Consider the following 56,367-nt stretch of genomic DNA (forward strand, 5'->3'; position numbering starts at 1 on the left):
GCAAGGGCAGCGCGTGCATTTCGTCCATCGGCGCGGCGTAGGGCCGGCGCCGTATCCGCTGGTGATCACTCATGGCTGGCCCGGCTCGTTCTTCGAGTTTCATGCGCTGCTCGACCGCTTATGCGACCCGGCCGCGTCCGGCGGCGATCCTGCCGATGCCTTCGATGTCGTCGTGCCGTCGCTGCCTGGTTTCGCGTTTTCGCAGGCGCCCGCGCAAGCCGGCACGTCCGCGTTTCAGGTGGCCGATGTGTGGGCCTCGCTGATGCAAGGCCTCGGCTATGAGCGCTTCGGCGCGCAGGGCGGCGATCTCGGCGCGGGCGTGTCGATCGCGCTCGCCGCGCGGCATCCGCAAGCCGTCGGGGGCATTCATCTCAACTTCCTGCCGAGCTCCTATGAGCCGGCCCTCGGCGCGGCGCAAAAACCGCTTACGCCGGCCGAAGAAAATTTCCTGCGGGAGAAAAACGAGTGGGCCGCGCAGGAAGGCGGCTATGCGCACATGCACAGCACCAGGCCGCTCACGCTCGCGGCGTCGCTCAACGATTCACCGGTGGGACTGGCCGCATGGATCGGCGAGAAGTTTCGCGCATGGAGCGATTGCGAAGGCGACGTGGAGCGTGTGTTTTCGAAAGACGATCTGCTGACCAACATCTCGCTCTACTGGTACACGCAGTGTATCGGCCCGGCGATCCAGATGTACTGGGAAAACCGCCTGCAGCCGATGCGTTTCGCCGAAGGGCAACGCGTCGCGCCGCCGGTCGGTTTCGCGCACTTTCCGAAGGAGATCAATCACCCGCCGCGCAGCTGGCTCGAAAGAACGTTCAACGTCGTGCAATGGAGCGACATGCCCGCTGGCGGACATTTCGCGGCCATGGAAAAGCCTGATCTGCTCGCAGCGGAAATTCGCCGCTTCTTCCGGCCGCTGCGGCAGCCGCGCAGCTAGTCGAAACCCGGTTGCCGTCGCCACGCCGGCACATATGATTTGACGGTCGCACGGCTTCACCGGAACCGTGCGCGACGGACCTGAGCCGGAGGCGGCGGAATAGCGCTGCCGTCTGTCGCAAAGTTGCGAACGCGTGGGCGCAAGGTCATGTCTGCAAATCGTAAGCACATGACGAAACGCAACGAGTAAGTTATTCGCGGCGCTCACTGACGCATCCGCAATTATTGCGCAATGCAATCGCCCCCAACCAACCTGCCGCAGCACCACGTCATGTCTCTCTGCGTTTTGGCGGAAAGGCGATGCAAGGACGTGAAACGATAGACCAACCCTGATGCCTGCGCCCCGGTTCATCCGACTCCATCGCCGCAGATCAGCGTGCCCGGCTCGAATGTGACGCCACGATGGCACGATTCGCGATTTCAAATGTCGCGCACCTTGCGGCTGTTTCCGCGCCCGAGGCAAGAACATGTGGATCAACCTTCGACAGCGACGCATCGCTCAAAAGGCGGTCCGTCGCTCACGCGTGCTTAGGAGCAACGTGAATCTTTTTCCGTGCACTCTCGTTTATGTCGATGTCGATGCGAAGCCGGGTCCCAACTCGACGAATCGCGATCCGCTCTCGTATGTCAGTCAGGCGGTCTGCCTGAACAACAGCTTGCGGCGCGTGGGCCTGCCGACCTTGACGATCATGACCAACGCGCCGGAGCTGGTCGCGCGCCGGCTCGAAAGCATACCGGCGGAGCATCGCCCGCTCGTGACGCGGCTCACCGCGACCATCGAGTTGCCGAAGAATACGCCGTTCTACGCGGCGCATTTCAAACTCGACCTGATGGACCAGGTGGCGGAGAGCTTGCCCGCCGACACGATGATGTTGCTGCTCGACGCCGACATGGTGGCGCTGCTGCCGCTCGACCGCGATCTGATCGAACGATGCGCACAAGCCGGCCTCGGTGTCTTCGATATTTCGGATCAGGTGTTTCCTGCTTACGGCAGCGAGCGAGTGGTCGCGGATCTGGAGATCGTCGCGGACCGGCGCTTGATGAATCCGCGCTGGTACGGCGGCGAATTTCTGATCGCGACACCCGTTGCATTGCGCCGGCTGGTGCCTCGCGCGCGAGCCAGTTACGCACGCTATCTCAGCGAAAGCGAGCGTTTAAGGCATCACGGCGACGAAGCGTTCATCTCGGCCGCGCTCAATGCGCTCAGCGACGAAGGGCAAGTGCTGATCGAAGTCGGGGCGTATCAGGCTGTGGGGCGCCATTGGGCCGGCAACAACTATCGGGATTTGCGCTGGTTCCGTTGCTGTTCGTTCGTCCACCTGCCGGGCGGCAAGGCGCTGCTCGAAAAGGAAGCGCGTTTCGACGACTTCGCGCCGGACCGTTTCTGGCGCACCATGCGTGCGGCGCATTTGCGTGGCCGCGTGCGTCACGCGCTCAAGCGGATCGTGAGGCTGCTGAACGTGCAGCGGCTCGCGGCGCGCATGCGCTGCGCGGCGTGAAGCGGCCGCCGCGCCAGTCACCTGCGCGTGGCGGAGCGCGGCGCCCGCGCCGCGCGTTCGCCCGTCACATTTTGACATCGATACGTCCGTAGACGCCGTTCGTTTCTTCATTCGGGCCGGCGGCGAAAAACAGCGTGTTGACCGGCTGATTGCTGAGCCCATTGCCGAACGCGATACCCCACAGACCGTGCTGCACGAACGGCGTGTTATCGGGCAAGTTGATGGCGCCGAGAGACCGGCCGCTCACCGGATCGAAGGCGTTGATCGTGCCGTCACCGAAATTGCCGATCAGCACGTCGCCACTGAAGCGTCCAAAATTGGCCGGCGCCTGCGTGATGCCCCACGGCGCATTCAGCACGCCACCTGAGGCGAAACGCTGCAGCAGATTACCCGCCGTATCGTAGACATCCACGAAGCCGAGGCCGGCGCCGTCGACGTTGTCGTGGGCCTCCGCGTCCTGCTTCGCGTAGGTCACGAAGAGCTTTGCGCCGAGCGCCTGAATGCCGAACGGCGCGAAGCCCGCTGGAAGCGACGCGTCCTGGAACTTGCCGGGCGTCGATACCTTCGCGAAGCTCTTGTCGAAGACGTCGATTCTGTTGTTGTGAAAGTCGGCGGCGTAGAGGAAGTTGGCGCCGCCGTTGCTGGCCAGCGCGAGGCCCTTGTACACCGCGCCGGCGCTGCCGCTGTCGAATACGACGAAGGCGGTGGTGGGCGCGACCGTCGGCGCCCACGCGGTAATCGTGCCGCCTTCGCCGGCAAAGATAAATGCGCCCACGCCGGATTTGCCGCCCTGAGTCACGACGAAGTCCGTCGTGCCGTTGAACACGATGCCGGTCGGATTCGCCGGTCCGTTGGTTCCGTTCGGAATGCTGACCACAAGCGATTGTGGCGTGCCGTTGCCGTCATAAAGCGTGGCGAGCGAGGTGGCGTTATCGGCCACCCAGACGAAACCTTTTGGATTGAAGGCAACGCCCCATGCGTTTTTCAGATTCGGGTCCGTATGCGCCGCCGCGACGGCGCCGTCCGAGACGAGCGCCGTCGACGTAAACGATTGGCTGTTGACCGAATCGGAACCGCCGCACGACGCGACAAGACTCACCAACGCCGCGCCGCCCACGACGACGCCCAATGCTTTAAGCACAGATTTCATGGCCGCACCTCTCTGTCATGACCGATGGTCATTGCGCTTATTGAACGCACGGTGTCGCGGCTTTATTCCTTTGGCGGAGAAGTTTTTTTGATCATGCGCAGCGGCCAGTCGGGCGGCGCGTCATATCGTGCCGAACAGCGCGCGCGGACGATCCTTGAGCGTGCCGCTCAACAGCCGTAGCGCGCTCACGAGCTGATCGCGGCTGGTCGCGCAGGCGAGGTTGATCCGCACTCCATGCTCGATCTCCGAGCGGTCCACGGCGAACGCCGACGACGGCATCACCACGACGCCGCGCGCCTTCGCATTCGCCGCGAAGTCGTCGGCGCGCCACGGCGGCGGCAACTTCAGCCATACGAACATGCATGCCGGATCGGTCTGCAGCAACTCCTGCGGCAACAGCTCGCGCGCGAGGTCCTGGCGTGCGCGAATCTCGGCGAGCTGCGCGTCCATGATGTGACGCGCGGTGCCGTCCTCGATCCAGATGGAGGCGATCAGCATCGACATCGGCGCGGGCATCCATGCCGTCGTGCGCACGGCTTCCGCGCATAGCGCGGCGCTGTCCGGCGGACTCAGCAGATAGCCGAGCCGCAGACCGGGCGCGAGGATCTTCGAGGTGGCCGCGAGGTGGAAGGTGAGTTCCGGACACAGGCTCGCAATCGTCGGCAGGCGCTGCGAGACCAGTGGGCCATATACGTCGTCCTCGATGATCGCCACGCCGTGCCGGCGCGCGATATCGACGAGCGCCATGCGACGTTCCAGACTCATGGTCGTAACAGTCGGGTTTTGCAGGTTCGGCACGGTGAAAACCGCCTTCACCGGCATGCGCAGGCAGGCGCGTTCGACTTCGTCGGTCAGCAGCCCGTCGCGATCGCTAGGAATGCCGACGATCTCGAACTGGAACACCGGCGCGAGCGCTTTGAGGCCGTAGTAGGTGAGCTGATCGGCGAGGATCACGCCGTCGGTGCCGATCAGGCTGTTCAGCACCGCATATAGGCCGTGCTGCGCGCCGCTCGTGACCACCACGTGATCGGCCGATGGGGCAAAGCCGGGCGCGGCCATCCAGCGCGCGCCGGCCATGCGCGCCCACGCGGGCCCCTGCGGCGGCTGGTACTCCTGCAACTGCGGATAGCGCGGATCGCGTGGCAAATCGGCCAGCGTGCGAGCGAGGCAGTTCAGGAACTCGCCCGTGGCCGGACGGTTGACGGTCAGATCGATCGCGGCGTTGCTGGTGGCTTGCGCGGGTGCCACGCTCGGCATCGCGCCGCCGGTCACGAGCGAGCCGCGCCGTTTGCTGCCGATCACCAGCCCGCGCGACTGCAATTCCTTGTACGCGCGCGACACCGTGGACACATTGATGCCCAGTTCGGTGGCCAGTTGCCGTTGCGGCGGCAGGCGGCTGCCGGGCGGATAGATGCCGCTGCGAATCTCGCTCTCGATCGAACTGGACACCTCGATATAGGTGGGGCGCTTCGCCTGCTCCGGCGCGCCAGAGGCGGAGCGGGCGGCGTCTTTGTCAGAAGCCATAAGATCAGGTGTCTCCATACAAAACCGGCTTTGTCCGCAATTGTGCGGAGGTTTGCCGATTCTATACCAGACCTGCTCGACTGCAAGCCTTCGGGTGCCAGCTTACCCGGCCACGATGCGCTGGCAAAGAGCGGACCCACGGCGATCCAGGGAAAGTGCCAGGGCCACACAATGTGCGTTTTAATTGCACACAAAAAAATATTGTGTGATTCTATGTGTCATCGTTTGTCTGGTGGCGCGATGCAGGAACCGTCGCCGGACTTCGTCCGGCAATCCGTCAGCAGGAGTTCTCCGATGAGCTTTCCCCAGTCTTCCCCACCCGGCACCAGGCGGAAAACCGGCGCCGGCTCGTTCACCGAAGGCGCGCGCATGGGCGTCGGCGAAGGGCGCAAATGATGCCGGAAATTGCCATTATCGGAGCGGGATTCATCGGCCTCGCGAGCGCCGCGGCGCTGATGCGCGACGGCCATCGGGTCACGCTATTCGACCCGGCAGGCGTGGGGCAGGGGGCGTCGTTCGGCAATGCCGGCACCTTCGCGCACTACGCGTGCATCCCGGTCAACAACCCATCCGTGTTCCGTGATTTGCCGCGCTTTCTGCTGTCGAATCAAAGCCCGTTCAGATTGCGCTGGGGGTATCTGCCGCATCTCGCGCCGTGGCTCGTGCGCTTCATGATGAGCTCGCTGCCGCGGCGTTATGAAGCGAGCGCCGGGGCGCTCGCCGCGCTGCTCGATTGCGCGCGGGAAGGCTACGCGCCGCTGCTCGCCAACGCGGAGCTGGCGCGTTTTGTCCGGCCACGCGAGTGTCTCTACCTGTATTCGGATGCGGCTTCGTTCGATGCCGCGCGTCCCGCGCTCGATCTGCGGCAAAAGCTGGGCGTCGCTTTCGAGGTGCTCGACGGCGCCGCCATACGCGCACTCGAACCGGCGCTGGCGCCGATCTTCGAACGCGGCGTGCTGTTCAGCAATAGCTGGCACTTTTCCAATCCACAAGGCTTTCTGCAGACGCTTTACGAACAACTGGCCGCACAGGGACTGAAGCTCGAACGCTCGTCCGTCGACGCGGTGCAACCCGGTACGGACCACGCGAGCTTGACGGTTAGCGGCGTGACGCGGCGGTTCGATCACGTGGTAGTCGCGACCGGCGCACGCTCGGCGCAGTTCGCCGGCCAGTGCGGCGACCCGGTTCCGCTGGATACGGAACGCGGCTATCACGTGCGCTTTCGCGGCGCGCAACACCTGGTGTCGCGGCCGGTCGGCTGGGCGGAGCGCGGTTTCTACATGACGCCGATGAGCGACGGCTTGCGCGTGGCGGGTACGGTCGAACTCGGCGGTTTTGGCGACACGCGCAACCGCTCGCTGCTCGATCTGCTGACGTTCTCGTCGAAGCGGGCGTTGCCCGCGCTCGATACACCGGACAGCAACTGGCTTGGCTTTCGTCCCACGCTGCCCGACGGCGTGCCGGTGCTCGCGCGCTCACGCGCAAGCGCGCACGTGATTTACGCATTCGGTCATCAGCATCTGGGTTTGACGCTGGCAGGCGTGAGCGGGCGCATCGTCGCCGATCTGATCGCACAGCGTGCGCCGCCGCTCGATCTCGCGCCCTACGCGGCTACGCGCTTTTGATTGCAGCAGAGGCGGGTTGGCAGATTTTTTTCGAGGTTTTACCACCAGCATCGCAGAGCAGTTTCGACGCGTCGCGCATCGGATCGGCCCACCTGCACACACACGCGCGACGTCACATCTCGCAAGGAGCGCATCATGAATCGCCGCTATTGGCTATTGAGTGCCACTGTCTGTGCACTCGCCACGTATATGCCGTTCTCGTGGGCCGCCGACCCCCAGATCGTCAAGATCGGTTTCGTCGGACCGTTGACGGGGCCCGTTGCGCGGGTCGGCAAGGACTTGCAGTACGGCGCGCAGTTGGCGCTCGATGAAGAGAACGCGAAGAACCCAACGATCGGCGGCAAGCCGGTGAAGTTCGTGCTCGACGTGCAGGACGATCAGGCCGACCCGCGCGTGGCGATTCAGGTCGCGCAGAAACTGGTCGACGACGGCGTGGTCGGCGTGATCGGCCATTACAACTCGGGCTGCAGCATTCCGGCCTCGACGGTGTATCACCAGGCGAATGTGGCGATGATCACGCCGGGCTCGACCAATCCGCAATTGACTAAGCAAGGCTTCAAGAACGTGTTTCGGACGATGGGCCACGACGGTATCGGCGGAGTCGTGGCGGGGCATTTCGTGGTGGAGCAGATGAAGGCGAAGCGCATTGCCATCATCGACGACCGCACCGCTTTCGGGCAAGGCCTGGCCGATGCGTTCGAGAAAGGCGTCAAGGAAGCGAACGGCAATATCGTCGATCGGGAATTCACCAACGACAAGGCGATCGATTTTCGCGCCATTCTGACCACGCTCAAGAGCAAGAACGTCGACCTGATTTTCTTCGGCGGCCTGGACGAGCAGGGCGCGATGCTGGTCAAGCAGATGCGATCGCTCGGCATGTCCACACAGCTGTTCGGCGCGGGCGCGCTGAAGAGCAATGCATTCCTGCAGATCGCCGGCACGGCGGGCAACGGAACGCAGGATCTCGAACCCGGCCCGGCGCTCGACAAGCTGCCGGCCGCGCAGGCGTTCGGCAAGCGCTACAAGGCGCGTTTCAATCAGGATGTCGAACTGTACGCGCCGTTTTCCTATGACGCGGCCCTTGCCATGCTGAAAGCGATTCACGCCGCCGACTCGCTCGATCGCGCGAAGATCGTCGACAGCCTTGCCAAGGTGACCGTCACCGGAGTAACCGGCAATATCACGTTCGATCCTTACGGCGATCTGATCAAGCCGCCGTACACGCTGTTCCAGGTTGAGCAGGGCCAATGGAAAAGCGTCAAGACGGTGGGCGGCAGCGGCGCATGATGATGTTTTACGAAAGCGGATCTTACTGGGCTGCTGCTTCGCTGACCTCCGCGAAAAAACCGTGACGCCGGCCAATGCCGATGCTGTTGCCGGCAGTCATGGTTTTGTCGAGGCACAATAGAAACAGGCAACCGTTCGGCGCCATCGCGTCGCGCGGTTGCTTCATTTCTGAAAGCTTTCGACGCGAGGCCGACAGCATGACCGCATCCATCACGCTGGTTCTGTTCGACATGGAAGGTGTTTTGTCCCACTACGACCGCGCCGCGCGAGTCGAACATCTGGCGTCGACTGCGGGCTGCACGGCGGACACCGTGCGTCACGCGATCTGGGGTTCGGGTCTCGAAGCACGCGCGGACGCCGGCGCAATCAGCGATGACGAGTATCTGCGCGAGTTGGGCATGCTGCTGAACTACCCCGTCAGCCGCGACGACTGGCTGGCCGCCCGTCACGCGTCGATCACGCCGAACCAGGAAGCGCTCGCGCTGGCCGCCCAGGTCGCCGAGCGGCATCGCATCGCGGTGCTGACCAACAATTGCCGCCTGTTGACCGACTACATGCCTTATCTGAATCCGTCTGTCGCGCGGCTGTTCGGACCGCACGTTTACTCGTCGGCGGCTTTTGGTGCGGCGAAGCCGGCGGCGCAAACCTACCTGCGTTGTCTTGAACAACTCGGCGTGCCCGCGGCCCAAACGCTTTTCGTCGACGACACGGCCGCCAACGTGAACGGCGCGATCCATGCGGGACTGCAAGGACACAGGTTCGTCAGCGTCGACGCATTGTCGGACGACTTGCAGCGTCGCGGTTTGATCTAGCGGCTGTGGCTGTTTTTCGAATGTGCTAGTCGCAGAAGTCCGGATTCTGCTGCACCAGTTCGTGCACCCACTCGCTGAACACCCGCACGGACATGCTCAAACGACGGTGCGGATAAAGAATCGAGAGCGGCAACGGCGCGCAATGGCAGTCGCGCAAAATCTCACGCAGCGCGCCGGATTCGATTGCCTTCGCCGCCATGAAGCGCGGCGTCTGGATCAGGCCCAAGCCTTCCACCGCGGACGCAACGTAGACCAGGCCTTCGTTGACTGCGAGTTTGCCCTCGATCGGTCTTTTGATCAGCACGCCGTCCGCTTCGAACTCCATCGGGTAGACGCGCCCGGTGCGCGCGGAAAAATAATTCACCGCGTGGTGCCGGTCGAGATCGTCGGGCGTGGCGGGCTCGCCCATCTGCTCGAGATAGGCAGGCGCGGCGCAGATCGTCATGCGCACGCTGCCGAGCGAGCGCGCCACCAGGTTCGAATCGTCGAGCACGCCGATGCGGATCACGCAATCGACGCCTTCCTGCACGAGATCCACGTTGCGGTCGGCCAGTCCCAGCTTCACGGTGATGTCGGGATAGCGCGCGTTGAAATCGCGCATCACGGGAATCAGCACGTGATGCGCGAACGTGGCGGACGTGTCGACGCGTACCGTGCCGCGCGGACTTTGACGTTTGCTGGATAGCGCCGACTCGGCGTCGGAGACCTCGGCGAGAATGCGGGCGCAGTATTCGTAGTAAAGCGCGCCGTCGTCGGTCACCTGCACGCGGCGCGTCGTGCGGTTGAGCAGGCGCACGCCGAGATGACTCTCCAGATTCTGCACGAGCGTCGACACCGAAGCGCGCGGCATCTCCAGTGAATCCGCCGCTTTCGAGAAACTGGACGCGTCCACGACGCGCTTGAACACTGCCATGCCTTGAAGGAGGTCCATACGGTTCTGTCCTCTCGACGCTGAGCGAATCCGTGATTGCGAATCGTTGGAATGATAGCCGTGGCGCGTCGAGGACGGACAGTATCAACGGGCCTACGGGTTCACGGAGTCGGGCCGTAAAAAACCTTGACTCCCGAAGTTCACGGCCTATAGTTCACCATATGGCAAAGTCTCCAGTCAGTCAACTCGATCGCACGTTTTCCGCCCTCGTGGACCCTACGCGGCGGGCCATCCTCGCGCGTCTCGAGCGCGAGCCGGGCTTGTCCGTTACGGAAATCGCGCGTCCGTTGCCGCTCAAACTGCCCGCCGTCATGAAGCATCTCGACGTGCTGAGCGACGCGGGTCTGGTGGCGCGCACGAAGAATGGCCGGACCGTCTCGGTCGAACTGGTTGCCGGCCCAATGGAAGAGGCGATGGCGTGGCTGCGACGCTACGAACGCTTCTGGTCCGCGAGTCTCGACCGGCTCGCCGATTTTGTCGAGAGGAACGACGAATGAACGAAAAGCCCAGCCTGACCATCATTCGGCGCATCAAGGCGCCGCCTGCAAGAGTCTACGCAGCATGGACGCGGCCGGAACTGATGGCGCGCTGGTGGGGACCGGACGCGGGGCCGGTGCTGAGCGCCGAAGCCGATCCGCGCGTGGGCGGCCGCTTTCGCGTGGTGTTTCAGACGCTGGACGGCGAAACACACGACTGCCGCGGCGAATACCAGGAAGTGGAGACCGACCGCAAGCTCGTCTTCACATGGGAGTGGGTCACGCTGCCCGAGCGCCGGTCGCTCGTGACGATCCGGTTTCGTCCGATCGAAGAGGGCACCGAACTCCATTTCCATCATGCGCAGTTCTTCGACGAGGCCGCTCGCGACGGTCATCAAACCGGTTGGACCGGTGCATTCGAGAAGCTGGACGCACTGCTTGCCGGGCTGGAAAACCAGGCCAAATGAAGCATATTCCACCGAAGTCAACGCACACTGAGGTCGACCATGAAGCTTTACTATGCTGAAACGCTGTCTCCCAGAAAAACCTGCGCATTGGCCCAATACTTAGGGTCGCAAATCGACTACGCCTTTGTCGATCTGCGCAAGGGCGAACATACCCGAGCGGACTATCTGGCGATCAATCCGAACGGCAAGGTGCCTTGTCTCGTCGATGGCGACAAGATCATCTGGGAGGCCGACGCGATCCTGTGCCATCTTGCGCAGCGCGCGGAATCTTCGCTCTGGCCGCGGGGCGCGCAGCAGCAGGTCGACGTCGTGCGCTGGTTCAGCTGGAATAGCCAGCATCTGCTAAGGCATGCCGGTGCGCTGTATTTCGAGTATCTGATCAAGCCGTGGGTCGGACTCGGCGAGCCCGATCCTTCGAAAGTCGCCGAAGCGCAAGGGTTTTTCCGCAAGCATGCCGCCGTGCTCAACCAGCACCTGAAGGGACGCAAGTGGTTGCTTGGCGATGACCTGACGGTCGCGGATTTCTCGGTCGGCATCTCGCTGCCGTACGCGAAAGGCGCGGCGATGCCGCTTGAAGAGTTTCCGGAAGTGGTGCGCTGGCACGATCAACTGAACGCGATCGGCGCATGGCGCGACCCGTTTCCCGCGCGCCAGGAGCGCGCCGCGGCGAACGCCTGAGGAGGACTCATGTGCTGCGCGATAGTTGCACTCACCATGACCTTGCTGGCCAGCTGGCGCAGCGAGTCGGGCTCGCTCGCGGGCCGCATCGGGCGGCTGCGCCGGATTGCGATCGCGGTCATCGCGATCGGTGCCGCGGCGGGCTCCGCCATGGCGGCGGACGAGTTTGCCGCGGCGGGTGGCGGACAACAGTCGTCGTTGATCGCGCGGCTGGCGAGCATGCCGATTTGCGGGCACTTTATCCGCTAGTGGCGTGTGACCTGTGACCTGTGACCTGCGATCGTCGAGGCAGGTCGCTTTGAGTCGCATCGACGTGCTGTGCCGATTTGCCGTATCGTACGAAGTCACTGTATTGCGCGCGAATCGGGGGTACGTCATGGCACTTTTGTCGAAAAACGCTGTTGAGAGTGCGGGCAGACGCCGTTTTCTGCGCACGGCTGGTCATACAGCAATCGGCTTGTCGGCGTCGCTCGCATTGCCGCGCGTGGGGACGGCTCAAACGCTAACCCAAACGTCATCGCCAACACCTGGCTCGCCAACGCCTGAGTCGCAAACCGAATCCGCCGCCACGCCGCTCCCACGCATGTCACAACGCGTGATTCCCGCCACGGGCGAACGCTTGCCCGTGGTCGGCTGCGGCACCTGGCGCACCTTCGATGTCGGCACCGATCCCGCCGGCCGCGCACAACTCGCCGACGTGCTGCGCATTCTGTTCGCAGCGGGTGGCTCGGTGATCGATTCATCGCCGATGTACGGCTCGTCGGAAGCGGTGGCCGGCGCGCTGCTCACGCAACTGGATGCGCACAACAAAGCCTTCGTCGCCACCAAGGTCTGGACCGAGGGACGCGAGGCGGGCATCGCGCAGATGGAGGAATCGCTGCGCCGCTTTCAGCAGCCGCGCATCGATCTGATGCAGGTTCACAATCTGCTCGACTGGCGCACGCAAATCGCCACGCTGCGCGACTGGAAAGCGCGCGGCCGGATTCGTTACATCGGCATCACGCACTACACGTCGAGCGCATTCGACGACGTGGCGTCCGTCATGCGCAGCGAGAAGCCCGACTTCGTGCAGATCAACTACGCCGCGGACGACCGCGCCGCCGAAGCGCGCATCTTGCCGCTCGCGGCGGACTTGGGCATCGGCGTCGTGATCAATCAGCCCTTCGGCGGCGGCGGCCTGCTGGCACGCGTCGGCAAAACGCCGCTGCCTGGGTGGGCAGGGGAAATCGGCTGCACGAGCTGGGCGCAGATTCTTCTGAAGTTCGTGCTCGCGCAGCCGGCGGTGACGGTCGTGATTCCCGGCACGGGGCGTCCGCAATACATGGCCGACAACGTTCGAGCCGGTTCGGGCCCATTACCCGACAAGGCGATGTGCGCACGAATCGTGGCAGCGGTGAATGGCTAGCGGATTTTGTTTGCGAATTTATTCGCGCTAATTCGTGGTGAACTCTCCAGCTAGTTCAAATTAAAACCTCATTCGAGGTTATTCGCTTAAGCCCTCGCGCTATAGCACACTCTCTCGCAAAGAAAAATAAAGTTTCCCGTAGTCATGCGCGATATTGCAATTCTTAGAGGATTAACTCGGCTTCATTACCGATGCCATTCGATTTGCATACGCATCGCGCGAGTGAAAGAAAGTTTGTGAAAGGAAGTTGACACGGGAACGTTTGCCAAACTAGGCTACGCACTGTCGTCAAAAAACTGATCCGGTTTAATCCACCTGCCCGGAGACGCAGGTAAGCCGCCGCTTTGCCGATCAGCCGGACGATCGAATAACAGCCCGGGAAAATACCCAGGTCTGTCGAAATGAAAGCATTGTAATAAACGTGTGTCGCAATTCTAAAATCAGCCACAAGTGCTGAGGCGCCAACACGTCTTTATATTCTCGCTAGCAATTCGGTGCTGGTGCGGGAGACCTTTGCCGCTGAAAAAAAGAGAAATCCAGCTTAAGCACTCAACGCACTTTCTTTTGCCGATATTGTCAGTCGAGGATTAAATTATGCGTATAAATTTCCGATTGCAGATGCAGTGCCTCGCATTAGCCGGAGTTGCGATTCTGGTGGGATGCGGCGGCAGCGACGGCTCGTCTGCCTTGACGAGCAAATCCGGGCAGGCGCCCGCGGCCGCGTCAGGCGCCTCCGAAGTGGCGCTGGTCCCACCCGCCGCGCCCGTCGTGGCCAACACCTCGATCAACAAGACGGTGCCGCCCGTCGAGTTGCCCGACACGGTGACGCCGCTCAACTACAAGCTGTGGTTCCGGCCGAACCCCGCGCTGTCTTCGTTCGACGGCCGCGCCGACGTGCAGATCAAGGTGCAGAAGGCCGTCAACGCGATCACGATCGCCGGGCACCGCGTCAAGTTCACCAACGGCACCATCACCCTTCAGCCGGGCAATATTCCGTTGATCGCCACGCCGCAGGACGACGGCGACTTCTATCAACTGCGTCCCGCGAGCGGGCAGATCGCCGCCGGCAACTACTCGCTGCACATGGAGTGGAGCGGGATCATCAACTTCAAGACCTATGACGATCCGGTCGCGAAGACCGGCGGCAGTTGCGGCGACGATCCCTATCCGGGTTGCTCCGCGGCTGAAGGCGTGTTCCGCGTCGACCTGAAGTCGACCGACGGCACGACGAGCGGCGCGATCCTCACGCAAGGCGAATCGAACCTCGCGCGCCAATGGTTCCCCGGCTGGGACGAGCCGGCTTTCCGGCCCACCTACGAGGTGAGCGCGGAGGTCCCGCAGAACTGGAACGTGGTCTCGAACGCGGCCGAGAAACCGGCGGTGAACGTGGATAGCGGCTACAAGCTGGTGTCGTTCGAGAAGACGCCGCCCATGCCGTCGTATCTGCTGTTTTTCGGCGGCGGCCAGTTCGACATTCTCGAAGACGACTTCACGAGCCCGCTGCCCGACGGCAAAGGTCTGCATCTACGGATTTTCACGCCGCCCGGCATGCGCGACTGGGCCAAACCGGCCATGCAGCAAACCAAGCAGGCACTCGATTACTACTATCGCTACACGGGTATTCCGCTGCCCCTTACCAAGTTCGACACGATCGCGGCCAACGACGCGTTCAAGGAGCAGAAGGACCTGAACTTCGGCGGCATGGAGAACTGGGGCGCCATTCTGGAATTCGCCGACGACATTCTGCCGGCACCGGGCACGACCATGTCCGACTACGGCGTGACGGTGCTCACGCATGAAGCCGCGCACCAATGGTTCGGCGATCTGGTCACGCTCGACTGGTGGGACGACGTCTGGCTAAACGAGTCGTTCGCGACGTTCTTCGAGAACAAGACCAAGGTGCGTTTCTTCCCGGACCGCTTCAGCTGGGTCGACGACGTGAAGAACAAGTACGCGGTGATCAATGCCGACCTGAAGTCCACGGCGTTCCCGGTGCAGCCGAATTTCAACGGCTGGGCGTCGAACGACTTCGTGCTGAGCGCGAGCGCCTTCACGTACGACAAAGGCGGTCACGTGCTGAAGATGCTGGAGAACTACCTGGGTGAAGAAGTGATGCGCAAGGGCCTGCAGTCTTATCTCGCCGACTACTCCCTCGGCAACGTTACGCCCAGGCGTTTGTGGGACGAACTGTCGAAAGCGAGCGGCCAGCCGATGGTGGCGATCGGCGACAGCTTCGTGCGGCAAACAGGCGTGCCGCTGATCACGCTCGACACCCAGTGCGATCTGACGACCAACCAGACGGTGGTCACGCTGAAACAGTCGCCGTTCCCGAATCAGAATCAGTATCCGGGCACCCAGTGGACCATTCCGCTGACGCTCGCATACGGCGACGGCCTCACGTCGCGCAAGACGTTGGCGATGAAGGACACGCAAACGCAGGTGCGTCTGAACGGCTGTTCCGCGGTGCTCGCCGATCCGAGCGGTCTCGATTACTACGTGACCAACTACAGCAATAACGCATGGAGCCAGTTGCTCGCGCAGGGTAGTGCGCTGAAGGATCCGGTCCTGCTGACCAGCCTGCAACTCGAGGCGAAGCTGCTGGTGAACAGCGGTCTCGCGGATCCGTCGCGCGTCACGAGTATTGGCTCGCTGAGCCCGGCGGCCACACCGCTTGCGCGCCAGTTGCTCATGACGGCGCCGACCACGCAGTCGCAGCGTCCGACGATCCGCTATCAGGGCAAGTTCAAACTGAAGCCGCAGGCGCAGCAAGGCCAATAAGCGGCCGTACCGCGTAGTCCAGCGGCCCGCATCGTGTTGCAGCGATGCGGGCCGCTGTTTTCATGCCGCTTCAGATGCCGCTTCAGATGCCGCCACAAGTCACGCCGAAGCGCTGGGTCGCGAGGACACTGTGTCGTACCAGCGCCTGAGCGATTTCAGCTCAGCCGGCACTTGCATGTCGATTGCTTTGGCGGCGAAGTCGATCGTCACGAGCGCGGTGATGTCGGCAACCGAGAAGCGCTCGCCCGCCACGAACGCGGACTGTTTCAGACGATCGTCGAGGTCCGCCAGGAAATGAGCGGCCCGTTGCCGGCTGCGCTCGGCGAGCGCAGCAATCTGCTCGTAGTCATGCGGGCCGGCAATCGCGCGACCCTTCAAACCGGGAGCGGTGTTGCGGATCGCTTCCATCACCGAGGCAAATCCCTCCTGTTCCGCGCGCCGTTCCCACATCGTGATCAGCGCCTTGTCTTTCGGCGTGGTGCCGAATAGCGGTGTGTCGGGATAGACGTCCTCGATGTAGCGCTGGATGGCGGGCACCTCTCCGATCGACGTGCCGTCTTCGAGCACCAGCGTCGGCACGACGCGCCGGGGATTGATCGCGCGATAGGCGTCGCCGTGCTGTTCGCGTTTGCCGAGGTCGACCGCCGCGAGCGTGACCGTCACGCCTTTTTCAGCGAGAAAGATGCGTACGCGTCGCGAGTTCGGCGACGCAGTGGAATGGTAAAGCGTCAATGTTTCGCTAGTCATGTTGTTAGTCCTTTGAATGATGCTTCGCGGCGCGCGCCCATGGCCGCGCGCGCCGCTGCGATCGGGCGGCGACCGGCCGAGGATCAGCCGGCCGTCTTGCCGCCGTCGACGGTGACGATCTGTCCCGTGACGAACGAGGCCGCTTCCGATGCCAGGAACACGATGGCGCGCGCCACTTCGACCGGCTGGCCGACCCGGCCGAGCGGCACCTTGGCGGCGAGCGCGGCTTTGTTCTCCGGCGTGCCGGTGAAACGGTCGAGCATGCCGGTATCGGTCGGCCCCGGCGCGACGGCGTTGACCCGCACGCCGATGGACGCCACTTCGAGCGCCGCCGACTTGGTCATGCCTTCCACCGCATGCTTGCTGCCGGCGTACACGGAAGCGAAGGCCGCGCCTTCGTGACCGTACGTCGACGAAACGTTCACCACGCTGCCGCTCTTTTGCGCCGACATCACGCGCAATTCGTGCTTCATGCTGAGCAGCGTGCCGAGCACATTGGTGTCGAACGTCGCGCTGTAGCTCTCGACGGTTTGACTGGTGATCGCGCCGGGTTGGCCTTCAGTGCCGGCGTTGTTGACGGCGGCGTCGAGGCGGCCGAAGCGTGCGACCGTCTGATCGAAGAGGTTGGCGACTTCGTCGTCGCGGCGTACGTCGGCCTGGATGAAGTGGGCGTCCGCGCCGAGTTCGCGCAGTTCTTTTTCGAGTGCCTTGCCTTCGGCTTCGCGACGGCCGGACACGACGAGACGGGCGCCGGTTTCGGCGAAGGCGACGGCAGTGGCGCGGCCGATGCCGGTGAGTGCGCCGGTGATCAGAATGACGGGCTGGCTCATTTTAAACTCCTGGTGGGTATGTGTTTGCGGTATGGGGGCGAAGCAGGCCGCGGTTGGTTGAGCGAGTTGTGATCTGCTTTGAATCACTGCCTTGAGTGCAATTTAGTGATTTCCCGGCCGGAGTAAAAAGACTTTATAAGCTGGCTGGCATGCCTGACAGGCATGGGTTGGCTGGGCAGCGCAAATGCTCGACGCGGGCCGTGCGTTCGCCCGCCGCGTCGGAAGACCCTCTATCAATCCGTCAGCGCCGCAAGGCGTTTCATCCCTTCATTGATCGAAGCTGGAATAAAACCGACGCCGGCCTGGTCATGCCTGACGAACGACTCGCGAGGGCCGCCGGATGATCCACGGCTCGACTGCGACTCTTAAAACGTGAGGTCAACATGTCATCACATGATTCATTCAACGCGTCGCGGCGCGGCGCACTCAGGTGTCTTGCGTTCGGAGGTCTCGGCACGGTGTTCGTTCTGACGGGCGGCATTCTCACGCCGGTGGAACTGGCACTCGCGGCCGACCAGAATTCATCCGCCGCAAAAGGCGGTGTGCCGCTTTTCCTGCAGATCAGCGACTCGCACATCGGCTTTAACAAGGAAGCCAATCCCGACGTGGCGGGCACGCTGAAACAGACCATCGAGTACGTCAATGCGATGCCGGTTAAACCCGCGCTGACCATTCATACCGGCGATATCACGCATCTGTCCAAGGCGTCGGAGTTCGATCTGGCCGCCCAGCTGATGTCCGGTCTGAATATCACGGAGTTGCACACCGTGCCCGGCGAGCACGACGTGACGGACGGCCCGGGAACCGAATACTTCAGCCGCTTCGGCAAGGCCTCGGACAATAAGGGCTATTACAGCTTCGACCATCAGGGCGTGCATTTCATCGGCCTCGTCAACGTGATGCATTTCAAGCCGAACGGCCTGGGCGGCCTCGGCGACGAACAACTCGAGTGGCTCGAAAACGATCTGAAAGGACGCTCGTCCAGCACGCCGATCGTCGTGTTCGCGCACATGCCTATGTGGACGATCTACGAGCCGTGGGGGTGGGGCACCGGCGATGCGGGCCAGGCGATGAGCTATCTGAAACGCTTCGGCTCGGTGACCGTTCTGAACGGCCACATCCATCAGATCGTGTCGAAAGTGGAGGGCAACATCACGTTCCATACGGCGCGCTCGACCGCCTATCCGCAGCCGACCGCCGGCAACGGCACCGGCCCCGGACCGTTGACGGTGCCCAGCGACCAGCTTCCGAAAATGCTCGGTGTGACCAGCATCAAGATTGCCCGGCATCCGCTCAAGGCCACGCTCGACGACACGACGCTGGTTTAAACGCCAGTTCTTTTCTAATGCAGGAGATCAGTTATGCAAACTAAAAAAATTCGCCGCGTTTTGCTCGCAATAGCCGCGAGTTGGGCACTGTTCGCGGCATCGTCGGGGTTGTCCGTGGCGCGCGCGGAGACGCCCAACACAGTCACCATCAAGAATTTCATGTTCATGCCGATGGAGATGACGGTCAAAGCCGGTTCGACGGTGACCTGGAAGAATCTCGATGGCGAGCCGCACACGGTAGTGAACGACTCGGGCATGTTCCGCTCTGCCGCGCTCGACCAGAACGACACGTACCAGTTCAAGTTCGACAAGCCGGGGGTGTACAAGGTGTTCTGCGGCATTCATCCGAACATGAAGGAGACCATCACGGTGCAGTGAGCGCGAGCGTCGCAGGAGACCCTCTACAGACTGCTGCCGGGGCTCGGTGCGCATGCAAGGGCGGCTCGGGATCACCGCCTTCGTGGAAAACTGCCTCGCCGACGAAACCGCTCCCGCCGCACGCGCGGCGAGCCCGGCGCTCGAATCCGCCAGTCCGATCTAGAGCGTCACGACGATCTTGCCGAACTGGCCGTTCTCTTCCAGATAGCGATGCGCTTCCACCATGTCGTCGAATCTGAAGGTGCGGTCGATCACCGGCTTGAGCGCGCCGCTCGCGAAGCCTTTCAGCACATAATCCACCGCGGCCTTCTGCCGTACGGGGTCGCCGCTCGTGAGCCAGATGTTATGGGCCTTCACGGTCAGCACCTTGGCGATCATGTCGAGCAACGGCAACGTCGTGGCTTCCTCGCTCAGCGCGCCATAGATGTAGGCGACGCCCTGAAACGACAGCGCCGCGAGCAGCTTCGCGAAGCTCGGGCCGCCGACCGGGTCGAACGCCACGCGTGCGCCTTTGCCGTCCGTGATGCGCATGACTTCCGCCACCAGATCGGTTTCGCCGGTCGCGACCACGTGCGCGGCGCCGGCTTCGAGCAGTCGCTCGCGTTTCGCCGAAGTGCGCGTAAGCGCGATCGACGTCGCGCCGGCGTAGTTGGCGATCTGAATTGCTGCAAGGCCGACGCTGCTCGACGCGGCTGGCACGATGACGAAGTCGCCCGGGCCCACCTTCGCGTCTTCGATCAGCGCGCCGTAGGCTGTCACGAACATCATCCAGACCGATGCCGCCTCGGCGGACGAGAGCGACTCGGGATGCTTCACGACGGCACTGTCCGGCACGACGATCACTTCGCCATACGTGAAGTACTGGTTCATCGAGAACGACGGCATCACGTTGACCTTGTCGCCGGGCGCGATACCGGTCACGTCGGCGCCGACCGCATCGACGACGCCCGCGGCTTCATAGCCGAGTCCCGCGGGAAACCGGACGGGCTCGATATAGGCGTCGCTGCGCCACATCGACTCGGCGCGATTCAGTCCGATGGCCTCGACCTTGATGCGAACTTCGTGCGGACCAGGCGTGACCAGCGGCGTCTCGATGAATTCGAGCACTTCAGGGCCACCGGCTTTCGCAAACATGATGGTGCGTGACATTAACAATCTCCGGGTTGGGTGAGCGCCCTCGCCACGAACAAGGCAAGCGAGGCAAGCGAAGCGCGTGCGCTCAGGCTGTTTCAGCGGTTTGTTCAGCGGCTTCTACAGTAGGCGAATAAACTGGAAAATCCGAGTAGTGCTTTTCGTCGCCGCGCCAGAATGCCGCGCGGACGTATGGCGTGAGCGGCAGTTTGTGCTGGAGCCGGTACGGCAGGTTGCTGAGGCAGATGCCTTCCGCAAAGGCTGGCCCCACTGCGAAGCAGACCGTCGGGAACAGCACTTGCGTTTGAAATGCAATCCCCGAAGCGTTGATACCTCCACTGTGTGTGAAGTGGTGGCCGCATGATCGCAGCCATGAGCGGAGCCCTGCCGCGCGCGCCTGCATGTTTTGTCAGGGCGCCCGGCGCGTGTCTCGCGCACATTGCGCGTGGCTATGCGCGGTGTGGAACGTTTTACATGTTTCTTCCGCGCAAAACTGCCTCGCAAAGACTGCGTTTAAAGCGCAGCATTGCCGTGTTGATGTCGTCGTGCGAAGGGCAGGCTGCGTGCTTCGAGCGGCTTTGCATGCACCTGAAATCGTCTGAATAAAGTCGGCCTGCCGGCCGAACGTAAGGATTCCGGAGCGTATTGCGATGTACAACGATACAGACTCGCCAAAATCGGTGCTCGATGGCCAGCATGCCGGCGGCCAGACGAGCGGTCTGTCAAATTCCGCCACGCCGCCGCCGAGGTTCGGACGCCTCGCGATGTGCATGGCCGCGGCCAGCGCGCTTGCAATCGGCGTATTGGGCACGGTGGCGTATAGCGTCTGGTTCAACCACGATCAGCAGGCGTACGCCGAAGCAATGGCCGGCGCACGCCGGGCGCTTGGCAACGGTGTGTCGGCGAACGCGGCTGTGGCGGTTGTGATGGCGAAAAACGCCGGTGCGACCGCGGTCCCGGCCGAAAGCGCGTCGGCCAAGCCGGTGCAAGCGCTGCCTTCGTCTCAGGTAATGGCGACGAGCGGGGCGACCGTGCCGGCATCGCCAGCGGGCACGGATCCGGAAGCGGGCGGGCAGTTCGCGTCCTGGTCCGGCGAGGTCAAGGCCAAGGCCTTCGCGGCGCAGCCTGTGCGTGTTGCCAATGTGGCATCCGGCACGTCCGTGCCTACGGCGCCGCCGCCCACGCCCGCTCGCCGGTCCGCGAACGCCAGCGCTGCACCGACGCAGCAGCTCGCCGCGTCGCATCCCGGCAAGGACGGTCGCGCCGCGCCGCAGGAGCGCCGCGCGCCTGAAAACGCGCGCCACAAAAATAACCTGTTCGCCCGCGTGGGGCTCTTCTTTCGTCGTGTGAATTACCGGCAACATGGCAACGCAAATCGGCAAGACATCTATTCCCACCCGTGAGCCGCGTCGTGCCGGGCGCGCCGGTTCAGATGGCGCTTTCATGAGCCCATTCAGACGCGCTCCCGCCATGCTCGCCGGCGCGTCATTGCTTTGCCTGCTCGTGGGCCTGCTTTATCTCGCGTTGCAGATCCGGACCATCTTTTCCGATCAGTTGAAGCAGGAATACGCCGGCCTCGTGCTCGAAGCGGCGGAGCGCGCGGAAAGTGCTCGCGCAATCGTCGACGTGTGGCAGCAAAGCGCGCAGCAGCAAGCGCAGCGGCAAGCCGGCGACAGCCAGGCGCAAACGCAAGGTTACCGCCATGCACGTATCGAACTCGCCGATCGCCTGAAGTCGCTCGCCGCATTGGTGAATGCGAGCCCATCGGCTGCGCCGCGGATGCCGCCATCGGCATTGGCGCCCGATGCCAGTCTGAATGGCACCGATGCGTTGCTCGGCGCGATCCAGTCGTATTGGCGCGCGCAACGCGATGCCGATGGCGCCGACGTGCGCCTGCGCATTGCCCATGTCGCGAACGTGTTGATCGCGCTGGCCGCGCTGCTGTTCTGCATGTTGCTCACCGCGCTCGGCATGTACGCGAAACGCAATCGTCAACTGGCGGGCGAATCGCACGAATTCGAGTACGCGGCGTTGCACGATTCCCTGACCGGGTTGCCGAACCGGCGCAATCTGTTCGCCACGCTCGACGAGGTGGCGGCGAATTTGCACGCCGGCCCGACGTCTCGCCAGATCGCCGTGCTGTATGTCGACCTGGACGGCTTCAAGCAGGTCAACGACACGCTCGGTCACCGCGTCGGCGATGAATTCCTGGTTGCGGTGTCGCGGTCCTTTCGCGAGTCGGTACGCAAAGAGGATATCGTCGCGCGCATTGGCGGCGACGAATTCGCGGTACTGATTCGGGAGTATTCGACGGCGGATGAATTGGCCGAGATTGCTCAACGGCTGATAACGTGCGTGGTCGAGACCGACGCGGAGATGGGCATCGGCGTGGTGCGCGCGAGCATCGGTATTGCCAGCTACCCCGATCCCGTTAGCGATTATCAGCGCCTCGTCGCCGCCGCCGACGACGCGATGTATCACGTCAAGCGCGGCGGCAAAGACGGTTACGCGTTCGCGGCTCGGGTTGAGTGAGCGGCGCGCTCAGGACGTTTGAGTCTCGGGTGCCGGCTGCGCCGCTTGCGCCCCTTGCGTCGCCGGTTTCAGTATCGCTTCCCTACCGGGTCGTTCATTGATGACCGCGAGACGCACGTCGTCGCTCATGGTCTTCCACGCGCGGATTTCGTCGCGCGTACGCAGACAGCCGAGACAGAAGCCCGTTTCGCCGTCGAGTTTGCAAATGTCGATGCAGGGTGACTGGATTGTCATGATCCGACTAGCGGTTCCGTGGGGTTGACCTCGCCGGTGATGGGCGAGAGTCGGATGGAAAATGCTGCAGCATTGTAGGGGAGAAGCGCGCTTCGCGGGCCAAAGCGCGTGCGCCGTCGCGCACGCAGAGTCTTGTTTCGTGTTACAAAATCGGGGCTTACACGCGCGCGTCGATGCACGCGCCGGCGCCGCCGCAGTCATCGGGGTTCATCCACAGCGGAAAAATCCATGTTCAAATATTCGTTGATGCGCGCCATCGGGCGCTTGAGCCGGCCTGAATGGATTGTCACCGTTATGGCCGCGGCGCTGGCCGCGTGTGCGCCGGTGCCGCCGGCCAGCAGTCAGGCCGCCGTTCCGCCGGCCGTTATTCAGTCTGCCGGTCAGCCCGCTGTTCAGCCCGCTATTCGCCCCAATAGCGAGGCCTCCGCGCGCCCGGCCGACGGCCCGCTGCCGGTGCCGCCGAATCTCGTCGCGTTGGCGCAGCCTGCCGGCCAGAAGCGGCTGACGAGCTCCAGCTCCAACCAGTCGTACTGGCCCCTCTCGCAGTATTTCGAAACCCAGCGCAACCAGGCCTATTGCTCCGTCGCGACCTCGGTCATGGCGCTCAACGCATTGGGCATCCGTCGGCCCCAATCGACGCAGTACCCCGACTTCCCGTTCTTCTCGCAGGACGATTTCTTCCAGGGCATCGATCCGCAGGTGGCCAACGCCGCCAAGGTTTCGCAGGAGGGCATGACGCTCGATCAGCTCAGCACGGCTTTGAATTCCTTCCCGGTCGAGGTCAGGAAATATCACGCAGCGGACCTGTCGCTCGGCCAGTTCCGCGATCTGGTGCGCGCGACCACGGGCCACAGCGACCGCTTCGTGCTATTGAATTTCAGGCGCGTGGAAATCGGCGAGGCGGGCGGCGGACATTGGTCGCCGCTCGCTGCGTACGACTCGGCGAGCGACAGCGCGTTGCTGCTCGACGTGGCGCGCTACAAATATCCGGCTGTCTGGGTGCCGATCGCGCAGTTGTACGCAGGCGCATTGGCGGTGGATAGCGTGAGCGGACTTTCACGCGGCATTGTGATCATCGGCAAGCGGCCGACTTGACGCCGGTCAGCCGGGACAGCCACGACAGTCTCAAATGCGCGACACGAAAGACGGCTCGCGCGAGTGGGGCCACAGCAACCCGGTACCCGCGTGATCTCGATCAAGCGCGCGTCACTGTTCCTCGTTACGCCATTCGGTCAGCCCTTCGCGCGCATTTAGTTCAATGAACGAAGGCCGCGCGCGTAGCTGTCGGATATAACGTGCGAGATTCGGCCAACCGAGCGCGGGCCGCGGCATATTGCGAGTCCAGCGCATCAGCATGACGGCCATGAAGTCGGCGGTGCTGAGCTTGTCGCCGATCAGATAGTCATGGCTTGCGCCGAGATGGGCATCGAGCTTGTCCCACGCCGCGTCGAGACGACGGCAGGCCAGCGCGCGAACTGCTTCGGCGCCGGCAGGGTCGCCGTCGGAGTCCGCATAGAACCAGTCGCGCATGGCGGGCAGAATCGTGTTGGCGAGATAGACCATCATTTCGAGCCATGCGGCGCGATCGACGGAACCCGGCTCCGGGGCGAGCGCCGCCTCGGGATGCCGCTCGGCCAGCAGCATCAGCAACGCGGCCGACTCGTGGCGCGGCGTGCCGTCGACGACCAGCGTGGGCACGCGTCCCGCGGGATTGAGCCGCAAATACGCCGGGTCGTGCTGCCGGCCGGCGTCGATGTCGATCAGTTGCGATTCGAACGAGATGCCGAGTTCGATCAGCATCCAGTGCACGGCCATGCTCGCCGCGCCGGGCGAATAGTAGAGCACGTAAGGGGTGGAGTCGCTGTGCATAGTGGCTTGAGGTCCGGTTTCGATCCGGCGGACAGTCTACCCCCGTTCCCGGCAGATGCCCATGCGCCGGCGCCGAGGAAACGGGACTCGCGGTGCAAGCTTCCGCACGCAGCAGCTTGCCCAACGGTGGCATTAGCTTGTCGCGCGGCTTCTGTTCATACCCACGCCGCTTGCTGCAAAACGATCCGATACCCGTCCGGGTCTTCGAACGTTTTGCCTTGACGGTCCCAGTAAGGATTCTCCGATGCGCACGCCGGCACGCCGAGCGCTTCGAGCCGGTCGACGGCCGCGCTCCATGCATCGTGTTCGGGGAGATAGAGCACGAGCAGGTGCTCGGCGGTCGGCGCGCGTTCGACGGTCACGCCATGCTGATGGGTGAACTCGATGTGCCAGTGGCAGTCGCGCCGTCCGACGATGACGCCATCGAAGCCTTCATGATTCTCGAAGCTCGCGAGAACTTCGAAGCCCAAGCCCCGCGTATAGAAATCGGCAACATTACGCAGATTGTTGGTAGGACGAGCGACTCGGAGAACGGGCGGCTGCATCGACAACTCCACGAAACACGGATAGGCCGCCAGCATACCGTGCCGCGCGCGCTAGAGCGCGCCCGAGTGCGTCAAACGGTTCAGGCGCTACGCGCCATCTCGCCAATGCCCGCGTTGAACTCTTCCCTGCGTGTACCCGTCGCGGCCGCCGTATGGGCTCGAACCGGGCTCTTGCGAACTTGCGTATCGCGCAGCGCCGGACGTGCGTCCACCAGATCCGCGTACAAGGCGAGATAGTTCGCGCTCGACGCGTCCCAGCCGGACTCGCGGCTCATCGCATTGCGCTGCAACACGTGCCACGACGACGGCTGCACGAACGCGGCCAGCGCGCGGCCGAGCGCATGCATGACGTCGTCCGGGCTTTCGCCGTCGAACAGGAAGCCCGTCGCCTGATGTTCGCCGCGAGGATCGTGCGGCGCATAGTCGACGATCGTATCGGCCAGACCGCCGACGCGCGAGGCTACCGGGATCGTGCCGTAGCGCATCGCATAGAGTTGCGTGAGTCCGCACGGTTCGAAGCGGCTGCCGTGAAGCAGAATGTCCGCGCCCGCGTGCAGCATGTGCGCACGCCGCTCGTCATAGCCGATCTGCACGCCCACGCGTCCCGGCCACGCCGCCGCGACGCCCTGCAATGCCTGTTCGAGACCATGCTCGCCCTGGCCGAGAATCGCGAACTGCAGCCGGGGATGCCGTTCGAGCAGCGCCGGCAGCGTATGCACGACGACATCGGCGAGCTTCTGTTCGGTCAGACGGCTGCCGATCGCGACCAGCGGCGCGAACGGATCGCGCGTCAAACCGAAGGCCTGTTGCAGTTCGCGCTTGCAGGCCTGCTTGCCGGCGGTGTCGTCGACGGAGTAGGGGCGCGCGATCTGTTTGTCCGTCGCCGGATTCCACACGCGCGTATCGATACCGTTGACGATGCCCGACAGCTTGCCGGCCTGGGCTTGCAACACGCCTTCCATGCCGTGCCCGAAGCGCGGCGTCAGGATCTCGCGGGCATAGCGCCGGCTGACCGTCGTGACGCGATCCGCATGGACGATGCCCGCCTTCATCATGCTCAGCGAGCCGTAGAACTCGATGCTGCGCTCGTCGGACAGCGCGGGCGCCAGCAATTCAGGCGGCACGCCGATCCAGCCGCCCATGGCGAGCGGATGATTGCCCTGGAACGCGAGGTTGTGAATCGTAAAAACGCTTTTCGCGCCGACGCCGGCGAGCCGCAGGTACAGCGGCGTGAGTCCTGCATGCCAATCGTGCGCGTGCACGATGTGAGGGCGCTTCACGTTGCGCACGCCGCGCGCGACTCGCGCGGCCGCTGCCGCGAGCGAGGCGAAGCGCGTGAGGTTGTCCAGGTAGTCACGCCCTTGCGGATCGCGATACAGGCCTTCGCGCGCGAACAGGTGATCCATTTGCAGAAGCAGCACCGGCACGCCGGTATCGGGCATCTGGCCGCGCAGCAGTCGCGCGTCGCCGCCGGGCAGGCCGGTCATGCGCGCGACAGGCTCGACGTCGACCGCGCGTTCGAGCGCGGCCGGATAAGCGGGCATCAGGATCGAGACATCGACGCCGGCATCGCGCAGCGCGGCGGCGTAGGCGCTGACCATGTCGCCGAGGCCGCCGGATTTGGCGAGCGGCAGGGCTTCGGAAGCGACGAGAAGAACGTTAAGCGGCAAAGTGGCCCCCAAGGACGGGTTTTTTGCACTTGCACAGTGCGGTGGGATTCGCGGACGCGTCTATTCAGCAAGGGGTGTGCCTGAGGTCCGCGGTTTTGCAGGGGGCGGCGAGGTGGGTTTGTGTTGCAGTGCGGATGGGCGAATCTTTGGCTTGAAAGGCCTATTTATCTGGCTTGACGCTTAGCCGCCTGGAGCGCGGTTTTTTCATTCGTGTGTAGGTTTGACACTCAATTTCAGAAGCCGGAGCGGCGTCTGAAAATAAAAAGGGCTGTCGCCGGAACGACAGCCCTTCATTCACCGCGCAAATCGCAAAGCCTGAATCAATGCACCGGTGCGTGCGTCTGCTCGACCGGCCGCGGCTGCGTCATCGCGCTCACCACCGCGAACACGATGATGTTCACCGCCAACGCCAGGAAGCCGATATTGATGTCCTTCAAGGCATCGGGCAGGAACGGCATCAGCTGGCCGATGCTCAGGTGCATCGTGGTCGTCACGGCCACCACGGCCACGCCGGCCAGAATCCCGCAAAACGCGCCTTGTTTCGTCGCGCGGTTATGCGGACGCAGGCTGCAGATCACTGCCGGAAAGAGCTGGGTCACGAAGCTGTAGCCCATCAGCAGCAACGCGACGATGGTTTCGCCGCCTTGCAGCGTGAAGCCGACCGCCACCAGCGCCACCACCGGCACGAGGAAGCGCGCGAGCTTCGCCACGGTGGCGTCCGAGGCGTTGCGGCTCACCATGCCGCGATACACGTCGTTGGCAAGCAGCGTCGACGCGGAGGTGAGGATCATCGAGCCGGGCACGAGCGCGGTCAGAATCCCGGCCGCGCCGATCACGCCGACAAACCATGGGTCGAAGGTCTGCAACGACAGGCGGAACAGCGACAGGTCGATGTCGCCGCCCTTCAGACCCGGCACCTTCAGCGTCGCCGCGAAGCCGACGAAGAACACGAACAGCAGAATCAGCTGATACAGCGGCAGCACCATCGCGTTACGGCGGAAAATGCGTTCGTCTTTCGCGGTGAAAATCGAGCCGAACGTATGCGGCCACATGAAGAAGCCCAGCGCCGTCAGCAGCACGGTCGACTGGAACCACGTCACGCTCGAGCCCTTGGCCGGGAAAGTCAGGAAGCCGGGGCGCGCGGCGTCGATGGCGCGGAACATGTCGCCGAAGCCGCCGTAATAGTGCAGCGGCAGATAGATGCCGAGGAACAGCACGATCGCGAGAATCAGCATGTCCTTCACCACCGAATTCCACGCGGAGCCGCGCACGCCGGAGACGATCACATAGGCCGTCACGACACAGGCGCCGATCCACACGGCCGCCGTCGACGAAATCGCGCCGTACGAGGCCGTCGCGACGATAATGCCCAGCCCCTTCAATTGCAGCACGAGGTAGGGAATCAGCGCGGCCACGCCGACCAGCGCGACCAGCGTGCCGAGCGCCGGGCTGTCGTATTTGCGCGTGAAGAAGTGCGGTTGCGAGACGAGGCGGTGATTCTTCGCGTAGCGCCAGATGGGCGGCAGCATCCAGTACGAGAGGATGTACGCGAGCGTGCCGTACGCCAGAATGTAATAGACCGGCGCGCCTTTGCCATAAGCAAAGCCGCTGCCGCCGAGAAAGGTGAAGGTCGTATAGATTTCACCGGCCATCAGCAGGAACACGAAGGCGGTGCCGAAGCTGCGGCCGCCCACGGTCCATTGCTCGAGGCTCATGTCGTGGCCGCGCTTGGCGCGCACCCCGAGGTAAAGCGCAAACAGCGTGATGGCCGCAATGATGACGAGTGCACTCATGAACTGACCTCCTCGCCATCGGCGGCGAGCTGACGGTTGGACGGATCCAGACGGTAGACGATCGCCATGATGATCGAACTGAGCACCACCCACATGACGATCCAGGCCAGCACGAACGGCATGCCGAGCATCAGCGGCTCGACACGATTCACAAACGGAACACCGAGCAGAATGCCGATGAACGGCAGCGCGGCAAGTACACGAAGCAACATGGGGGCAACTCCTCGAACCGGTAAGTACGTCTCGTTGAAAGTGCGGCTTCGCTGGGGACTGTATGCCGGATGCTTCGGTCCCGTAAAGCCGGTCAAAAAAGTGTAGGCTTTCTGAAAGTTGCGGACGCATCTTTATGGGGACGGTTGCTGCGCTGCAAGGCGGCGTGCATAGCGTGGAGCGCTGCGGCACGCCGCCGTCGGCGCCTGGCTTTTTACCGCTTTGGCTGGCGCGGCGCGATATCATCTCGCCACGCAACGCAAGCAACAGTCGGGCAACATCCGGAGCGCCGGAGAGAGTCCGGCTTCATCAACATGGCGCGGCGCGGCGGGTGCGCAATGCAGCCGCCCGAGCCGTCGCTCGACACGGAACGCATATGGTCGAAAGTCTGATCTCGGACATTCTGTTTGGCTTTACCGGGTTGATCAGCATCATCAACCCAATCGGCATTGCATTCGTCTTCCTGGACCGGACTGCTTCGTTGACCACGGAGGAGCGCACCGCGCTCGCCCGCAAGATCGCCATCAACGTGATGTGCGTGCTGCTGGTGGCGTTTTTTATCGGTACGCCGATCCTGCATTTCTTCGGCATCTCCATGCAGGCGCTGCGCATCGGCGGTGGGCTCGCCGTCGCCGTGGGCGGCTGGCAGATGCTCAATGCGCCCGACACGCAGCCGGCCGAAAAGCCGGCGGTCAAGCGGGTGGACGCGGACAACGCGATGTCGAAAGCGTTTTTCCCGTTCACCATTCCGTTGACCACCGGGCCGGGCTCGATTGCGACCGCCGTTGCGCTGACCGCGAACCGCACGCACAAGCTTTCGGAGTTTGTGATTTCGAGCATCGCGTCGGTGGTGATCTCGCTGACAGTGGCCGTCACCGTGTATCTGGTCTATAGCCGCGCGGTGGTGTTCGCCAAATACCTCGGCGTGGAAGGCACCAAGGTCGCCATGCGTGTATCTTCCTTTTTGCTGTTGTGCATCGGCGTGCAGATCATGCTGACCGGCTTCTCCGAATTCCTGATTCCGATCGCGACGATGCAGCCTGTAGCAAAGTAGACGCGCACCCGGCGGCACGCTGTGCCGGGGCGCTTATGCGTACCCGACAGCCATTTTCTTGCATGGGACCCGACAGGAGAGAACCTCATGTGCCGCTGGCTTGCTTATACCGGCAACCCGATTCAGCTCGAAACGGTGTTGTTCAACGCAAAACATTCCCTGATCGACCAGAGCCTGCATTCGCGGCTCGGCCACACCACGACCAACGGCGACGGCTTCGGCATCGGCTGGTACGGCCATCCGACCGATATCCCGTATCGCTACCGCTGCATCCAGCCGGCGTGGAGCGACCGCAATCTGCGCGAAGCCGCGCGGGCGATCCGCGCGCCGCTGTTCGTTGCGCACATCCGCGCGGCGACGGATACGCCTTCGCAGGAAACCAACTGCCATCCGTTCCGTTATGGGCGCTGGCTTTTCGCGCACAACGGGCTGATCCGCAACTATCCGTCCGTGCGCCGCGATCTGATGCTGGCGATCGACCCCGATCTGTTTCCATCCATTGAAGGCTCGACCGATTCCGAGGTGATGTTTTTTCTCGCGCTGAGCTTCGGTCTGGAACTGGCGCCCGTCACCGCGCTGGAGCGGATGGTGGCCTTCGTCGAGGAAACCGGTCGCAAGCACGGCGTGGAAGAGCCGTTAAACATGACGGTGTGCGCGACCGACGGCGAGCAGATCGTCGCCGTGCGATATTCGAGCGAGGGGCAGTCGCGTTCGCTGTTTCACAGCACGTCGTTTCAGCATCTGCACGCGTTGTATCCCGACGATCCGCGTATCGTGGCCGCCGGCGAGCATGCGTTTCTGGTGCTGTCCGAGCCGCTCGCCGACCTGCCGGGCTGGTGGCAAGAGATTCCCGAGAGCACGGCGGTGGTGGCGCGCGGTGGTGTGATCGATCGATATCTGTTCAAGCCGCAAGCGGCGTGACTTGCGTGAACCGCACGAGCGGCGGCGTCAACGCGTGAGCAGCATCGAACTCAACACGGAGAACACGGTCGAGGGCAGGTCGGCGAGGCGGCTGACCACCACGTTGTGCGGATAGAAGTCCTCGACCGCGTCCGTCAGCACGCCGATCCCCACCAGTTCGATGCCGCGCTTGCCGATGGCCGCGACGCGCTCGCGCAGATCGCTGCGCAATACCTGCGGATCGCCGTCGCCGGTGGAGGGATAACCGTCGGAGAACATCATCAGAATGCGCCGTTCGGCCTGACGGTCGGCAAGGCGCGTCGCGGCCCAGGCGAGCGCTTCGCCGTCCGGATTCTCGTGGCCGCAGTCGATCGCGGCGATCCCGCTCAGGTCCGTTGCGCCGAAGCGTTTATAGACTTTGAGATCGAGCCGTTCGACGAAGCGGTTGTAGCGCCGCAGATCCGCGCCGCCGGCGAGTTGACGCTCGAAGAGCTGTTTCATGGGCGCGGATTCGACCGAGCAATAGCCGAGCACTTCGCAATCGAACGACAGTTGCGTGAGCGCGTCGCACAACGCAGCCGCGCACTGGCGCGCGAGTTCGATCTTGCGGCCGGCCATCGAGCCGCTGCGGTCGATCAGCAGCGTCACGGCCACGTCGCGTCCTTTGGCGGCCCGCTGCGTGCGAAACGGCGTGCGGTAACCGGGCGAAGTCGCGAGCCTGGCCAGCGCGGTGCGATCGATCTCGCCGCGCTCCTGCTCACGCCGCCAGCGCGTGCGTTCGTCGGCGCTCAGCGCGCGTTCGAGCTTTTCCTTCAGCGGCGCGGTGTCCGCGCGAGCCCGTGCGCGCAATTCGCGCCAGGCGGCGCTGTCGCCCTGGCCCGTGAGATCGCGGATGTCGTCGAATTCGGTGGCGAGCGGAATCGACAGCGTCGCCCGCGATACGTTCGAGCTTGCGTTTCCGGCTCCGCCATCTGAACGCGCGGACGGCTGTTGCGCATCCGTTGGCGACTGCCCCATACCGACCCCGTTGTCCGCCTGCGCACCACCGCTTCGGTCGGACGGCGGCGAATTTGCGCTGTCCTGATCGGGCAACATGGCGTCGTCACCATCGAGCGGCGCGGACGACGAAGCCGCCGTTTCCGTATCGATGTCCTCTGCTGGATCCGCGGTGAACATCATGCTGTTCGCCTCGCCCGCCGACAGCGCGCGCACGCGCGTCACCAGCGCCTGCGCCGCCGCGATGCTCTGCGCGGTCGAACGGCTCGCGCGCGCTTCGTGCAGCAGATCCTCCGCGGCATGCAACGCGGCGAGCAGCGCATGGCTCGCTTCGATCCGGGCGGGCGGTTCGTTCCACATCGCGCGCTCGACCAGCCAGACCAGCCGGTCGCGCCAGTGCAGCTTCGGCCAGCGCTGCCGCACGCGCTCGGCCGCATGCAGGCGCAACTTGCCGATGAACCAGCGCGCGCCCGGATATTCGTCGAGCAACTGCGCGCAGACGCGACGGTCATCGATTACTTGCGCGAGATTCGCCGCGACGCCCTCGGGCAGCGCGTCGAGTTGCGCGAGCGACGCATGTTTGGCGCGCGCGACCAGCAGATCGAGATAGCCGATCAGCACGTCGCGCTCGACCTCGCCATGCAACTCGTAGGCGGGAATCACAATGCGGCCCGGCTCCACGCGCGGGCCGTCCGGACTGAACACGACCGCCACGCCATATTGCCCGGTCAGCACGCGGGCGACCTTGCTGAGCGTGGATTCGAAGGCGAAGCCGCGCGTGTCGCGGCTTGCGTGCATCGCGCTCACGCTTCAGGGGCCGGCGCGATGTGATGACGAATGATGCCGCGAATCAACGCGGCGTCTTCCGGGCTCACCTTTGCGTAGAGGGCCGGCCCGGCGGCGCGTTCGGGATCGCCCGTACGCAGCATCAGTTCGGCCCAGTCGAGCAGGCGCCGGGTGGAGAACGCGCTCGAGAGATCCTCGCGAGCGAACGCCGCGCGGCAGTCGGCGGCAATCGCGGCGAGCGTGGTGGCGAGCGCGCGCGTCATATGCGGGGCGAGGGTAGCGATCAGGACGTCGGCTTCGTCGGCGGGCGTCAGATAGTCGAGCAGATACACGCGCCAGCGATCGAGAAACGCCTCGTTCATCAGATTGGCGCCCTGATACAGATGGCGGAACTGACTCATCGCGCCGACCGCATTCGCCGTGGCGAACAGGCGGAAGGCCGGATGCGGCGCGACGATTTCATTGCCTTTTTCCTTCAGCACGAGGCGGCCGTGCGGTTCGAGCACGGCGGTGAGGGCGGCGAGAATCGACGGTTCGGCAAAGTCGATTTCGTCGACGATCAGCCAGAGGCCCTCGCGCATGGCCGTGGGCAGCACGCCGTCCACCCACAGCGTCTCGCCGCCCTTGACGGTCCAGAAGCCGACGAAGTCGCCGACGGTGGTCTGCCCGTTCATGTTCGAGCGCAGCACCCCGTGGCGCGAACGCGCCGCGACCTGTTCGATCAGGCTGGTCTTGCCGGCGCCGGTGTGGCCGATCAGCATGACGCGCCGGTTCTCGACGATGTCCTCGACAATGTCGTTGAAGCGCTCGGAGAACAGATAGGCCGGATTGATGCGCGGCACGAGCGGATTGCCGACACCGCACGGCACCTCCACATGACCGATACGCACGGTCTCGCCGGCGTCTTCCCGCTGCCGATGTTTGGCCGCCGAAGCCCGCGCCGCGGCGCGCTGCAATTCCGGCATGAAGGCGACCCGGCCGGCTGCGGACTGCTCGCTCGCGGCGGTGTCCGTGTCCATCGCGAAGCCTTCGCGGCGCCATTTCTTCAGCTTCGCGCGCAGATTTTCCGCGTCCACGACGAGATCGATATCGACCGCGCCAGGGCCCCCGTCACCGTCGACGCCGTGTTCGAGCCGATAGTTTTCCGGCCGGTCGGCCACGCTGACGCGCCACCATTCCGCGCCGTTCTCCGTGGCGCGCTGGTAAAGGCCAAGGTTTTCGTCTTCGATCAGTTCGGGTGCATTCATGGCAGAGGTTGAATAGTCAATAACGAATCATGCATTGCAATTTGGCTGAGGCCGAATCACCGACTATCTTATCTTGAGCGTCTTTTGATCTTCCCGATCCGTTTGCAGGCGAGGTTTGTCGAGCGCATGCCGGTCAAATATTTATTGCGTCAAACGAATAGGCCATGAAGCGCCTGTCGCCTATAGTTCGTCGGACCCGGCGCTATGGTTTTACAAAAATCTTTCACGCCGATCTTGTTGGAAAGCATCCGCAGTCCGCTTTGGCCCGCATCGTGGACACAAAAATTGACGGCACAACAATGAGACTACATACAAAATTAATGGCGGTTCTCGCCGTGGCAAGTCCGCTGGCATACGGTCAAACCAGCGTGAGCTTATATGGCCGCCTCGACGCCGGCCTGGAATACCTGAATCACATCAACAATGGCGCGGGCGGCAGTTCGACCCGCTGGAGCGCCGAAGGCGGCGACTGGGGCACCAGCATGCTGGGCCTCAAAGGCAACGAAGATCTGGGCGGCGGCCTCAGTGCGGTCTTCAACCTCGAAACCGGCTTGCAGGTCATGAACGGTACGACGAGCGGCGGGCGGCTCTGGTCGCGGCGCGCCTTCGCCGGTTTGAAAAGCGAGCAGTGGGGCACGTTGCAAGCCGGCCGTAATCTGTTTATCGACAGCGACGGTGTCTGGGAATTCGATCCGTTCGTGCAGCAGGCGTTTTCGTCGGCCTCGCTCGTGCGTGGGCGCAACTGGCAGCAGACCAGCAACAACGTCGAGTATCACAGCCCGGTATTCTGGGGCTTCGATGTGCAGGCGCAATATGCGTTCGGCAATCAGCCGGGCGCGTTCAACAGCGGCGCGGCCGGCGAGTTCGGCCGCTCGGACGGCATCATGCTGACCTATCACTCGCCGCTCTTCGACGTGCGCGGCATTTACGACGAACTGCGCGACAACAATGGCCGCTTCAGCAACATCTTCCAGGCATCGCGCGAATATTTCGCCGGCGTCAACGTGCATTTCGACGCGGTGAAAATCCAGGGCGCCTACACGCATTACTCCGCGCCCGATTCGCCGGTCGGCGTCGCCGACTCGGCCGATCACTACTGGCTCGGCGCCACTTACAACTTTTTGCCGCGCTGGGCCATGACGGCGGGCGGCTTCTACGTGAAGGTCGGCGACGGTTCGGGCGATGCCGCGCACGACCCCTCCGGACACGCGATGATGTACGTGCTCGGCACCACCTACAACCTGTCGAAGCGCACCTTCCTGTACGGCACCGTGGGCTACGTGCGCAACGGCAGCAACTCGAACTTCTCGCTCGAAGCGTCACCGCGTGACGCGAGCAACAATACGAGTCCGCTGGTGGGCGAATCGCAAACCGGTGCGTATGTCGGGATGCTGCATCAGTTCTGACGCGGTGTGGAGAACGGGTAGTTCGGCATGGCACAAAGGGCGCGCCGGGTTCATGCCGGCGCCCCCTTAGTGCTTTCTTACGCCACAAGATCCTCGCTCACCGCCGACTTGCGCAGCCGCACCGGAATCGACTTCGACGCCGGCACCTGACTCGATTCCGCGTGATGCGAGAGCGGAATCAGGCGATTGCATTCCGGGTAATAGCCCATGATGCAGCCGGGCGGAATGTCGAACGCGTGGACATGCATGCCGTCGACTTCGCGCGTCACGTCGTCGTTCGAGACGGTGGAGATGCACACCGCGTCGCCCTCCGCGAAACCGCGCTGCGCCATGTCGTCCTGATGCATCAGCAGCACGTTGCGGCTGCCGTGCACGCCGCGGAAGCGGTCGTCGAGACCGTAGACGGTAGTGTTGAACTGGCTGTCGCCGCGGGCCGTCATCAGGCGCAGCACGTCCGGGCCTCGCGCCGGCATATCCGCGTCTTCATCGAGCGTTTCGGGCACGATGAAATTCGCCTTGCCGCTCTCCGTTTTCCATTTGCGCTCGCAGGCCGCGAGCGGCCGGTGAAAACCGCCGGGTTGCTTGAAGCGCGCGTTGAAGTCCTTGAACTGATCCGGATAGGTGCGCTCGATTGCGTCGCGCACCAGCGAGTAGTCGCCGACCCAGGCATCCCAATCGATCTTCGGGTTGCGCGGCAACAGCGCCTTGGCAAGACCCGCGACGATGGCGGGCTCCGACAGCAGCATGTCGCCGGCCGGCTCGGCGAGTCCGTGCGAGCCATGCACACAGGCCGTGCTGTCCTCCACGCTGACCCATTGCTCGCCGCTCGCCTGACGGTCGACCTCGATGCGCCCGAGGCATGGCAGCAGATAGGCGACCTCGCCGTGCAGCAGATGGCTGCGGTTGAGTTTCGTGGCGATCTGCACCGTGAGCCGCAGACGCTGCCACGCGGGGTCCATCACATGGTGGTCGGGAATCGCCACCTGAAAATTGCCGCCCAGGCCGATGAACGCTTTGACCTTGCCGTCGAGCACGCCGCGGCAGGCTTCGACCGTGGTCATGCCTTTGTCGCGCGGCGGCTCGAAGCCGTAGAGTTCCTTCAGCTTGTCGAGCGGCGCGAGTTCCGGCTTTTCCGTGATGCCGACGGTGCGCTGTCCCTGCACGTTCGAGTGACCGCGAATCGGGCAGATGCCCGCGCCCGGCCGGCCGATATTGCCGCGCAGAAGCAGCAGGTTCGACAGCATCTGCACGTTGTGCACGCCGCTGCGGTGCTGGGTGATGCCCATGCCGTACAGCACCATTGCGGCATTCGCTTTCGCGTAGACGCGCGCAGTGTCTTCGAGCGCGGCGCGACTGAGGTGCGTGTGGTGTTCGATCTCTTCCCATGAAGTCGCGCGCATGGCCTGCGCGAAGGTTTCGAAGCCGTGCGTATGTTCCGCGATGAAAGCCGCGTCGAGCACGCGTGGCTCACCGTTGCGTTGCGCGTCGTCGTCCCATTCGATCAGCAGCTTGCAGAGTCCCGCAATCGCTGCCGCGTCGCCGCCGATCTTCACCTGATGATATTGCGTGCTGATCCGCGTGTCGGCCGGGGTGAGCATGTCGAGCGGCGACTGCGGATTCGCAAAGGTGACGAGCCCGCGTTCCTTGAGCGGATTGAAGGTGATGATGTCCACGCCGCGTTTGCGCGCATCCTGCAACTGATGCAGCATGCGCGGCGCGTTGGTGCCGGTGTTGTGGCCGAAGAACAGCATGCAGTCGGTATGTTCGAAATCTTCGAGTTGCACGGTCCCGACCGGCACGCCGATCGACTTCGGCAAGCCGACCGAAGTGCTTTCGTGACACATGTTCGAACTGTCCGGCAGGTTGTTGGTGCCGTAGAGGCGCGCCAACAGTGCGTACATGTAGGACGTTTCGAGCGATGCCCGGCCTGACGCATAGAACACCGCTTCATTCGGATCCATTGCTTGCAGTTCGCTCGCGATTTCGGCGAATGCATGTTGCCAGGTGGTCTGCACGTAGCGGTCGGTGACGGGATCCCAGCGCATCGGCGTGGTCAGCCGCCCGCGCGATTCGAGCTCGAGGCCGCTCCACGAGCGCAATTCACTCAGCGTATGGCTGGCGAAGAAATCCGCGTCGACGCGTTTACTGGTGATTTCCCACGCGGTCGCTTTCGCGCCGTTCTCACAGAATTCGAAAAGATGCGGGTCCGCGGGTTTGGCCCACGAACAGCTCACGCAGGCGAAGCCGTCAGGCTTGTTCTGCTGCGCAAGGATGCGGCTGCCGTTCAACGTCACGTGTTCCTGCACGAGGATCGACGCGACCGCTTTGACCGAGCCCCAGCCGCCGGCGGCGTGGCGATATGGCTTGATGGGCGCGCTATCGGGTGCGGTGGATGCGCGTTGCGCTGGACTCTCGGAAGTGGGTTCGACAGTAGGGTCGGTGCTCATGCTGGCTCCTCAACGGTTGGCGGTGCTTGCGCACCGGTTTAACCGAAGCCCCGCAATTACCGGACCGCTGGATTAATTCGCGCTTACAACCGTCCCGCCGGGCCTTCGGTGTGCGCAAGCGCGTGAGATAGGCACGCGACGCTCTGTGGCGGCGGCCTGCCAGGCGGATCGCCGTCGGGCGCACGATCCGGGTCGTTCGGCGGCACATCGTCGGGCGGCGGCGACGGATCGGGATCGCTGGTCGGGGGCGGCGCGTCGGGGTCGACTTCCGGCGGCATCGGCGTATGCAGATGCAGATCCGGCATGCAACTCGTGTTTGTCGTCTTCGTCGTCATGGTGGGTTCCGTGGTGGGTATGCATGCGAAACGCAACCGGCATGCCACCGGCTCGAACCGCCGCCGACGCGGGCGCGCCGCGTGGAACGGCTATTGCTCGACCACGGCAGGCGCGTACCCCGCAGCGGCGGTACGCGCCGCGATATCACACCGAACATGACGCACAGATGTGCAGGGATAAGGGAAAGACAAATGGCGCGACATAAGGCCGACGTTGCTGACGACGAGTTCGAGATTTACGCCAGCTATCACGGAACAGGCGACGGCCGTTACGTAGGTGGACTGAAGGTTGTCAGAAAAGCGGACAGAAAAATTCTGTTTCCATTCGATGGCGCTCCCGAACTCGGGCCCTACGCGACCGCCGACGAGGCGCGCCGCGCCGCAATCGACTATGGGCGCGAAATCGTGGCCGCCGATCGCGCGACCCCTGAGAAGTGAGGGAGCAAGAAGGCAGGTGGAGGATGGCGGCGCACGCGCGCCGCTTGCCGGAAAGGCGGAATTCCTTATGGCATGCCGCCGAGCGACGGTGAGATCGTGCTGCCGCGGCCCGGATCATTGGGGTGTTCGTCGGGCAGGGTGGGCTTCGCGGAGACGGGTGGATAGGTGCGGTAGCAACTGTCGATCGAGGAATCGGCGAGGCAGCGCTGGAATGCGTCCGCGTCGCTCTTCTGCGCGAATGTGTACAAAGTGCGTTCGACCTGCACTTCGGTATCGGACACGCGAATTGTGGTCATCGTCATGAAGTTCTCCTTTTTACAAATGTCGGTTCACACCTTCGCCTCATTTTTCGCAACGGCCGTGCCCGGCCATATGTTCCTGCGTAGTGCGGGAGCGTTGGCCGGGAGGGACCGGATGTTGCTTCAGCGAAGATATATCCCACGTCACGAGGAGAGCGACATGCAGGGCACCAAATCGCAGGACGAGCTGGACGCATTGGTCACCGATGAGGTGAAACAGCGCAACAAGCCAAGCGGCACGCACTATATCGAACCCAGTCCGCTCGGCATCGAGCCGGTTGAGCAGACCGGCGTCGACAAGGCGACCAATCCGCCACGCTCGAACGAGCGCCCGGCACACAGCGCCGAAGTGCCGCTCGGCACCGGCACGCATGCCGAGCCGCCCGGAGGCGGCGGGCGTGAATCGCAGCGCAAGGAATGACGCAGCAACGTAACCAAGGCGAGTGATACTTCATATGTTTGCGAAATTCGTCCACCGTCACGGCAGCGCGTCTAAACATGCCCGAAAAGAAGCAGACGCGAAGGCAGGCGCGCTTTATGCGGCGCTGAAACGATCGCCCGAGCCGGCCAGCGCAGCGTCTTCCACGCCGGCTCCAACGGCGCACCGCGATCCGCAGGACGCTAAGGAGCAAACCATGTTCAACGATTCAAAGCATGGATTCGACGCCGCCAAAACCGAATACGAAGCCTTCATGCTCAAACCGCACGACTGGGTGCCGAATAACCGCAATCTGCCGGTCGTGATTTACCGGCGCGCCCTCATGCCGGATAGCGGCGACCTCGCGGCCGCCTTCGAAATCCTTTTCGAGCGCAACGCATGGCCGCCGCAGTGGCGCGACGGGATCTTCGACTACCACCATTTTCACGCCACAGCGCACGAAGTACTCGGCGTAACGGACGGCTCCGCGCAGGTGATCATCGGCGGTCCGGGCGGCAGGGTGGTGTCGCTATCCGCCGGCGACGCGATTCTGCTGCCGGCCGGCACTGGCCACTGTCTGCAATCGTTCGCGCGGCACTTCCGGGTCGTCGCCGGCTATCCGGAGGACCAGCAGTGGGACATCCGCCGCGAGGCGCTCACGCCGGACGAACTGGCGGCCATGGAGGCGTTGCCTTTTCCGCCGCTGGACCCAATCGACGGCAAGCACGGGCCCCTGGTCGAGCATTGGCTGCGCGCGGCTTGATCTCGGCGCACGCCGGTTTTTTCTTCGTGTCAGCGCCGCTCCGGACGGGTTCCAGTCGCAAGCCCGCTGAAATAACCGCTTCCCGCAGTAGACCCGCCCGATGCCGCGTGTAACGCTCCGTGCAGATTTGCGCGCATCGGCGCATCATCGTTGAGCCTCGCAGCGGTTCCTCATGCGTTCTTCCACGTAACACGGTTCGCCGGGTGCGCCGACACAGCGCGTTCCGGCTTTCTCTTCAACCGCCGAACAAGGAGTGTCCCATGCAAAACGATCCCGCCCTCGATCAGCTGTGCATCAACACGATCCGCACGCTGTCGATGGACGCTGTGCAAAAGGCCAATTCCGGTCACCCCGGCACGCCGATGGCACTGGCACCCGTGGCCTATCATCTGTGGCAAAACCATCTTGTTTACGATCCGGACGAGCCGTTGTGGCCGAACCGCGATCGCTTCGTGCTCTCGGTGGGGCATGCGTCGATGCTGCTGTATTCGCTGCTGCATCTGGCCAACGTGAAAGCGGTGGACGACGAGGGCAAGCCGACCGGCAGGCCCTCCGTCTCGCTGGACGACATCGAGCATTTCCGCCAGATCGACAGCAACACGCCGGGACACCCCGAGTACCGCATGACCACCGGCGTCGAAACCACCACCGGCCCGCTTGGCCAGGGGCTCGGCAACAGCGTCGGCATGGCGATGGCGGGGCGCTGGTGCGAGAGCCACTTCAACCAGCCGGATGCGCCGCTCTTCGACCATCGCGTCTACGCGCTATGCGGCGACGGCGACATGATGGAAGGCATCTCGCACGAAGCGGCATCGCTCGCCGGGCATCTGAAACTGTCCAATCTGATCTGGATCTACGACAGCAACCGCGTGACGATCGAGGGCCACACGGACCTCGCGTACAGCGACGACGTCGAAAGCCGGTTCCGCGGCTACAACTGGCACACGCTGCGCGTGAACGACGCTAACGACGCTGCCGCGCTCGAGGCCGCTCTTGTCGAGGCGAAAAGCATCACCGACAGGCCGACGCTGATTGTCGTGCACAGCATCATAGGCTGGGGTTCGCCGCACAAGCAGGACAGTTCCTCGGCCCACGGCGAGGCGCTCGGCGTCGAAGAAGTCGCGCTGACCAAGAAGGCGTATGGCTGGCCGGAGGACAAGTTCTTCTATGTGCCTGACGGCGTGCACGAGCGCTTCGCGGCCGGCATCGGCGCGCGCGGCAAGGCGGCGCGCGAGGCATGGCAGGCCCAGTACGACGCATACAGCAAGAAGTACCCGGAACTCGCGCGTGAATTCGCGCAGATGGAAGCGCACGAATTGCCGGCGGGCTGGGACAGCGACATCCCCACGTTCGACGCCGACCCGAAGGGCGTCGCGTCACGCGATTCGTCGGGCAAGGTGCTCAACGCGATTGCCGCTCGCGTGCCGTGGATGATCGGCGGCTCGGCGGATCTCTCGCCGTCCACCAAAACCAACCTGAAATTCGAGGGCGCCGGCAGCTTCGAGCACGATAGCTACGGCGGCTGCAATCTGCACTTCGGCATTCGCGAACACGCGATGGGCGCGGCGGTGAACGGCCTCGCACTGTCGAATCTGCGGCCGTTCGGCTCCACGTTCCTGATTTTCAGCGACTACATGAAGCCGCCGATCCGCCTCTCGGCGATCATGGAAGTGCCGTCGATCTTCGTGTTCACGCACGATTCGATCGGCGTGGGCGAAGACGGTCCGACCCATCAGCCGATCGAGCAGCTGGCCTCATTGCGCGGCGTGCCCGGCCTCACCGTGCTGCGTCCGGGCGATGCCAACGAAGTCGCCGAGGCCTGGCGCGTGGCGCTGTCGGATCCGCGCCGGCCGTCGTGCATCGTCGTGTCGCGCCAGGCGTTGCCCACGCTGGACCGCAGCCGCTATGCCGCCGCCAGCGGTACGCAGAAGGGCGCGTATGTGCTCGCCGACGCAGCCGATGGACAGAAGCCGCAAGTGATCCTGATGGCGACGGGCAGCGAGCTCTCGATTTGCGTCGACGTGTACGAGAAGCTCAAGGGCGACGGGATCGCGGCGCGCGTGGTGTCGATGCCGTCGTGGGACATCTTCGAGCGCCAGGACGAGGCGTATCAGGAATCGGTGCTGCCCTCGGACGTCGACGCGCGTGTCGCCGTCGAACAGGCTGCCTCGCTCGGCTGGGACCGCTATGTGGGTCGGCTCGGCGCGCAGGTGGTGATGCATACGTTCGGCGCATCCGCGCCGCTCGCCGATCTGAAGAAGAAGTTCGGCTTCACGCCGGAGCGTGTGTATGAAGCGGCGAAGCAGCAGATCGAGCGGGTGAAGTCGAAGCGCAGCCAAGAGTGATGGCACGAAAAGGTGCGAAGTGAAAAAGCCGGCGGTTTGATGAAAACCGCCGGTTTTTTATGAAAATGCGCCCAGGGTGCTCTGGCTTACGCGGAATCGTCCAGCGCATCGGCCGGCGTGTCCGCTGAAACCTCGCGCGTTCCGTCGAGCGTGTTGCGATAAGCGCGCGATTGCATGTCGGCGAGCCGGCTCAGCGTGCGCGACAGATCGTGCGCGCCTTGCAGACCGCTGAGCGCCATCTCGATTGGTTCATCGGACGCGATAAACAGCGCACGCTTGCGGTCGTAGAAGATATCGACCAGCCAGATCAGCCGTTGCAGCGTGTGAGACGTGCTCAACCACTCGTTGCGCACATTGTCGAGGATCAGACCGTGCCATTGCTCGGCGAGGTCCAGGTAGTCGAGATGCGAGCGGCTCGCCACGCACAGATTCTCGAAGTCCGCCCACAGCAAAGCCGCGCCCGCCGCGCGCGCGACAAACGGTCGGCCCGCCGCGCTCACCGTGACGGGATCGAGCGCTTCGCTGCCTTCATAGCGCACGAAAATCCGCAGCAATGTCTCGCGGGTCGCGGCATCGAGTGGCGCGAAGAAATGCGGCATTTGCGCCTGTTCACCGCCGAAGCGGTAGTCGCGCGCGCCGTCGAAATGAATCACGATAAAGCAGCGTTTGATCTGCTCGATGGTCGGCAAAAAACGCTCGTGAAACTCCGGGTCGGGCAGCAGGCCTTCCGGCGCATAGTTCGAGGTGAGCACGATGCGGGTGCCGAGCCCGATCGCCGTATCGAGAAAGCGGCCCATCAGGAATGCATCGGCGATATCGTGTACGTGAAATTCGTCGAAGCACAGCAGCTCGATACCGTCGAGCCATTGGCGCGAGACCGAGCCGAGGCGGTCGTCGCCGCTTGGCTCGCTGACGAGCCGCCGGTTCATCTCGCGCAAAAATTCGTGGAAGTGCAGACGCCGCTTGCGGCAGGTCGCCAACTCGAACACGGTATCGACCACCAGACTTTTGCCGCGCCCAGGCAGCCCATGGCAATACACGCCCTGATGCAGCGGTGTCGCGGCGGAACGCGTGCGCGGGCCGTTCGCGGCGAGTAATGTGACGAGCGCGGCGATCGCTTCGCGCTGGTTCGCGTCGGGCACGATGCCCCGCGTGGCCAGGGTGCGCGTGACCTGAGCGTCGTCAAGCATGGGCGGCTGCGCCAGCGCGGGGCGAAACGGTCTCGCACGAGGCAGCGGCGAAAGCGGCAACGGTGTCGTAGGGCATAAAGAGAGGCGGGCGGAAATCGCGTCAGTTTAACAAGGCGCGTTGACCACTCACACTCGCACTCACGCACTCTGCCGGCTCAACACCCGCTGCAACTCGCCGGGGTCGACCGGCTTGGTGAAGTGATGGTCGAATCCCGCGGCGAGAGCAGTCTGCTTGTCCTGCTGCTGGCCCCAGCCGGTGACGGCGATCAGCACAATGCCCGCGTGCTGGTAATCCTGGCGAATCCGCCGCGCCACTTCATAGCCGTTCAGTTGCGGTAAGCCGATGTCGAGAATCACCGCCTGCGGCGCGAACGCGCTGATCAGTTCCAGACCCGCTACACCGTCGCCGGCCGTGCGGACTTCGTGGCCTTCGAGTTCGAGCACCATCGCAAGGCTCTCGGCGGCGTCCGCGTTGTCGTCGACGATCACGACGCGCAGGCCGCCCGCATGCGGTGCCTCGGGCGGCGCACTGTCGGACGGCAGCGCCGCCGCTGCCGTCACCGGCAACCGGATCACGAATTCGCTGCCTTTGCCGGGACCGTCGCTAAAAGCCGCGACCGTGCCGCCGTGCAGTTCCGCGAGGCCGCGCACCAGCGCGAGGCCGATGCCGAGTCCGCCTTGCGAGCGGTCCAATGCCGGTGCGAGTTGCGAGAACATTTCGAACACGTTGTCCAGATGCTCGGCTGGAATGCCGATGCCGGAATCGCGCACGACGATCACGGCTTCGTCGCCTTCGCGTTCCGCCGCGAGCGAGATGGTCCCGCCGGGCGGCGTGTACTTGGCGGCGTTGTTCAGCAGATTCAGGATCATCTGCGACAGCCGCGTGGGATCGGCGACCAGATAGAGCGGCTCGCGCGGCAGCGTCACGCTCAGATGATGCGACGAGGCCTGCACGGTCGGCCGCGCCGCTTCCATGGCCGATTGCATTGCGCGTGCCAGTTCGAGACGTTGCTTGCGCAGCTCGAGCTTGCCCTGAGTGATGCGCGAGACTTCCAGCAGATCGTCGACCAGATGCGTCATGTGCTGGAGTTGCCGGTCGAACACGTCGCGCGACCAGCTCAATTGCGGATCGGCAAACTCTTTCAGGCGCAGAATTTCAAGCACGTTGCGCATCGGCGCGAGCGGATTGCGCAGTTCGTGTGCGAGCGTGGCGAGAAATTCGTCCTTGCGGCGATCGGCATTCGAGAGTTCGCGGTTCAGCCGCGTGAGTTGCTGCTCCGCGTGCCGGCGCCCGGTGATGTCGCGATTGATGCTGACCGCGCCGTAGATATCGCCGCGCGCGTTGGCGAGCGGCTTGATGACGGTTTCGCACACGCCGCGCGAACCGTCGCGCCGCACGAATGGCAATTCGCCGCGCCATGTGCCTTCGGCGGCCAGTGCCGCGAGCGCTTCGCGGCGAATGCTCAACGCCTGGTCCGGCGGCAGCAGGAGCGCGACCGGCTTGCCGAGAATCTCGCGCATGCGATAACCCAGCATGCGTTCGCCGCCCACGTTGAAGTCCGTGATATTGCCGCGCAGATCGGTGATCACGATCGCGTCGCTCAGGTGTTCGAAGATTGCCGCCTGGCGCAGCAGGACCGTCTGCGCTTCCTTGCGTTCGGTAATGTCGATGCCGAGGCCGTAGATCGTGAGCGGCTCGCCCTGGCGGTCGTAAGTGGCACGCCCGCGGCCTTCCATCCAGCACCAGTCGCCGCTTGCGTGCAGAAAACGGAACTCGGCGACATAGTCGTCACCGGTTTCCACCGCGTGGTCCACGGCCTCGTTCAGCGCGATCAGATCGCCCGGATGAATCAGTTCGAAAAAGCCGCCGGGCATGTTGGCAAAGCGGCCTTCGGCATAGCCCGCGAGCGCTTCGAGTTCGCGGCTCCACCAGAGCTTGCCCGACTTCGGCTCGTGCGACCACGCGCCCATGCGCGCGCCGCGCATGGCGAGGCTCAGCACGTCGCGGCTTTCCTGCAACTCGCGCTGCGCGAGCTGATGCGCGGCCACGGACGCCTCGGCATTGCGCCGCGCGAGCAGCAACTCCTGCTCGTACTTGTGACGGTCCGCGACGATCAGCACCGCCACTTCCAGGTAAGTCACCTCGCCATGACGGCGGCGCACCGCGTTGAGCAGCATCGGCACCATGTGGCCGTCGCGATGCAGCATGTTCAGCTTGACCTCGGCCACCGAACCCTGCATTTGCAGAAGCGGTGCCCAATGCGTCTGATAGAACACCTTGCCGCCGGCGCTCAGCAGATCCTGGATTTGCCTCGCTCCGGCCAGCTCCGCGCTGTCATAGCCGAGCCAGCCGCAGAAGGTCGCGTTCACGCGCACAATGCGGCCATTGGCATCGGTGACAAGCAGGCCGCAGGCAGCGTGCTCGAACAACGCGTCGGCTGAGGGCAGCGGGCGGTCCGTGCTGTGCATCGTGCTACAGGCTCATCGGCGCGAGGAAGGAATTCATCGCGGCCGCGCTCGCGCTCGGCGCGCTCAGGTGCGGACAATGGCCCACGTTCTCGATGAGATGCAGCGTGCTGCCGGGAATCGTGCGGTGCAGGTATTCGCCGACCACACAGGGCGCGATGATGTCGTCGCTACTTTGCAGAATGAGCGTGGGCGTGGTGGCGCGCGAGAGTATCGCGCGCTGGTCGGACAGAAACGTGACGCGCGCGAATTGACGGGCGATCTCGGGATCGGTGCGGCAGAAACTGTTGGTCAGTTCGACGCCGAGTTCCGGCTGCTCCGGCGCGCCCATGATGGCCGGCGCCATTGCGCTCGACCAGCCGAGGTAGTTGCTTTCGAGCGTGCGCAGCAGATCTTCGATGTCTTCGCGCGAGAAGCCGCCGACGTAGTCGCCGTCGTTCACGTAACAGGGCGACGGGCCCACCATGATCAGAGCGGAGAAGAGCTGCGGCGCCTTGAGGCTCGCGATCAGGCCGATCATCGCGCTGACCGAGTGGCCGACGAACACCACCGGGCCGTCGGCAACTTCACGGATGATCTCGATCAGGTCGCTGGCGTAGCCGTACAGCGAGTCGTACTTGTCGATGTCGTAGGCGCTCAGATCCGACGAGCCGCTGCCGACATGATCGAACACCACGGTCCGGTATTCGTCCTGAAACGACGGTGCGAGGTAGCGCCACATGCTCTGATCGCAACCGAAACCGTGCGCCAGCACCATGGTCCGCTTGCCGTTGCCGGAAATCTGTATGTTGTTGCGCTGGGTGATGCTCATGGTGGGGTCCTGAAGCCTGCCGGCTGGAAGAGGCGGTTATGCCAGGCGTGCGCCTCGGCCGGTATTCAGCAGAATGTTACCGCAGTCTTGCCCCACGGCCTCGTTCCCTGGTCGTGGCACGCCTCGCGGCGAGCACTCAGCCGGTCTTGATGTCGGGCTGCGGCGCCTGAAGCGGCTCGATCCCGAAGCGTTCGTATTGCGAAATCACCTGCGCTCCGAGCAGCAGCAAGGTCGCGAGCCATTCAAGGCTGAACAGGATGACGATGGCCATGGTCAGCGATCCGTAGACCACGCTCACCTGCGAGAGGGTAGCGAAGTACCAGACCAGCACGTGCCGCGTAATCTCCCACAGCACGGCGGCGACCACGCCGCCGAACAGCGCATGCCTGAGCGAAGGACGACCGACCGGCATCACCATATAGATCGAGGTCAGCACGAAGACCTCGCCCGCGAGGCCGAGCAGATACAACACGACGCGCGAGAGTCCCTGCAACGAAACATGCAGGCCGAACAGATCGATGCCTTCGGCGCCGATCGCTTCGAGCCCGCTCGACACGAAGGTGACGATCAGGATGCCGACACCGAGACACAGAATGTAGCAATACGGCAGCATCGCCGAGAGCAGGAAGTGCCGCCGCCGGACCACCACACGGTGGACGAAAATCAGCGACATCGCGTTCTCGAGCACGGTGAAGGCCAGCGAACTGAAGAAGATCATCGTCAGCAGCAAGACCCAGCCGATCACCGCGCGATGCGACAGAAAATTGGCCAGCTCGCGAACCAAGGCGTTCGACTGGCCCGGCACCAGCCATTGCAACAGATGCGCGAGCGCCGCGAGCAACACATGCTGGGGCACGAAGCGCGACAGGGCGATCACGATCAGGATCATGAGCGGTACGATCGACAACAACGCGTAATACGCGACCGCGCCGGCGAGCAGCAAGCCCTGGTTGGCGCGAAATGCCTTCAGCGTTTGCAGCACGAATGCGCCGGGATGTTTCGCCACATATAACGCGTGGTCATCGATGATGGTTTGCATGGGACCTCGCAGCGCGCGTGGCTGACCTGCCGGAATGCGGGCTTTGCCGACGCGCGTACCTTGTTGCTCCTGCATACTCAAGCAAGAATGCAGCCACGCTGACATTGCCGCTTCTCTTCGGCGCTCCTCTCCGGCACTCAGGTTCACGTGCACACGCCGGGAATGCAGTTTGCTTGGCGGATGTGTCGAGCTTGCATCGACCTGCTGCAACGTGCCCGCTTTTCCACTGGAACCCCCATTGACTATAGCCTCTGACGAAGCAGACCTCGCGGACCTCGTGGTGGCACGGCCAGAGGGATTGTATTGTCCGCCTGGCGACTTCTATATCGACCCGTGGCGTCCCGTCGACCGGGCAGTGATCACGCACGCGCATTCCGACCACGCGCGCTTCGGGCACCGGCACTACCTTGCGTCGCAAGCAGGGGCGAACGTGCTGCTGTCGCGTTTGCCCGGCATATCGCTGCAAACCCTGGGGTATGGCGAGCGCCTCGATCTTAACGGCACGACGGTATCGCTGCATCCCGCAGGGCATGTACTCGGCTCGGCGCAAGTGCGGATCGAACATCGTGGGCGCGTGTGGGTGGCTTCGGGCGACTACAAACTCGACCCCGACCCGACCTGCGATGCCTTCGAACCGGTGCGCTGCGACACCTTCATTACCGAGTCGACCTTCGGCCTGCCGATCTACCGGTGGGACGCGCCGCAAGCGGTATTCGACGGCGTCGATTCGTGGTGGCGTCATAACGCTGCCGAAGGACGCGCGTCCGTGCTGTTCTGCTATTCGTTCGGCAAGGCGCAGCGCGTGCTCGCCAGTGTCGATGCCGGCATTGGGCCGATTTTCTGTCACGGCGCCGTGGAACCGCTCAATCGCGCGTATCGGGACGCCGGCGTGCATTTGCCGCCTGTGCGGCCTGTCAGCGAGATACCGGTCAAGGACAAGGCGGCGTTCCGTCAGGCACTGATCGTGGCGCCGCCGTCCGCGCAAGGCAGCGCATGGCTCAAGCGCTTCGGCGACTATAGCGATGCATTTGCATCCGGCTGGATGCGTCTGCGTGGCGCGCGCCGCAGGCGTGGTGTCGACCGCGGCTTCGTGCTGTCGGATCATGCCGATTGGCCGAGCCTGCAAACAGCCATTCAGGCGACGGGCGCCGAACGCGTGATCGTCACGCATGGCTCGGTCGAGCCGATGGTGCGCTGGTTGCGCGAGCAAGGCCTCGAGGCCGGTGCGTTTGAAACGCAATATGGCGACGATACGGTCGAAGCGGATGCCGCGGGTGCGGATGAAACCGTCGCGGCGCGCAGCGTGCCGCTCGAGTTCGATCAGACAGCAGCAGAGCAGGCTGTGCCGGCTGATGACCAGAGCCATGCGGCCAACCCGTCGAGCCGCGCATGAAACGCTTCGCCGCTCTCTACACCGCGCTCGACGCGACCACGTCCACGCACGACAAACTCGAAGCATTGACCAGCTACTTCGCCGTGGCCGAACCGGAAGATGCGGCGTGGGCGTCGTATTTTCTTGCCGGCGGCAAACCGCGCCAATCGGTGCCGACGCGTCTGCTGACCGAGATCGCCCGCGAACGCGCGGGATTGCCGGCGTGGTTGTTCGAAGAGTCCTATCACGCAGTGGGCGATCTGGCCGAAACCATCGCGCATATCCTGCCGCCCGCGCAACGCAGTTCCGAACTGGGCCTCACACAATGGATCGAGCAACGTGTGCTGACCTTGCGCGGCGTGGCGCCGGAAGAGTTGCGCACGCGTTTGATCGGCTACTGGGACGAACTCGATTGGGGCGGCCGGTTTCTGCTGACCAAACTGATTGGCGGCGGGTTTCGGGTGGGCGTCGCGCGGCAACTGGTGGTGAGGGCGCTAGCGGAAGTCGCGGGCGTCGATCATAAGCGGATCGCGCAGCGCATGGTCGGTTGGACCGATTCGCAACAGAAGCCCGATGCCGCACGCTATCTGCGTTTGATCGCGCCCGAAGCGACTGGCGACGAGATGCAGCCTGGCGAGCACCAGCAGGAGAGCGACCTCGGCCTGCCGTATCCGTTCTTTCTCGCGCATCCATTGCAAGCCGATCCGGCAACGCTCGGCGATCCCTCGCAATGGCAGATCGAATGGAAGTGGGACGGCATTCGCGCGCAACTCGTCAAACGTGGTGGACGTGTCTGGTTATGGTCACGCGGCGAGGATCTGATCACGGATCGCTTCCCCGAAGTGGCGGCGTTGGGCGATGCCTTGCCGGACGGTTTCGTGGTCGACGGCGAGATTCTCGCGTGGGAACCCGGCGCCATCGCGCCATTACCGTTTGCGCGGTTGCAACCGCGCATTGCCCGTAAGACGCTGACTAAAAAAATCCTCGCCGATTCGCCGGCCACGCTGCTGGCGTACGATCTGCTCGAAGCGAACGGCCGGAACCTGCGCATGACGCCGCTCGTCGAGCGGCGCGCGCAACTGGAGGCGTTGGCTGTTTCAATCGAAGGCACACTCGCGCACGATCTGCTGCGCGTGTCGCCGCTGGTTCGTGCAGCGGACTGGCACGCGCTTGCCGCATTGCGCGACGAGAGCCGTTCGCGTGGCGTGGAAGGGCTCATGGTCAAGCAGCGCGAATCGATGTACGGCGTGGGCCGTACCAAAGCCTCCGGTACATGGTGGAAATGGAAGATCGATCCGTATGCAGTCGACGCCGTGCTGCTCTATGCGCAACGCGGCCACGGCCGTCGCGCGAGTCTCTATACGGATTTCACTTTCGCGGTATGGGACGAAGCGAACGGCGTGCGCACGTTGGTGCCCTTCGCGAAGGCTTATTCCGGTCTAACCGACGAAGAAATGCGTCAGGTCGACGCGATCGTGCGCAAGACCACGATCGAAAAGTTCGGCCCCGTGCGCAGCGTCACCCCCACGCTCGTTTTTGAAATCGGCTTCGAAGGCATTCAGGCGAGTCCGCGTCATAAGTCCGGCGTGGCAGTGCGTTTTCCACGCATGTTGCGTTGGCGTACTGATAAACACATCGACGATGCCGATACGCTTGCCATGCTGAAGGGCTTCATCGACAACCGTGCGGGATAACCCGCTGAGTACAAATCCCTAAAACGGTGCTGGGTTTTTAGTCAGCGGCATTTTATTGCCTGAGCTAAGGTGATGAGGTGAGGGCGTACGCTGCGAATGCGACGCAACCGGAAGACCATCGTGTGGCGAACGATGAGTTTTGTCCGCGTGTCAGGAGCGAATCTTGCGCGCAGGTTTCGAAGTGCCCGCGAGTGGCATAAGGGAAAAGCCAAGGAGAGAATGGTGAGGTTCGACGACCGGATGGACGATAACGAAGATGTCGTAGTGTGGCGGCCTATCCAGTACGCGATGGCATCGCACCGGCGCGTCCTCGTGGTGGACGATTACCGGGAAGCGGCAGATGCATTGCAGATGTTGCTAGCCGCGGACGGCTTCGAGTGCCGGGCGCTCGAGGATCCGTTCGCCGTCTGCGAGATGGCGTGCGACTGGCAGCCCTTTGCAGTGGTGCTGGACATCAGGATGCCGGGCCTGGATGGTCTCGAACTGGCTCGGCGTCTGCGTGCTGATCCTTCGACTTCGCATATGTTGCTGGTGGCATGTACGGCGTCAGCCTCACGTGACGACCGGGCGCGCGCCAAAGCCGCAGGGTTTGATGCGCATTGCGCGAAACCGTTGACGCCCGAGCGCCTGCTGCGAGTGCTCGAATCAGCGGCGGCGCTGCATGCGACGGGCCCGTCGTAAAGGCTGCGCCTGGTTTGACACCGGTCTGCAAGGCCGGGCCCTTGCAGCCGGTCAACGAAATTAAAACCCTCTCTCAATCCGGTGCGTACTTGAATTCAGGTAGCGCCTCGAGCGATTTCTTGGTGGCCTCTGGCAGTACCACCCGGCGGTTGTTGATCTGTAAGTCGTTAAACGGCACGGCGACCAGATGTTTGCCCATGCCCAGGAATCCGCCTACCGACAGAATGGCGTATGTGCTGCGATCGCCGCTCGGCGAGACGATCAGATCGTCCAGCGTGCCGATCGTGTCCTTCGTTTTGTTGTAAACATCAGCGCCACTCAGCTTCGACGCGCGGTAGCCGCTGGCGAGTTGCACCACGTCCGTACGCCTTTCGGTGATGGCCTGAGGCGCGCCCTGAGCATACGCGTTGCCGTGCGACGCCAGTGTGGCGAGAAGCAGGGCGGTGGCGGCCAGCGGTTTGATCTGTATTCGTTGCATGATGATTTCTCCCTGATGGCATATGCGGCGCTTCTCATGCCGCCGCTTCACTGAGGCAGCTTTCACCCTGCTGCTGCAAGAGTTGTGCCGCGCCGCGCACGCAGCCGTGCCAAACCTTTCAGGTCTGGAATTTGCTAAATCAGCGGGCTGCTGTTCGAAGCTCCGATCGCGCATTCATGTCGCCGGAGACGCCTGCATCGACTGAATCACGCTTGCACTAAACACGCGCGCCCGCGCCTCTAGCTTCCACAGGAACCCCTATGTCATCCCAGACCAATTACTCGACGCGCATCTCGGAAGGCACGCCTTTTCCGCTTGGCGCGACATGGAACGGAAGCGGTGTCAACTTCGCGCTGTTCTCCGCGCACGCCACCAAGGTCGAACTATGTCTGTTCGATGAAACCGGCGAAAACGAAATCGAACGCATCGAATTGCCGGAATATACCGACGAGGTGTGGCACGTGTTCGTGCCGAACCTCAAACCGGGCGCGGTTTACGGCTATCGCGTGCACGGCCCTTATGAACCGGAGAAGGGCCATCGTTTCAATCCGAACAAGCTCTTGCTCGATCCCTATGCAAAGGCGCATATCGGCGAGCTCAAATGGGCGCCGGAAATCTTCGGCTATACGCTGGATTCCGAACAGGGCGACCTGTCTTTCGACGAGCGCGACAGCGCGCCCTTCGTGCCCAAGTGCAAGGTGGTCGATGCCAACTTTTCGTGGAGTCATCCTGATCGGAACGCGTTGCCGTGGGAGCGCGTGATTTTTTACGAAGCCCATGTGCGGGGATTTACCAAGCGGCATCCAGAAGTACCGGAAAATCTGCGCGGCACGTTCGCCGGACTCGGACAGCAGGTCGTGCTCGACTACATCAGGAACCTCGGTGTGACGTCAGTCGAACTGATGCCGGTCCAGACCTTTGTTAACGACAGTTATCTGCTCGAGAAGGGCCTCACCAACTACTGGGGTTACAACACAATAGGTTTCTTCGCGGCCGATCCGCGTTTCTTCGCGTCGTCGATTGATTCGGTGGGCGAGTTCAAGGAGATGGTGGACCGGTTTCACAACAACAATCTCGAAGTCATTCTCGACGTGGTCTACAACCACACCGCGGAAGGCAACGAGCGTGGCCCGACGCTCTCGTTCAAGGGCATCGACAACGCATCGTACTACCGCCTGATGCCCGACGAACCGCGCTACTACATCAACGATACCGGTACCGGCAACACGCTGAATCTGTCGCACCCGCGCGTGCTGCAGATGGTGACCGACAGCCTGCGGTACTGGGTGACGGAAATGAAGGTGGACGGTTTCCGTTTCGATCTCGCCACGATTCTTGGCCGCGAGCAGCACGGCTTCGACGAAGGCGGCGGTTTCCTCGACAGCTGCCGGCAGGACCCCGTGCTCTCTAGCGTGCGGCTGATTGCCGAGCCGTGGGATTGCGGCCCGGGCGGCTATCAGGTCGGTGGCTTTCCGCCCGGCTGGGCCGAATGGAACGACCGCTTTCGCGACACGGTGCGCGAATACTGGAAGGGCGACGAAGGCAAGGTGCCCGATCTCGCCACGCGTCTCACCGGTTCGGGCGACAAGTTCAATCATCGCGGCCGCCGCCCGTGGGCCAGCGTGAACTTCATCGCCGCGCACGACGGCTTCACGCTGAACGATCTGGTCTCGTACAACGACAAACACAACGAAGCCAACGGCGAGGACAACAAGGACGGCCACTCGGACAACAAGTCCTGGAACATGGGTGTGGAAGGTCCGACCGACGACCCGGACATTCGTCAACAGCGCGAGCGCCAGAAACGCAATCTGCTGGCCACGTTACTGCTTTCGCAAGGCACGCCGATGATACTCGCGGGCGATGAATTCGGCCGTACGCAGCAGGGCAACAACAACGCCTATTGCCAGGACAACGAGATCAGTTGGGTGAATTGGGACGCCATCGACGACGACGGCCGCGCGCTCATCGAGTTCGTCAAGAATCTGACCACGTTGCGCCACCGTCTGCCGGTTTTGCGGCGCGGCCGCTTTATCATCGGTGAATATAACGAGGCGCTGGACGTGACCGACGCGCGTTGGCTCTCGCCCGACGGCACGGATCTCTCCCAGGAACAGTGGGACGATCCGTCGATGCGCTGCTTCGGCCTCGTGATCGACGGCCGCGCGCAGGCGAGCGGCATTCGCCGTCCGGCTTCGGACGCGACCTTGCTGCTGGTGCTGAACGCCCACCACGATGTCGTCAACTTTACGCTGCCCGACATTCCCGACGGCGATCAGTGGACCTGCCTGCTCGATACCAACATGCCGGTGCGTTCAGAATTGCCGCTGTTCAGCACCGGCGACGCGTATCAGGTGACGGGACGCTCACTCCTGCTGTTCGCGCTCGACGCACCGAACCGCGCGACGCAGCGTGTATTCGACCGCCTCGAAGAGCAACTCACCACCGACGAAAGCGAACCCGCCGCCGGAGCTTGACGCGACAAGGCCTGAAACGCTGTCGAGCTCGCGCTGCCGGGTATAGCGCTTGCTCGATTGCAAGGGACTGCGCGCATGCCGCTGCTGAGCGGCGGGTTGCGTGCAGCGCAGCCGATATCGGCCCACGCCAGGTCAACCGAGGTGATCAAATGGAACAGGAACAAACCTCTCAAGAGGAACAGATTCGCACGCGCGCTTATTACCTGTGGGAGCAGGCTGATGAACCGAAAGGCACGCCTGACGAGTATTGGGACCAGGCACGCGCCGACATCGAGAAGGAAGCACCGCCAGTGGAAAGTGGGCCGGTCTCTGGCGAGCCTTCCAAGTAAGTGAGCTATTGCGACAGAACAAAGATGAACGCATGAGCGAGGCACGACATGGCATCGGCACGTCGGCAGCATCGACGTGCTCAACTCGCCTCGTCCGTCTTGCCTGACAGGAACGGGAACCGAACAGAACCGGACAGACTGCCGCACATGAAGGACATCCCCGAACCGCGCGGCGTGAGGCCGGCCACCCACATTCGCGCGCCCGCCACGGCCTTTGGCCTCGACAGCCTGATCTCGCTCGCGGTGGGCATCACCGTGGTCGCCTGCCTGTATTTCGCGAGCGCCGTGCTAATTCCGATCACGCTGGCGATTCTGCTCAGCTTTCTGGTCGCGCCGCTCGCCAACGCGTTGATGCGTTTGCGGCTCGGGCATGTAGCGTCGGTGTTCGCCGCCGTGGTGATCTCGGTGTCGGTGATCGGCCTGCTCGGCGCGGTGATCGCCACGCAACTGACCGATCTGGCGGCCGGCATGCCACGTTATCAGGCGACCATCGAGCAGAAGATGGAAACGATGCACAGCCTGACCATCGGCAAACTGAACGGGTTTGCAAGCGCCGCTGGCCAGGCGCTGCAACGCGCGACGGTCGAGCCCTCGCAGATCGCGCCGCGGCCTGGCCCGGTGTCGCGCGGCACGGCGCATTCGACATCCGGCGAACCCGCCGCCGTGCCGGTCGAGGTGCGCGAGCCGGTGCCGACGCCGTTCGAACTCGCGAGACGCGTGTTGTCGCCGGCAATCAGTCCGCTCGAAACGGCCTTTATCGTTTTTGTCGTGATGGTGGTGATCCTGCTGCAACGCGACGATTTGCGCGACCGCGCAATCCGTCTGTTCGGCTCGCGCGACCTGCACCGTACCACCACGGTCATGGACGAAGCCGCGCGGCGTTTGAGCCGCTACTTCGTTTCGCAACTCGGCCTGAATGCGGGCGTCGGCGTGATCATCGGCACGGGGCTGTTCATGATCGGTGTGCCGAGTCCGATTCTGTGGGGCATTCTCGCGGCGCTGCTTCGGCTCGTGCCTTACGTCGGCATCTGGATTTCGGCGACGCTCGCCACCGCGCTCGCCGCCGCCGTGAGTCCAGGCTGGACGATGGCGATCTGGTCGATGGCGCTGTTCGTCAGCGTGGAAGTGCTGGTGGGTCAAATCGTCGAGCCGCTGCTGTATGGACGCAGCACCGGTCTCTCGCCGTTTTCGGTCGTGGTGGCCGCGATTTTCTGGAGCTGGATCTGGGGGCCGATAGGCTTGATCCTGTCGACGCCGTTGACGCTTTGCCTGCTCGTGCTCGGCCGGCATGTGCGGCGCCTGGAATTTCTCGACGTGCTGTTAGGCGACCAGCCGGCGCTGACGCCGGTCGAAAACTTTTATCAGCGTGCGTTGGCCGGCGACCCGGACGAAGCGATCGAACAAGCGGAACTGCTGCTGCGCGAGCGCTCCCTGTCGGCATATTACGACGAGGTCGCGATCAAGGGCCTGCAACTCGCGGCCAACGATGTCATGCGCGGCAGCGTCACGGCGACGCAGCTTGCACGCATCGAGGCGACGACGAACGACCTCGTGGACG

Annotated in this window: 52 protein-coding genes (2 of these 52 only partly in view); 29 read left to right on the plus strand and 23 right to left on the minus strand. The window is 63.5% G+C overall.

The features are described 5' to 3' along the window. Together B0G81_RS09515 and B0G81_RS09520 are read left to right on the plus strand one after the other, a co-directional pair. On the plus strand, window positions 1–940 hold the 3' portion of the coding sequence (locus tag B0G81_RS09515) for an epoxide hydrolase family protein (protein WP_134134812.1). 224 nt of this gene lie to the left of the window's left edge; 940 of the gene's 1,164 nt are visible here — the last part of the coding sequence; its start codon lies off the left edge, out of view; it ends in the stop codon at window positions 938–940. A 538-nt stretch (window positions 941–1,478) separates the two neighbouring features. Then, window positions 1,479–2,438, plus strand: a complete 960-nt coding sequence (locus B0G81_RS09520) for a hypothetical protein (RefSeq protein WP_116121761.1) — start codon at window positions 1,479–1,481, stop codon at window positions 2,436–2,438. A 64-nt stretch (window positions 2,439–2,502) separates the two neighbouring features. On the opposite strand, the gene B0G81_RS09525 is transcribed toward B0G81_RS09520, so the two are convergent. Together B0G81_RS09525 and B0G81_RS09530 are read right to left on the minus strand one after the other, a co-directional pair. Beyond that, window positions 2,503–3,588: a TIGR03118 family protein gene (locus B0G81_RS09525; protein ID WP_134134814.1), complete on the minus strand. Its 1,086-nt coding sequence runs from the start codon at window positions 3,586–3,588 to the stop codon at window positions 2,503–2,505. Window positions 3,589–3,708: 120 nt separating this feature from the next. After that, window positions 3,709–5,112, minus strand: a complete 1,404-nt coding sequence (locus B0G81_RS09530) for a PLP-dependent aminotransferase family protein (protein ID WP_134134816.1) — start codon at window positions 5,110–5,112, stop codon at window positions 3,709–3,711. A gap of 395 nt (window positions 5,113–5,507) precedes the next feature. Between B0G81_RS09530 and B0G81_RS09535 the strand changes: the two genes are divergently transcribed. Continuing rightward, window positions 5,508–6,737, plus strand: coding sequence for an FAD-dependent oxidoreductase (locus B0G81_RS09535; protein WP_134143041.1), 1,230 nt, complete (start codon window positions 5,508–5,510; stop codon window positions 6,735–6,737). Between the two features lie 135 nt (window positions 6,738–6,872). Continuing rightward, window positions 6,873–8,024, plus strand: a complete 1,152-nt coding sequence (locus B0G81_RS09540) for a branched-chain amino acid ABC transporter substrate-binding protein (RefSeq protein WP_106278151.1) — start codon at window positions 6,873–6,875, stop codon at window positions 8,022–8,024. Window positions 8,025–8,046: 22 nt separating this feature from the next. Here B0G81_RS09540 and B0G81_RS43550 read toward each other — a convergent pair whose 3' ends face one another. Continuing rightward, entirely contained in the window at window positions 8,047–8,190 is a 144-nt protein-coding gene (locus B0G81_RS43550; protein WP_166678945.1) for a hypothetical protein, read from the minus strand. Window positions 8,191–8,221: 31 nt separating this feature from the next. On the opposite strand from B0G81_RS43550, the gene B0G81_RS09545 reads away from it, so the two are divergent. After that, complete coding sequence (locus tag B0G81_RS09545) at window positions 8,222–8,836, plus strand: HAD family phosphatase (protein ID WP_134134818.1); 615 nt, start codon at window positions 8,222–8,224, stop codon at window positions 8,834–8,836. A gap of 25 nt (window positions 8,837–8,861) precedes the next feature. Here B0G81_RS09545 and B0G81_RS09550 read toward each other — a convergent pair whose 3' ends face one another. Further along, complete coding sequence (locus B0G81_RS09550; RefSeq protein ID WP_116121757.1) at window positions 8,862–9,767, minus strand: LysR family transcriptional regulator; 906 nt, start codon at window positions 9,765–9,767, stop codon at window positions 8,862–8,864. Window positions 9,768–9,928: 161 nt separating this feature from the next. Between B0G81_RS09550 and B0G81_RS09555 the strand changes: the two genes are divergently transcribed. The 6 genes from B0G81_RS09555 (at window position 9,929) to B0G81_RS09580 (ending at window position 15,571) form a co-directional block, all read left to right on the plus strand. Then, entirely contained in the window at window positions 9,929–10,264 is a 336-nt protein-coding gene (locus tag B0G81_RS09555; protein WP_116121756.1) for a metalloregulator ArsR/SmtB family transcription factor, read from the plus strand. Then, entirely contained in the window at window positions 10,261–10,710 is a 450-nt protein-coding gene (locus tag B0G81_RS09560) for an SRPBCC domain-containing protein (protein WP_106278145.1), read from the plus strand. Before B0G81_RS09555 ends, B0G81_RS09560 begins: the two co-directional genes overlap by 4 nt. A gap of 39 nt (window positions 10,711–10,749) precedes the next feature. Then, complete coding sequence (locus tag B0G81_RS09565) at window positions 10,750–11,388, plus strand: glutathione S-transferase family protein (RefSeq protein WP_134134820.1); 639 nt, start codon at window positions 10,750–10,752, stop codon at window positions 11,386–11,388. A 36-nt stretch (window positions 11,389–11,424) separates the two neighbouring features. Continuing rightward, window positions 11,425–11,637, plus strand: a complete 213-nt coding sequence (locus B0G81_RS09570; protein ID WP_106278142.1) for a hypothetical protein — start codon at window positions 11,425–11,427, stop codon at window positions 11,635–11,637. 127 nt (window positions 11,638–11,764) lie between these two features. Then, window positions 11,765–12,793, plus strand: coding sequence for an aldo/keto reductase (locus tag B0G81_RS09575; protein ID WP_134134822.1), 1,029 nt, complete (start codon window positions 11,765–11,767; stop codon window positions 12,791–12,793). A 594-nt stretch (window positions 12,794–13,387) separates the two neighbouring features. Then, entirely contained in the window at window positions 13,388–15,571 is a 2,184-nt protein-coding gene (locus B0G81_RS09580) for a M1 family metallopeptidase (protein ID WP_134134824.1), read from the plus strand. A gap of 99 nt (window positions 15,572–15,670) precedes the next feature. Here B0G81_RS09580 and B0G81_RS09585 read toward each other — a convergent pair whose 3' ends face one another. Continuing rightward, window positions 15,671–16,318: a glutathione S-transferase gene (locus B0G81_RS09585; protein ID WP_134134826.1), complete on the minus strand. Its 648-nt coding sequence runs from the start codon at window positions 16,316–16,318 to the stop codon at window positions 15,671–15,673. Window positions 16,319–16,401: 83 nt separating this feature from the next. Beyond that, window positions 16,402–17,148, minus strand: a complete 747-nt coding sequence (locus B0G81_RS09590) for a glucose 1-dehydrogenase (RefSeq protein ID WP_134134828.1) — start codon at window positions 17,146–17,148, stop codon at window positions 16,402–16,404. Window positions 17,149–17,531: 383 nt separating this feature from the next. Between B0G81_RS09590 and B0G81_RS09595 the strand changes: the two genes are divergently transcribed. Then, on the plus strand, window positions 17,532–18,476 hold the full coding sequence (locus tag B0G81_RS09595; RefSeq protein ID WP_106278132.1) for a metallophosphoesterase: 945 nt from the start codon (window positions 17,532–17,534) through the stop codon (window positions 18,474–18,476). A 33-nt stretch (window positions 18,477–18,509) separates the two neighbouring features. Beyond that, window positions 18,510–18,854, plus strand: a complete 345-nt coding sequence (locus tag B0G81_RS09600) for a cupredoxin family copper-binding protein (protein ID WP_116121748.1) — start codon at window positions 18,510–18,512, stop codon at window positions 18,852–18,854. 159 nt (window positions 18,855–19,013) lie between these two features. Here the strand turns inward: B0G81_RS09600 and B0G81_RS09605 are convergent, their stop codons facing one another. Further along, window positions 19,014–20,003, minus strand: a complete 990-nt coding sequence (locus B0G81_RS09605) for a zinc-dependent alcohol dehydrogenase family protein (protein ID WP_134134830.1) — start codon at window positions 20,001–20,003, stop codon at window positions 19,014–19,016. A gap of 632 nt (window positions 20,004–20,635) precedes the next feature. Here B0G81_RS09605 and B0G81_RS09615 point away from each other — a divergent pair. Together B0G81_RS09615 and B0G81_RS09620 are read left to right on the plus strand one after the other, a co-directional pair. Next, window positions 20,636–21,388 carry a hypothetical protein gene (locus B0G81_RS09615; protein WP_134134832.1) on the plus strand — a complete coding sequence of 251 codons (753 nt, stop codon included), beginning with the start codon at window positions 20,636–20,638 and terminating at the stop codon, window positions 21,386–21,388. Window positions 21,389–21,428: 40 nt separating this feature from the next. Further along, on the plus strand, window positions 21,429–22,517 hold the full coding sequence (locus tag B0G81_RS09620) for a GGDEF domain-containing protein (protein ID WP_134134834.1): 1,089 nt from the start codon (window positions 21,429–21,431) through the stop codon (window positions 22,515–22,517). A gap of 9 nt (window positions 22,518–22,526) precedes the next feature. Here the strand turns inward: B0G81_RS09620 and B0G81_RS09625 are convergent, their stop codons facing one another. After that, window positions 22,527–22,751 carry a DUF1289 domain-containing protein gene (locus B0G81_RS09625; protein WP_134134836.1) on the minus strand — a complete coding sequence of 75 codons (225 nt, stop codon included), beginning with the start codon at window positions 22,749–22,751 and terminating at the stop codon, window positions 22,527–22,529. Window positions 22,752–22,979: 228 nt separating this feature from the next. On the opposite strand from B0G81_RS09625, the gene B0G81_RS09630 reads away from it, so the two are divergent. Beyond that, window positions 22,980–23,846, plus strand: coding sequence for a phytochelatin synthase family protein (locus tag B0G81_RS09630; protein WP_134134838.1), 867 nt, complete (start codon window positions 22,980–22,982; stop codon window positions 23,844–23,846). 111 nt (window positions 23,847–23,957) lie between these two features. On the opposite strand, the gene B0G81_RS09635 is transcribed toward B0G81_RS09630, so the two are convergent. The 5 genes from B0G81_RS09635 to B0G81_RS09655 all read right to left on the minus strand — a co-directional run bounded on the left by B0G81_RS09635 (window position 23,958) and on the right by B0G81_RS09655 (window position 28,840). After that, a complete protein-coding gene (locus tag B0G81_RS09635; protein ID WP_134134840.1) occupies window positions 23,958–24,620 on the minus strand; it encodes a glutathione S-transferase family protein in 663 nt (220 codons plus the stop codon). Between the two features lie 155 nt (window positions 24,621–24,775). Then, a complete protein-coding gene (locus tag B0G81_RS09640) occupies window positions 24,776–25,165 on the minus strand; it encodes a VOC family protein (protein WP_134134841.1) in 390 nt (129 codons plus the stop codon). An 80-nt stretch (window positions 25,166–25,245) separates the two neighbouring features. Next, window positions 25,246–26,835: a glycogen synthase GlgA gene (gene glgA / locus B0G81_RS09645; RefSeq protein WP_134134843.1), complete on the minus strand. Its 1,590-nt coding sequence runs from the start codon at window positions 26,833–26,835 to the stop codon at window positions 25,246–25,248. Between the two features lie 320 nt (window positions 26,836–27,155). Further along, window positions 27,156–28,628, minus strand: coding sequence for a sodium:solute symporter (locus B0G81_RS09650; RefSeq protein ID WP_116121740.1), 1,473 nt, complete (start codon window positions 28,626–28,628; stop codon window positions 27,156–27,158). Then, the gene (locus B0G81_RS09655; RefSeq protein WP_116144978.1) at window positions 28,625–28,840 is read right to left on the minus strand and encodes a DUF3311 domain-containing protein; all 216 of its coding nucleotides are present in this window, start codon (window positions 28,838–28,840) and stop codon (window positions 28,625–28,627) included. The genes B0G81_RS09650 and B0G81_RS09655 overlap by 4 nt, the downstream gene beginning before the upstream one ends. 374 nt (window positions 28,841–29,214) lie before the next feature. Here B0G81_RS09655 and B0G81_RS09660 point away from each other — a divergent pair, with 374 nt between their 5' ends. Further along, window positions 29,215–29,892, plus strand: a complete 678-nt coding sequence (locus tag B0G81_RS09660; protein WP_106278405.1) for a MarC family protein — start codon at window positions 29,215–29,217, stop codon at window positions 29,890–29,892. A gap of 87 nt (window positions 29,893–29,979) precedes the next feature. Continuing rightward, entirely contained in the window at window positions 29,980–30,813 is an 834-nt protein-coding gene (locus B0G81_RS09665; protein ID WP_134134845.1) for a class II glutamine amidotransferase, read from the plus strand. 27 nt (window positions 30,814–30,840) lie between these two features. On the opposite strand, the gene B0G81_RS09670 is transcribed toward B0G81_RS09665, so the two are convergent. Next, window positions 30,841–32,586, minus strand: coding sequence for a cobalamin biosynthesis protein CobT (locus B0G81_RS09670; RefSeq protein ID WP_134143042.1), 1,746 nt, complete (start codon window positions 32,584–32,586; stop codon window positions 30,841–30,843). A gap of 5 nt (window positions 32,587–32,591) precedes the next feature. Continuing rightward, window positions 32,592–33,821, minus strand: coding sequence for an AAA family ATPase (locus B0G81_RS09675; protein WP_134134847.1), 1,230 nt, complete (start codon window positions 33,819–33,821; stop codon window positions 32,592–32,594). 320 nt (window positions 33,822–34,141) lie between these two features. Between B0G81_RS09675 and B0G81_RS09680 the strand changes: the two genes are divergently transcribed. Then, a complete protein-coding gene (locus B0G81_RS09680) occupies window positions 34,142–35,227 on the plus strand; it encodes a porin (protein ID WP_134134849.1) in 1,086 nt (361 codons plus the stop codon). A 77-nt stretch (window positions 35,228–35,304) separates the two neighbouring features. On the opposite strand, the gene B0G81_RS09685 is transcribed toward B0G81_RS09680, so the two are convergent. Beyond that, window positions 35,305–37,674, minus strand: coding sequence for an FdhF/YdeP family oxidoreductase (locus tag B0G81_RS09685; protein WP_243856404.1), 2,370 nt, complete (start codon window positions 37,672–37,674; stop codon window positions 35,305–35,307). 83 nt (window positions 37,675–37,757) lie between these two features. Next, window positions 37,758–38,009, minus strand: a complete 252-nt coding sequence (locus B0G81_RS09690) for a hypothetical protein (RefSeq protein WP_134134851.1) — start codon at window positions 38,007–38,009, stop codon at window positions 37,758–37,760. A 192-nt stretch (window positions 38,010–38,201) separates the two neighbouring features. On the opposite strand from B0G81_RS09690, the gene B0G81_RS09695 reads away from it, so the two are divergent. Next, window positions 38,202–38,447, plus strand: a complete 246-nt coding sequence (locus B0G81_RS09695) for a DUF6723 family protein (RefSeq protein ID WP_106278103.1) — start codon at window positions 38,202–38,204, stop codon at window positions 38,445–38,447. Between the two features lie 65 nt (window positions 38,448–38,512). Here B0G81_RS09695 and B0G81_RS09700 read toward each other — a convergent pair whose 3' ends face one another. Continuing rightward, window positions 38,513–38,749 (minus strand): hypothetical protein, encoded by a 237-nt coding sequence (locus B0G81_RS09700; RefSeq protein ID WP_106278101.1) that lies wholly within the window; start codon window positions 38,747–38,749, stop codon window positions 38,513–38,515. A 157-nt stretch (window positions 38,750–38,906) separates the two neighbouring features. Here B0G81_RS09700 and B0G81_RS09705 point away from each other — a divergent pair, with 157 nt between their 5' ends. The 3 genes from B0G81_RS09705 to tkt all read left to right on the plus strand — a co-directional run bounded on the left by B0G81_RS09705 (window position 38,907) and on the right by tkt (window position 42,272). Continuing rightward, window positions 38,907–39,167: a hypothetical protein gene (locus tag B0G81_RS09705; RefSeq protein WP_116121733.1), complete on the plus strand. Its 261-nt coding sequence runs from the start codon at window positions 38,907–38,909 to the stop codon at window positions 39,165–39,167. A gap of 214 nt (window positions 39,168–39,381) precedes the next feature. Then, window positions 39,382–39,927: a cupin domain-containing protein gene (locus B0G81_RS09710; protein WP_116123783.1), complete on the plus strand. Its 546-nt coding sequence runs from the start codon at window positions 39,382–39,384 to the stop codon at window positions 39,925–39,927. Between the two features lie 260 nt (window positions 39,928–40,187). After that, window positions 40,188–42,272 (plus strand): transketolase, encoded by a 2,085-nt coding sequence (gene tkt, locus B0G81_RS09715; protein ID WP_134134853.1) that lies wholly within the window; start codon window positions 40,188–40,190, stop codon window positions 42,270–42,272. Window positions 42,273–42,358: 86 nt separating this feature from the next. Here tkt and zapE read toward each other — a convergent pair whose 3' ends face one another. The 4 genes from zapE to B0G81_RS09735 form a co-directional block, all read right to left on the minus strand. Then, window positions 42,359–43,462 carry a cell division protein ZapE gene (zapE, locus tag B0G81_RS09720; protein ID WP_134134855.1) on the minus strand — a complete coding sequence of 368 codons (1,104 nt, stop codon included), beginning with the start codon at window positions 43,460–43,462 and terminating at the stop codon, window positions 42,359–42,361. A 138-nt stretch (window positions 43,463–43,600) separates the two neighbouring features. Continuing rightward, window positions 43,601–45,931, minus strand: a complete 2,331-nt coding sequence (locus B0G81_RS09725; protein ID WP_134134857.1) for a PAS domain S-box protein — start codon at window positions 45,929–45,931, stop codon at window positions 43,601–43,603. 4 nt (window positions 45,932–45,935) lie between these two features. Next, on the minus strand, window positions 45,936–46,739 hold the full coding sequence (locus B0G81_RS09730) for an alpha/beta hydrolase (RefSeq protein ID WP_106278093.1): 804 nt from the start codon (window positions 46,737–46,739) through the stop codon (window positions 45,936–45,938). A gap of 136 nt (window positions 46,740–46,875) precedes the next feature. Then, a complete protein-coding gene (locus B0G81_RS09735) occupies window positions 46,876–47,778 on the minus strand; it encodes a YihY/virulence factor BrkB family protein (protein ID WP_116123782.1) in 903 nt (300 codons plus the stop codon). A 238-nt stretch (window positions 47,779–48,016) separates the two neighbouring features. On the opposite strand from B0G81_RS09735, the gene B0G81_RS09740 reads away from it, so the two are divergent. From B0G81_RS09740 to B0G81_RS09750, 3 genes are all read left to right on the plus strand, one after another. Further along, on the plus strand, window positions 48,017–49,171 hold the full coding sequence (locus B0G81_RS09740) for a ligase-associated DNA damage response exonuclease (protein ID WP_134134859.1): 1,155 nt from the start codon (window positions 48,017–48,019) through the stop codon (window positions 49,169–49,171). After that, window positions 49,168–50,844: an ATP-dependent DNA ligase gene (locus tag B0G81_RS09745; RefSeq protein WP_134134861.1), complete on the plus strand. Its 1,677-nt coding sequence runs from the start codon at window positions 49,168–49,170 to the stop codon at window positions 50,842–50,844. Before B0G81_RS09740 ends, B0G81_RS09745 begins: the two co-directional genes overlap by 4 nt. Before the next feature lie 219 nt (window positions 50,845–51,063). Continuing rightward, window positions 51,064–51,525 (plus strand): response regulator, encoded by a 462-nt coding sequence (locus tag B0G81_RS09750; RefSeq protein WP_116121727.1) that lies wholly within the window; start codon window positions 51,064–51,066, stop codon window positions 51,523–51,525. A gap of 73 nt (window positions 51,526–51,598) precedes the next feature. On the opposite strand, the gene B0G81_RS09755 is transcribed toward B0G81_RS09750, so the two are convergent. Next, window positions 51,599–52,003 carry a PRC-barrel domain-containing protein gene (locus B0G81_RS09755; RefSeq protein ID WP_208328604.1) on the minus strand — a complete coding sequence of 135 codons (405 nt, stop codon included), beginning with the start codon at window positions 52,001–52,003 and terminating at the stop codon, window positions 51,599–51,601. Between the two features lie 260 nt (window positions 52,004–52,263). On the opposite strand from B0G81_RS09755, the gene glgX reads away from it, so the two are divergent. The 3 genes from glgX to B0G81_RS09770 all read left to right on the plus strand — a co-directional run. Continuing rightward, the gene (glgX, locus tag B0G81_RS09760; protein WP_134134863.1) at window positions 52,264–54,480 is read left to right on the plus strand and encodes a glycogen debranching protein GlgX; all 2,217 of its coding nucleotides are present in this window, start codon (window positions 52,264–52,266) and stop codon (window positions 54,478–54,480) included. Window positions 54,481–54,629: 149 nt separating this feature from the next. Next, complete coding sequence (locus B0G81_RS09765; RefSeq protein WP_106278084.1) at window positions 54,630–54,809, plus strand: DUF2934 domain-containing protein; 180 nt, start codon at window positions 54,630–54,632, stop codon at window positions 54,807–54,809. Between the two features lie 147 nt (window positions 54,810–54,956). Then, window positions 54,957–56,367: the 5' portion of an AI-2E family transporter gene (locus B0G81_RS09770; RefSeq protein WP_134134865.1), read on the plus strand. The gene runs 626 nt beyond the window's last position; the window shows 1,411 of its 2,037 coding nt (coding positions 1–1,411); its start codon is at window positions 54,957–54,959; its stop codon lies off the right edge, out of view.

It is taken from the genome of Paraburkholderia sp. BL6665CI2N2 (genome assembly GCF_004366535.1).
Lineage (GTDB): Bacteria > Pseudomonadota > Gammaproteobacteria > Burkholderiales > Burkholderiaceae > Paraburkholderia.

Excerpts from the sequence above, each read along its gene's own strand:
- B0G81_RS09525 (WP_134134814.1), bottom strand. The coding sequence starts at position 3,588 with ATGAAATCTGTGCTTAAAGCATTGGGCGTCGTCGTGGGCGGCGCGGCG.
- B0G81_RS09530 (WP_134134816.1), bottom strand. The coding sequence starts at position 5,112 with ATGGCTTCTGACAAAGACGCCGCCCGCTCCGCCTCTGGCGCGCCGGAG.
- B0G81_RS09535 (WP_134143041.1), top strand. The coding sequence starts at position 5,508 with ATGCCGGAAATTGCCATTATCGGAGCGGGATTCATCGGCCTCGCGAGC.
- B0G81_RS09540 (WP_106278151.1), top strand. The coding sequence starts at position 6,873 with ATGAATCGCCGCTATTGGCTATTGAGTGCCACTGTCTGTGCACTCGCC.
- B0G81_RS43550 (WP_166678945.1), bottom strand. The coding sequence starts at position 8,190 with ATGAAGCAACCGCGCGACGCGATGGCGCCGAACGGTTGCCTGTTTCTA.
- B0G81_RS09545 (WP_134134818.1), top strand. The coding sequence starts at position 8,222 with ATGACCGCATCCATCACGCTGGTTCTGTTCGACATGGAAGGTGTTTTG.
- B0G81_RS09550 (WP_116121757.1), bottom strand. The coding sequence starts at position 9,767 with ATGGACCTCCTTCAAGGCATGGCAGTGTTCAAGCGCGTCGTGGACGCG.
- B0G81_RS09555 (WP_116121756.1), top strand. The coding sequence starts at position 9,929 with ATGGCAAAGTCTCCAGTCAGTCAACTCGATCGCACGTTTTCCGCCCTC.
- B0G81_RS09560 (WP_106278145.1), top strand. The coding sequence starts at position 10,261 with ATGAACGAAAAGCCCAGCCTGACCATCATTCGGCGCATCAAGGCGCCG.
- B0G81_RS09565 (WP_134134820.1), top strand. The coding sequence starts at position 10,750 with ATGAAGCTTTACTATGCTGAAACGCTGTCTCCCAGAAAAACCTGCGCA.
- B0G81_RS09570 (WP_106278142.1), top strand. The coding sequence starts at position 11,425 with ATGACCTTGCTGGCCAGCTGGCGCAGCGAGTCGGGCTCGCTCGCGGGC.
- B0G81_RS09575 (WP_134134822.1), top strand. The coding sequence starts at position 11,765 with ATGGCACTTTTGTCGAAAAACGCTGTTGAGAGTGCGGGCAGACGCCGT.
- B0G81_RS09580 (WP_134134824.1), top strand. The coding sequence starts at position 13,388 with ATGCGTATAAATTTCCGATTGCAGATGCAGTGCCTCGCATTAGCCGGA.
- B0G81_RS09585 (WP_134134826.1), bottom strand. The coding sequence starts at position 16,318 with ATGACTAGCGAAACATTGACGCTTTACCATTCCACTGCGTCGCCGAAC.
- B0G81_RS09590 (WP_134134828.1), bottom strand. The coding sequence starts at position 17,148 with ATGAGCCAGCCCGTCATTCTGATCACCGGCGCACTCACCGGCATCGGC.
- B0G81_RS09595 (WP_106278132.1), top strand. The coding sequence starts at position 17,532 with ATGTCATCACATGATTCATTCAACGCGTCGCGGCGCGGCGCACTCAGG.
- B0G81_RS09600 (WP_116121748.1), top strand. The coding sequence starts at position 18,510 with ATGCAAACTAAAAAAATTCGCCGCGTTTTGCTCGCAATAGCCGCGAGT.
- B0G81_RS09605 (WP_134134830.1), bottom strand. The coding sequence starts at position 20,003 with ATGTCACGCACCATCATGTTTGCGAAAGCCGGTGGCCCTGAAGTGCTC.
- B0G81_RS09615 (WP_134134832.1), top strand. The coding sequence starts at position 20,636 with ATGTACAACGATACAGACTCGCCAAAATCGGTGCTCGATGGCCAGCAT.
- B0G81_RS09620 (WP_134134834.1), top strand. The coding sequence starts at position 21,429 with ATGAGCCCATTCAGACGCGCTCCCGCCATGCTCGCCGGCGCGTCATTG.
- B0G81_RS09625 (WP_134134836.1), bottom strand. The coding sequence starts at position 22,751 with ATGACAATCCAGTCACCCTGCATCGACATTTGCAAACTCGACGGCGAA.
- B0G81_RS09630 (WP_134134838.1), top strand. The coding sequence starts at position 22,980 with ATGTTCAAATATTCGTTGATGCGCGCCATCGGGCGCTTGAGCCGGCCT.
- B0G81_RS09635 (WP_134134840.1), bottom strand. The coding sequence starts at position 24,620 with ATGCACAGCGACTCCACCCCTTACGTGCTCTACTATTCGCCCGGCGCG.
- B0G81_RS09640 (WP_134134841.1), bottom strand. The coding sequence starts at position 25,165 with ATGCAGCCGCCCGTTCTCCGAGTCGCTCGTCCTACCAACAATCTGCGT.
- B0G81_RS09650 (WP_116121740.1), bottom strand. The coding sequence starts at position 28,628 with ATGAGTGCACTCGTCATCATTGCGGCCATCACGCTGTTTGCGCTTTAC.
- B0G81_RS09655 (WP_116144978.1), bottom strand. The coding sequence starts at position 28,840 with ATGTTGCTTCGTGTACTTGCCGCGCTGCCGTTCATCGGCATTCTGCTC.
- B0G81_RS09660 (WP_106278405.1), top strand. The coding sequence starts at position 29,215 with ATGGTCGAAAGTCTGATCTCGGACATTCTGTTTGGCTTTACCGGGTTG.
- B0G81_RS09665 (WP_134134845.1), top strand. The coding sequence starts at position 29,980 with ATGTGCCGCTGGCTTGCTTATACCGGCAACCCGATTCAGCTCGAAACG.
- B0G81_RS09670 (WP_134143042.1), bottom strand. The coding sequence starts at position 32,586 with ATGCACGCAAGCCGCGACACGCGCGGCTTCGCCTTCGAATCCACGCTC.
- B0G81_RS09675 (WP_134134847.1), bottom strand. The coding sequence starts at position 33,821 with ATGAATGCACCCGAACTGATCGAAGACGAAAACCTTGGCCTTTACCAG.
- B0G81_RS09680 (WP_134134849.1), top strand. The coding sequence starts at position 34,142 with ATGGCGGTTCTCGCCGTGGCAAGTCCGCTGGCATACGGTCAAACCAGC.
- B0G81_RS09685 (WP_243856404.1), bottom strand. The coding sequence starts at position 37,674 with ATGAGCACCGACCCTACTGTCGAACCCACTTCCGAGAGTCCAGCGCAA.
- B0G81_RS09690 (WP_134134851.1), bottom strand. The coding sequence starts at position 38,009 with ATGACGACGAAGACGACAAACACGAGTTGCATGCCGGATCTGCATCTG.
- B0G81_RS09695 (WP_106278103.1), top strand. The coding sequence starts at position 38,202 with ATGGCGCGACATAAGGCCGACGTTGCTGACGACGAGTTCGAGATTTAC.
- B0G81_RS09700 (WP_106278101.1), bottom strand. The coding sequence starts at position 38,749 with ATGACGATGACCACAATTCGCGTGTCCGATACCGAAGTGCAGGTCGAA.
- B0G81_RS09705 (WP_116121733.1), top strand. The coding sequence starts at position 38,907 with ATGCAGGGCACCAAATCGCAGGACGAGCTGGACGCATTGGTCACCGAT.
- B0G81_RS09710 (WP_116123783.1), top strand. The coding sequence starts at position 39,382 with ATGTTCAACGATTCAAAGCATGGATTCGACGCCGCCAAAACCGAATAC.
- tkt (WP_134134853.1), top strand. The coding sequence starts at position 40,188 with ATGCAAAACGATCCCGCCCTCGATCAGCTGTGCATCAACACGATCCGC.
- zapE (WP_134134855.1), bottom strand. The coding sequence starts at position 43,462 with ATGCTTGACGACGCTCAGGTCACGCGCACCCTGGCCACGCGGGGCATC.
- B0G81_RS09725 (WP_134134857.1), bottom strand. The coding sequence starts at position 45,931 with ATGCACAGCACGGACCGCCCGCTGCCCTCAGCCGACGCGTTGTTCGAG.
- B0G81_RS09730 (WP_106278093.1), bottom strand. The coding sequence starts at position 46,739 with ATGAGCATCACCCAGCGCAACAACATACAGATTTCCGGCAACGGCAAG.
- B0G81_RS09735 (WP_116123782.1), bottom strand. The coding sequence starts at position 47,778 with ATGCAAACCATCATCGATGACCACGCGTTATATGTGGCGAAACATCCC.
- B0G81_RS09745 (WP_134134861.1), top strand. The coding sequence starts at position 49,168 with ATGAAACGCTTCGCCGCTCTCTACACCGCGCTCGACGCGACCACGTCC.
- B0G81_RS09750 (WP_116121727.1), top strand. The coding sequence starts at position 51,064 with ATGGTGAGGTTCGACGACCGGATGGACGATAACGAAGATGTCGTAGTG.
- B0G81_RS09755 (WP_208328604.1), bottom strand. The coding sequence starts at position 52,003 with ATGCAACGAATACAGATCAAACCGCTGGCCGCCACCGCCCTGCTTCTC.
- glgX (WP_134134863.1), top strand. The coding sequence starts at position 52,264 with ATGTCATCCCAGACCAATTACTCGACGCGCATCTCGGAAGGCACGCCT.
- B0G81_RS09765 (WP_106278084.1), top strand. The coding sequence starts at position 54,630 with ATGGAACAGGAACAAACCTCTCAAGAGGAACAGATTCGCACGCGCGCT.